The organism is Parabacteroides sp. AF14-59, assembly GCF_003479515.1.
Classification (GTDB): Bacteria; Bacteroidota; Bacteroidia; order Bacteroidales; family Tannerellaceae; genus Parabacteroides; species Parabacteroides faecis.
The window spans coordinates 48,082-105,752 of sequence record NZ_QUHH01000009.1 but is presented as its reverse complement, the minus strand read 5'-3'; the positions used below and the strand labels follow the sequence as shown (position 1 = coordinate 105,752).

Below are 57,671 nucleotides of genomic sequence, written 5' to 3'. Positions count from 1 at the left end.
AACGGTTGAGCGATTGGGGGGAATGAGGGATCAGTTTGCCGTTGACCCGATAGCCATCGTTGCCGACACGGATCGTATCGCCGGGCATACCGATACAACGACTCAGGAATAAAGGGTTTGAAACGGTATCTTTCAGCAACGGGCTGGTGAATAAAACCACCCTGTTACGTCCGGGATTATCTTTCAACGGCAACTTGTTGACCAGGATATAATCGCCTTTATGTAATGCAGCCTCCATAGAATCGGTCGATACACGGAATGACTCCATACAATAGTAACGGACTGCCATAACGCCTCCAGCCAGCAACGCAATCGTAGCCAGCCATTTTACAGCAGATATGAAGGTCTGTTTTGCCATAGAATCAATATGTCAACTATCAATCCGGGTGCACCATGCGGAACAGGCGGTTCCAGCGGATACCACCATCGAACAGGCTACGGTCTTTATCCAGTGACAACCAGATCAGGATCGGTTTTCCTACGATATGATCTTCCGGAACGAATCCCCACGAACGGCTGTCGGCACTGTTATGGCGGTTATCACCCATCATCCAGTAATAATCATATTTGAATGTATAGTCTGTCTCCGGTTTGCCATTGATATAATAGGTACCGTCTTTTACTTCCAGTGTATTGTTTTCGTAATTCTTGATGCAACGGCCATACAGGGCGATGTTACGTTCGTTCAGTGGAATTGTCGCTCCTTTTTTCGGTATCCATAGCGGACCGAAGTTGTCACGTGACCAACCGGTTTTATACCAGGCCGGATAAGTCGATCCCGACCAGGCATCCGGCTCGATAACGATCTTTTTCACAGAAGGTAGTTTCTCTGCAATGGCCAGCGCCTTCTTGGTGAGCGGTAAATGATAAACCGGGTTGAACTGTCCGGGTGCGATCGGCTCGAAACCGAGGAATGACATCAGATCCTGGAAATACCCGTTGTTGGAGGCCAGTATCCGGTCGCTTTTGCTTACCTCCATCAGGCGGAATTGTTCCTCCGTAAGAGGCGAACCGTCTGTTTCAACAAAGTAGTTAAACTGCATGTTCTCCGGATTCTTGGCGGGTTTTCCATCGATATATACCTGATTGTTACGTAGCTCGATCGTGTCGCCCGGTAGACCGATACAACGTTTTACATAATTCTCACGTTTATCTACGGGGCGATAAATGACATCTCCGAATGTCTTTTTATCCAGCCGGATGGCTTCACGTCCGTACTGGGCAACCAGTTCGTCGTAGCTCGGATTCTGTACATTCAGGGCAACTGTGTCACCAGCCGGGAAGTTAAACACTACGATATCGTTACGTTTTACATGTCCAAAACCCTTTACACGTTTATACCCCCATTCCGGCCAGTCCAGATACGACTTGCAGTTGAAGAACGGCAGTGTGTTTTGTACCAACGGAAATGATAACGGCGTGTTCGGTACGCGCGGACCGTAGCTCAACTTGCTCACGAACAGATAATCGCCCACAAGCAACGATTTCTCCAGCGAAGAACTCGGGATCTGGTAGTTCTGGAAGATGAACAGATTGATGAAATAAACGGCGATCAGTGCGAACAGGATATCGTCCACCCATTCCAATGCATTCCGTACACTCGGGTTCTTCGACCGTTTCCAGGCGCCCCAGGGAATGTATTTTGTCAGGAAGATATCCACCAGCACGATCAATCCCAGCAACAACCAGAGGTTCTGCATCCAGATCGAAAAGAGTATATACAATACGGCTGAGATGCCGAACTTGATCCATTGTTTCTTGGAAAACTTTTTCATTTGTAGACTAATTCTGTGGAATTAAAATTTAAGCATATCATCCATACCGAGGAAGCCTTTTTTCCCGGCAGTAAACTCGGCAGCAACGACAGCGCCGAGAGCGAAACCGGCACGGCTCTTGGCATCATGCTTGATGCTGATATAGTCGACGTCCGATTCATAGGTCACTTCATGGATACCCGGCACTTCCCCTTCGCGGATAGCATGGATCGGCAGGTCGGTCGGTTGTTCGGCTGTTTCCAGCGTCCAGCGTTCTTTCCGGTCTACGTTTTCGAGGATACCTTCTGCCAGCGTGATAGCTGTTCCGCTCGGAGCATCCAGCTTGTGGATATGATGCGTTTCCGTCATGCTGATATTGTAAGAAGGGAAATTATTCATGATTTTCGCCAGATATTTGTTGAGGGCGAAAAAGATGTTTACCCCGATACTGAAATTGGAAGCATAGAAGAATGTCTTGCCTTCCTTTTCACATTTCTCTTTTATTTCACTGATACGGTCTAACCAGCCTGTCGTCCCGGAAACCACGGGAACGCCGGCAGCGAAACTTTTCATATAATTATCGAAAGCCGTGGCGGGAGTCGTGAACTCGATGGCAACGTCTGCGCTCTTGAAATTAACAGACTGAAATTCTTCCGGGTTGTTTATATCTACGATAGAGACGATCTGGTGTCCTCTGCTGAGTGCGATTTGCTCGATGGTTTTCCCCATCTTTCCGTAACCGATAAGTGCAATCTTCATATCTTTTCAGAATAAAATGAATTAATATGGCTAATAACTTAGCCTTCAGGGGTGCAAATATAAAGAAAATGAATTAGATTTGTGGCATAAATCTTAACTCTGAAAAGAATATGGAACGTTTATTACATTATGTTTGGAAATACAAACTGTATCCGGCAATGCCGCTTCTTACCACCGATGGTCGTCCCGTCTCTGTTATCGATCCCGGAACACTCAATTCCGATGCCGGACCGGACTTCTTCAATGCAAAGATAAAAATAGCTGATACCCTATGGGTCGGCAGTGTGGAGATTCATACCCGGGCATCCGATTGGCTGGTCCATCGTCATGATAAAGACAAAGCTTATGATGCCGTTATCCTGCATGTTGTGGAGTGTGTCGATTGTGAGGTGAGGCGGACGGACGGTGAGCCGATCCCCCAACTAAAACTGATTGTTCCGGAAGCTATCGTTAAAAATATAGACTGGCTGTTGTACCGCGAAGTGGCCATGCCGTGCCTGGGATATATTCCGGAAATAGAACCGTTGTATATATCTTCCTGGCTGGATGCTTTGCTGGGGGAGCGGCTGGAGCGTAAGACAGCTGATATTTTCCGTTTGCTGGACCTGTACGGCGGTGATTGGAATGAAGTCTTTTATATTACTTTAACCCGTAACTTCGGTTTCGGAGTGAATAACGATATCTTCGAACGTCTGGCTAAAAGTCTGCCGCTACGCTGTATTCAAAAACAACGCGGTAGTCATTCGCAGGTAGAGGCGATGTTGTTCGGACAGGCGGGGATGCTGGATGAAACGCTCGATTGTCCTTATTACCGTTTGTTACAACGCGAATACCGGTTTCTTCGGCATAAATTCGGGTTGACGCCGCTCGATCCTTCCCAGTTCAGAAGCCTGCGTATCCGTCCGGTTAATTTCCCTTGCCTGAAACTGGCGCAGTTGGCTGCTGTCTGGACGCAGTACGATACCCTGTTTTCTGTTATACTGGCTGCGGGTAGTATCGGCTGTATCAAACAATGCTTTCGTGTCTCTCCCTCTGTTTATTGGGAAACGCATTATAACTTCCGCTCTGTTTCTGTCCGGAAGGAAAAGCAGGTGGGGGAAAATTCTTTGTGTATCCTGTTGATAAATACGGTAGTACCGGTACTTTTTGCCTATGGTGTCAGGAGTAAACAGCCGGAATATTGCGACCGCGCCATCCATATCCTTGAAAGTCTTCCGCCGGAGAAGAATGCGATCGTTTCCGGTTTTACTCAGGCGGGGATAAAAACAGGTCATGCCGGAGACAGCCAGGCGCTTGTCCAGTTGAAACGGGAGTATTGCGAGAAGAAAAAATGTTTGTATTGCCGGATCGGGTTCAGGTATCTGAAACGTTGAAAGGTTTAAGTTTTTATTTATTGAAAGTTGTAATATCGTTAAACTTTATATACTTTTGTCCTATGTATGGTGAACGAGAAATAGTAGCATACAAAAGTTACTTTTGGGACTTCATGGATACCCTTACCGAAGATGAGTCTAAGAAGATATACTATATACTTGATATGCTAAAGGTAAGAAATCGCATATCTGAAAAATTTGTGAAACACATTAAAGACGGCTTGTATGAATTAAGAGCTGAATATAATAGTAATATTTATCGGGTATTTTTTTGTTTTGATAAAGGTAAGGTCGTTATCCTGTTTAATGGGTTTCAGAAGAAAACACAGAAAACGCCGATTAAGGAAATAAATAAAGCGTTAAAAATCAAAGAAGAATATTATGGAAGCAAATCTGAGAAGCGTTGATACAATAATGGATCAGAAGTTCGGTAAAGTCGGTACTTCGGAGCGTGACGATTTTAGACGTGAAGCCTATTCTTATTGTATGGGGCAAATTATTCATGATGCACGTAAAAAAGAAAAGGTGACACAGGAAGAATTGGCAAAACGTATCGGAGCCAGCAAGTCCTATATTTCACGTATTGAAAAGGGGGTGATAGAGCCAGGGGTAAGTACATTTTATAGGATTATTGAAGCATTGGGACTGCGTATTGAAATTGTGAAGCCTGTGATATAACATGCTAAAAATAAAATTGTCAAAATGCTATTTTAAGTAGTTCCTGAAGAGCTTCTATGGGGCCCAGGACGGTAGTGGCTATTTTTACGCAAACGTAGCCCGTTTTCGTATTGTCATATTGAACGTAATAGCCCGATTAACCGTTTCGAATCATACAAAAAAATAGATAAAACGAAACTTTTTCTTTGATAAAAGATCTCATCGAGAATTATGTCACTACTGTTATGGTTCGTATCCGGCAGCTTCCAGAACAAGAAACTGCTACAAAACATAAAATTCAAGGATAAAAAAGGGACTAAACAAAACTATATTAACATATATTCACGCGATTTTTTGTTTAAAATAAACCCTCATTCCGTTTAAAACAAAAAAAAATTCGTTTTAAACGAAGTGGGAATTTCTTTAAAACGAACTGAAAGCTGGAAGTAAGAAATATGAATTGTTAATTATTGTGATAAAAAGATTCCCGGAAGTTACCTTTCAGGAAATTATCGAGTTGTCAGATCAATATATTGTTTTACATATTAACACCTAAATGTCGTAATTAGAATCATTATGTCATCAAAGAATCATCGCGGAATGATGAAAAACTGTTTTGATTTATTGCTTAATTCATTCCGGGAAAAAGTAATCCATATTCATGTTCATATTTACCGGATGCAGACGAGCGGTAGAGTTACGCTGATAAATGCGTATGGATACTGTTAGGTACGTCGGCTGCAACTTGCTTATTTCTGATTTGTTAGGGTGTACTTACGTTAATTTAGCGTATATATCACTGTTTGTCATCGGATTTTTCCCTATTTTTGCCATTTGAATAAAAAGAGATTGAATGGGTAACAGATATATAAACAATTTATTACTGGCAGTATGTGGCCTTTTTCTGTTGGTAACCATGTATTCATGTGCCAATATGGCTTCTCCGAACGGAGGGCCTTACGATGAAGCGCCTCCTAAATTTGTCAGCAGCCTTCCGGCTCCGAACCAGACAAACTATAAGGGGAAGAAGGTGGAAATCCTGTTTGATGAACTGGTGCAGCTGGACAAGCCGTCGGAGAATGTGATCATTACGCCGCCGCAGATGCAGTTGCCGGTAATCCGTGCCGCGGGGAAAAAAGTTGTGGTCGAGCTGAAAGATACCTTGAAAGAGAATACGACCTATACGATCGACTTCACCAACTCGATCTCCGATAATAATGAGAAGAATGTGTTCGAGAATTTCTCTTTTGCATTCTCTACCGGCGATGTGATCGATACACTGGAGGTGTCAGGTGTCTTGCTGAACGCGGAAAACCTGGAACCGATGCCCGGCATTACGGTCGGCCTGCATAAGAACCTGGAAGATTCAGCTTTTGTAAAACTGCCTTTCGACCGTACTTCACGAACAAACGATAAAGGGGAGTTCACTATCCGTAATATCTCTCCGGGCAGTTACCGCATATTCGGTCTGAACGATGTCAACCGCGACTATAAGTTTGACCAGCCGGGCGAAGAGATCGCATTCAACGACTCTATCATTATCCCCTCGCTGGAACTTACCAGCCGCCAGGATACGCTATGGAAAGACAGCCTGACCATCGATACGATCCGGACAGTAGCCTATACCCGCTATTTCCCGGACGATATTCAACTGCGTCTGTTCAAGGAAAACTTCATGCGGCAATATCTCCTGAAACCGGAACGCCAGCAGGAAAATCTGTTGACCATCCGTTTTAACGCGCCGTTGGATACGATACCGTTGCCGAAGCCGATCAACTTTACCCCAGCCGATTCAGCCTGGTTCTTTACACAGGAAACGGAAGGAGGTACGGGAGTCAATTTCTGGCTGACCGATTCGATGGTATGGAAACAGGATACTTTGCTGGTAGAACTTTCCTATCCGAAAAGCGACTCGTTGAATATTCTCCGGCCGCAAACCGATACGCTTCAGTTCCTGATGCGCCATCGTCCGGAAAAGAAGAAAAAGAAGAAAGATGATGAGCCTGAACCGATCGTCTTCCTCGGTATGCAGATCGATGCACCGACTTCGATGGACTTGTTCGATACCGTTTCCGTGACGTTCAATGAACCGGTTCTCGACCTGCCGAAAGAGGTCTTTTATTTGGATCAGAAGGTCGATACGGTCTGGACACCGGTCGATTTCGACTTTTTCAGGGATTCTGTCAACACCCTGAACTACTTTATCCGTCGTCCGTGGAAATATGGCGAAGAGTATCGGTTGTCTGTTGATTCGGCAACGGTATTCAGCCTCTATGACAAATGGAACGAACCATATTCGAGTGAGTTCAAGATCAAGAAAGAAGATGAATACGGCCATCTGTATCTGAATATAGAAGGAATAGATACGACAGCTTATGTCGAATTGCTGAACGGCAGCGATGTCGCGATAAGGAAAACGAAGGTAAAGAACGGGGGTGCCCTGTTCATGGACTTGAAGCCGGATAAATATTATGTCCGCCTGGTGGTCGACCTGAATGACAACGGTAAATGGGATACCGGCAATTATGCCGAAAAGCGGCAGCCAGAAGAAGTCTTCTACTCACCTGTGAAGTATAATGTGATGCAGAACTGGCAGGTGGAAGAGACCTGGAATGTCAAAGCGACCCCGTGGGCAAAACAGAAACCTATCGAGATTACAAAGAATAAGCCTAAAGAGGCAACCAAGAAGAAAAGAAATTATAAAGATGAAGGACAACAGAAGTCTTCTTCGCGCAGTAGCAGTGGTAGTATGGGAATGCCGTTCTAAGGCGATCGGTTTCTTCCTGCTTGGCTGGTTGTTGCTTCTTCCGGAAGTGACCGGTGCGCAAACTATTCCGGTGAAAGAGCGTTTCAGTGCCGGTGAGGAGGTGCAATACGAGCTTTACTTCAAATGGGGCATTCTGATGCCGCGTGCGGGGCAGGCCACTTTGTCTGTCAAGAATGCCCGTTATAAAGGAGAGACGGCCTATCATTATCGCCTGTTGTTCCGGACTTCCGGCATGTTCGAGAAGGTCTACTCCATGCGCGATACGATCGATTGTTATTTCTCGCCTGAGATGTTGTTGCTGCGAAGCGAGAAACGGGTCAATGAGAATGATTACTATCTGATCGATGATCTGAAATTCTCTTATCAGGATGGAAAGACATCCGCACATTCCCATCGGTATACACCTTCACGGACAAAGATCGATACGATGATCGTTTCGGAGCAGTATATGTTCGATATGCTGGGGGCTACCATGTATCTCCGGTCGCTGGATTGGGATAAGATGCAATATGGGGATGAGTTCCCTTTCCATGTGGCGATCGGGCGTGAGCGTATCAATATCAGTTTCCGTTATACCGGACAGCAGATTGTGGAACGTAACGAGACACTGAAATATCGTACCCGTCATTTCTTCATTGATATTTATGACGATGCATTCACCCAAAGTAAGGCGGCAGCCGAGATATGGATCGGAGATGACGAAAACCATATTCCGGTCAAGATACGTGCCAAGTTGAAGATCGGGGCTGCGGAGGTCTATTACAAGTCATCCCAAGGATTGCGTTATCCGCTCTCTTCACGTGTGGAAATTCCCCGCCGTTGAGGGCAGCGAGATCGTAAAACGTGTTTCGGCATAGGGTTGCGAATATACCTGAAGTTCGCCCCCGTGCATACGTATGATCTGGCGTGAGAGGCTAAGGCCGATGCCGCTTCCTTGGCTTTTGGTGGTGAAAAAGGGTACGAATATATCTTCCTGCAGATCATAAGGAATGCCGGGTCCGTTATCCGTGATCTCGATCAGGGTGGTGTTGCCGGATTGTTTTACGGCGAGTGTTATCTCTCCGTTATCCTGTTCATCCAATGCTTCTATCGCATTTTTCAATAAATTGATCAGTACCTGCGAAAGCAACTCTTCGTCTGCATCCACCGTTATTTCTTCCTGGTATAGATAGACATTCAGGCCGATCTGTAACCGTTGCAGGTCTGACTGGAACAATAGTTCGATGTTATGGACCTGGTGGGAGAGGGAGAAAGGTTTGGGATTAGGAGCCTGCAAGCGGGCAAGTTGCCGGTATGAATTGGTAAAGTTCATGAGACTCTGCCCCTGGCTCTTGATCGTATCCAGTCCGCGTACCGTTTTGCGTATCGTGGCATCGGTGATCTCGTCGCAGCTTTTAGTCGTCTCGTTATTCCGGTAATAGGAGAGAAGTGTCCCTGAAAGGGATACGATCGGGGCGATCGAATTCATGATCTCGTGGGTCAGGACATGCATCAGTTTATCGTAGGATTCGTATTCTTTCCGTAACAGTTCACGTTCAAACTCTTTCTGTTTGCTTTCCGTCATCAGGCCGTGGATGCGGTTGAATGCCGTATGGAGGCGTTGTTGTTCTTCCGGTCCGGTGTTTTCGGGAAAGTAAAGCATCGATTCATTATCTTCGATGGCATCCAGGAATAATTGGATACGGCGGTTCGATGCGTTCAGGAAATAAACGAGGACGCCGATCAGCCATAAGGCGATCAGCAGGGTGACACATCCCAGGATGATGGCCTTGCCACTGACAATACCGGCTAATCCCAGGCCGGCGACGATGACGATGATCACCACCTGGAAGACTATCTTCAGATAGATGCGTGTGCTGAACATCCGTTTCACAGGTTGAATCGTTTTAGTTTGTTATATAAGGTTTGCCGGCTTACGCCCAGTTGTTCGGCAGCAGCAGTCAGGTTCCCGTCGTTTTGGGTGATGGCTGCTTCGATGGTCTTCCGTTCCACTTCCCCCAGGTTGGGAGCTTCGGTGAACGAGACGGTTTTCCCGGGACGGATAAAGAGGTCGGTGGCACGGATCACACTTTTCTCGGCGAGGATCACGGCCTTTTCGATGGTATGTTGCAGTTCGCGTATATTACCCGGCCAGTCGTACCGTTCCAGCTTGTTCATGGCCTGCGGGTGGATCGTCATACCTGTTTGTTTGTACTGGGTGGTATATTTTTTCAGGAAATAATCGATGAAAAGGGGAATGTCTTCCCGTCGGTTCCGTAACGGCGGGATCTCTATCTGGATGGTGTTGATACGGTAGAACAGATCTTCACGGAAAAGCGATTGCCCGACCATTTCCGGCAGGTTCCGGTTGGTGGCGGCGATCAGGCGTATATCAACCGGGATTTTCCTGTTACTTCCCAGGCGGGTCACTTCACGATTCTGGAGGGCAGCGAGCAGTTTGGCCTGTAACCCGACCGGGAGGTTGCCGATCTCATCCAGGAACAAGGTACTTCCACTGGCAGCCTCAAATTTACCCGGACGGCTTTCACGGGCATCGGTAAAGGCTCCTTTTTCGTGTCCGAACAGTTCGCTTTCAAACAGAGATTCGCTGACGGCTCCCATATCGACATTGATCATCTCCCGGCGGCTGCGGAGGGACAGCCGGTGAATTTCGCGGGCGAGCATCTCTTTACCCGTCCCGTTTTCCCCGGTGATCAGTACGTTCGCATCCGTTTTGGCAACTTTGGTTACAATCTTGATCAGCTTCATCATAACAGGTGAGTGCCCGATGATCATTGCCGGTTCAGAGGGAGGGGTGATCCCGCCTTTTCCGGCATTCTGTTTCATTCGTTCTTCCTCGGCAGCCTGTAAAGCGGTATGTATCTTTTCCAGCAGGACATCATTGTCCCAGGGTTTGAGCACAAAGTCTACCGCTCCGCTTTTCAGTGCCTTGACAGCCAGTTCCACGTCTCCATAGGCAGTAAGCATGATAACAGGCAGTCCGGGGGCTATCTCCTGGATACGTCGTAGCCAGAATAAGCCTTCGTTCCCGGTATTGACTCCGGCGGAGAAATTCATATCGAGAATGACAAGGTCGACCGGCATTGTATCCAGAACGGACAGGATACGGTTCGGATTCGAAGTTGTTTCAATTCGTTCGAATTCGTCTTCCAGTAATAATTCGAGTGAGGTCAGTACACTTTTATTATCGTCTACTATAAGAACTGTTCCGGTTTGCATACGTCAATTTTTTTGTAAAGGTATCGGCTTCCGTGATACTTTGCAAATGAGCGTCCAAATATTTGACACTTTAAGGAGAGTTATTTTATAGAGTGCTGTTCTATCGGTTTTCTGCGGAAACAATGCTATTTATTAGTTCAATAATTATCAATAATGAGCTATCCCTTAATCAAAGTGACTTAGCCATTACAGGTTTATTTGCCGTCAGTTTTAACTGACGGTTTACAAGTTGCTTCTCTTTATTGGCTTCAGCCACATTTCTCTTTACATAGAGAGACTCTTTAAATGGGACTAAAGTCCAAAGAGATATAGCATTTACTTATCCGTCGGTTAAAACCGACGGCAAATGGACCTGTAACTATACCAGCCCTATTGATGACTGATGGTTTATTGCTGAATAGTTCAAATCTTTCTAAAAGTGAACTATCCCATTATCAAAGAAACTTGGCTATTACAAACCTTATATATACTACCTAGTCTGTGACGTCAAAATATTTGACAATTGCGTGTCAATATATTTTACAGTTTACATGTGTCTCTTTTTTGTAATTATTGATAATCAATAAGTGATTAAATGTGGCATGCCATTTGCTCTTCTATTTACATGATGAAAATGCAAATAACAACCAAATATGGATTACGGGCTATAGGACTGTTGCTTTTAGGCTCGGTAGTCACAGCACATGCCCGGGATTCCTGGACTGTCGACTCCTGTATGCGTTATGCTATAGAGAAGAACCTGACGCTGAAAAACAGCCGGCTGGATACCCGTATTGCCCGTGAGGATTTTACTGCTGCAATCGGCGACTTCCTCCCTTCTGTCAGTACCAATGGGGCGTTCGGAAAACGGATGGGACGTTCGGTAGACCCGAAGACGAATATGTACACCACCTCTTCTTTTCTGGAAAGCACGGTGGGAGTGGATATCTCCTTGCCTGTTTTTGATGGTTTCAAGCGTATCAACCGGGCACAGTTTACCCGGTTGAACAGGCAATTGAGCGGCGTAACGGAGAAAGCGGAAGAGAATCGGGTGGCTTTTGAGGTGATGGATGCCTATTATGTGTATATCTTTGACAGGAAGATGAGCCTATTAGCTGCCGAGCAACGGAAACTGAGTGAACGGTATCATGAACAGATGCTTGAATATGTGGACCTCGGTCTTCGTTCCCCGTCGGATCTGCAGGAGGTGAAAGCCCGGTTGCAGAGCGATATTTATCAGGAGACAGTGAAAAACAAGACAGAACGCTTGTCGTTTCTGGCATTGAAGGAATTGTTACAGATGCGTGATTCGGATACGTTATCCATTGCTGATGTAGATGCAGAGGGAGATGAACCGCCACTCCTCAGTAATTATTCGGCTCCGGACGTCTATGCTGAGTCGGAGATCGCACTTCCTGAATTCCGGATGATGGACCTGCGGGAACAGACATCACGGAAATCGCTGGCGATCGCATCCGGTGCTTTCTCCCCTTCGATCCGGGCAGATTTCAGCCTTTATTCGGGCTATTACGATACGGAACGTAATGCAGACGGGCACATCGTCTCTTTTGGACAACAGATGAAAAATAACTGGAATAAGTATATCGGTTTGCGGGTATCGTTCCCGATCTTTAGCGGTTTATCGCGTTTCACGGCAGTCCGGAAAGAACGTTTCCGCCTGCAACAGGTCAGAAATAATAACGACCGGCAACGTATATCCTTATATAAAGAGATAGAAGATGCCTGCCTTACTCTCCAGGCTTCGGCAGAAGAGTATCATCAGGCCGCTTTGCAACTGAAGGCTTTGACTACCACCCTCAAAGAAAATGAGGAAAAGTGGGAGGAAGGTATGATTTCCGTCTTCGAGCTGATGGAGAAACGTAACCTGTATATTTCAGCCAGGGCGGAACTGGTTCGTACCAGGTTGCAGTATGATCTGAAGCATCGGATGGTTGAGTTTTACCGTACCGGGTCGTTTTTATAAATAGTAATTGAATAAAAATATAGATACAGATATGAATAACAACACCATGGACACTCCGATCGAACGGAAGTCCCGTTTGAAGAAAAAACATATTTACGTTGTAGCAGGCGGTGTCTTCCTGCTTGTCTGCGTGCTTTACTTTATCTTTCGTGATACTTCTTCCTCCATGAAGGTCGAGAAAGAGCGCCTGACGATCTCCACCATCATCCAGGGTGAATTCAACGACTATATCCGTGTGATCGGTCAGGTCTTGCCGGACCGTATCATTTACCTGGATGCCATCGAAGGCGGTCGTGTGGAAGAACGCCTGATCGAAGAGGGGACGCAAGTCAAAGCCGGAGATGTCATCCTCCGCCTGAGTAACCCGCTATTAAATATCGGCATCCTCCAGAGCGAAGCCGACCTTGCCTATCAGGAAAACGAACTTCGTAATACCCGTATCAGTATGGAGCAGGAGCATCTGAGCCTGAAACAAGAACGTATCAATCTGAATAAGGACCTGGTACAGAAAGAACGCCGTTACAAACAATACGAACGTTTGTACAACAAACAACTTCTTGCCCGCGAAGATTATCTTCTTGCGAAAGAAGATTACGAAAGTTCACGCGACCAACTCGTCGTACTGGACCAGCGTATCAGTCAGGACGACCTTTTCCGCAGCAGCCAGCTGGAGAGCCTGGATGAAAACATCCGGAATATGAAACGAAGCCTGGCACTGGTTCGCGAACGTCTGGAGAATCTGAAAGTGAAAGCTCCCGTAAGCGGCCAGTTAGGTAACCTGGAAGCCCAGATCGGCCAGTCGATCGCCCAGGGAGAACGCATCGGTCAGGTAATCACCCCCGAACTGAAGGTAGAAGCCAGGATCGACGAGCATTATGTAGAACGTGTCATGCCCGGCTTACCCGCCAGCTTCGAACGTGAAGGAAAGACCTATGAGATGGAAATGACGAAAGTCTATCCCGAAGTACGCGACGGTCAGTTCCGTACAGACCTCCATTTTACCGGTGATCGTCCCGAAAATATACGTGCCGGACAGACCTATCACCTGAACCTGCAACTGGGTGATCCGGTACAAGCTATCCTGATCCCCCGCGGTAGTTTTTATCAGGCAAGCGGCGGACAGTATGTATATGTAGTAGATGAAGACGAGACCACCGCCCGTCGCCGTCCGGTGAAGATCGGTCGTCAGAATCCACAATATTATGAAGTGACCGAAGGCTTGAAACCCGGAGAGAAAGTGATCATTTCAGGCTATGAACTGTTTGGCGAGAACGAACGTCTTATAATCAGATAATAAAAAAAGAAAAGTATGGATTACCTGTCCCAAGTCATTAAAAGCCAGCGGGCCCGTAAGTCACTTTCGGTGATCAATATCCTCGGTCTGTCCGTATGTATCTCGGCAGCGCTGCTGATACTGCTCTATGTCCGGTTTGAACTGAGTTACGATTCTTTCCATGACGGTGACCGTATTTACCGTGTCGAAAGCCGCCTGTATGAAGGAAAAGCACTGACCGACAACTGGGCCACTACCTCTCTCGGACACGGGCCGGTCATGAGCCGTGAGATTCCGGGTATCGAGAAGTTCGTTCGCCTTACCGCACAGGACAGGGAACAGGTCGTTACCTATCAGGATAAACAATTTGCCGAAGAACGTTATTGCTTTACCGAGCCCGCTTTCTTCGAATTGTTCAACTTCCCGATAAAAAGAGGAGAGAAGACAGGCCAGCTGGTCCGTCCCAACACCGTCGTATTAACGGAAAGTGCTGCTCACCGTTATTTCGGCGAAGCGGAGCCGTTGGGGAAGATCCTGACATTCCGGACGGCAACGGCCGAGCAGCATTTTGAAGTCACGGGCATTATCGACCGGATGCCGGCAAACTCACATTTACATTACGACTTCCTCCTTTCCTATTCCACGATACCGAAAGAGCGGCAGGATATCTGGTATGTCCACGGCGTGTATACCTACGTCCGCCTGGAGCCGGGAAAGAATCCGCAGGAGATAGCCGATGCCTTTGCCGCCATCTCCGATAAATACAAGACAGCCGCTTTGAAGCATAAAGACTGGCGGGTGGAGTTGATTCCGTTGAGAGAGATTCATCTTACCCCACAGAAATCGTATGAGAAAGAGACGAAAGGCAGCCGTACTGCCGTCTATATCCTGTCGGTGATGGCGGTCGCCCTGTTGCTTATCGGCTGGGTGAATGCCCTGAATCTGATGGTCGCCCGTTTCCTGGAGCGGGGAAAAGAGTTCGGTGTACGTAAAGCCTTCGGGGCATCCCGCAAGCAGATGCTTTTCCAGGGATTGCTCGAAGCCGGGATCGTCAATTCCCTGGCTGCCTTGATTGCATTAGGTTGGCTGGAAGTGCTCCTGCCCGTCGTCAATTCCCTGGCTACCTACGATTTTGGAGAGAATGCTCTTTTGCAGCCGGAGTTCTGGGTTACCGTGTCGGGTATTATCGTTTTAGGGACTCTCTTTACCGGTTTATACCCTTCTTATCTCCTGACACGCATCCGTCCGTCGGATATTATGCGCGGGAAACTCTTGCACAGCCGGAAAGGAAATAGGATGCGGAAAGTCCTGATCGTCGTGCAGTTCGTCGCCTCCTTTATTCTGATAACCGGGACTTTCGTAGTCATAGCTCAGGTCCGTTATATGCAGAATGAAACGGCTTCAGCAGCGATGAGGCAGATCGTCGTTCTGAAATATCCCTCTTTCACGGATGAATTGTCGGCAAAGATGGAGAGCTTTAAAAAGCACTTGAAACAAAAGACATATATCCGGCAGGTCACTGTCTCCGGGGCAGTTCCGGGCGTGGAGGTTGCCAATTATTTTACCAACCGTCCTTATGGAAGCGACCAGTCGGAAGTGAAGCTGATCCAGATGTTTGCTGTCGATTACGATTATCTCTCTACTTATTCCCCCGATATGGTTTGTGGCAGGGGTTTCTCGGAAGAATACGGGGATGAACTGAATAAAGTGGTATTGAACGAGGAAGCTGTCCGTCTGTTGGGTTTTCCTTCCAATGAAGCTGCTCTCGGCCGACAGTTGACGATGGAGGTGGTGGAAGAACCTCTCCAGGTGATCGGCGTAGCCCGTAATTACCATCAGCAGTCGCTTGCCGTACCGTACAAACCGATCATCTTCTTCATCAAAGAACGCGTACCGTTTATCGGGACACCTTATATCTCCATCCGTATGGACGGCACTGCCGATGCGGCCCGTCTGGCGGAGATCGAACAGGCCTACCGGGATTTCTTCCCAACTTCGCTGTTCTCTTATTTCTATCTTGACGATTTCAACAGGAACCAGTATCAGGAAGACCGGAATTTCGGATGGATGTTTGCCGGTTCGGCCTTGCTGGCCGTTTTTGTCGCCTGCCTGGGGCTGTGGACCGTCACACTTTTCTCCACCCTGTCGAGGGTGAAAGAAATAGGGGTACGTAAGGTATTGGGAGCGGGGAGAGTAAATCTTTTTGTAGTTTTGACACGTGAGTTATTACTCCTGACGGTGGTCGCGTCCGTGATCGGTATTCCTGCCTCTGCTTTCCTGATGAACAACTGGCTCGAAGGCTATGCGTTCCATATCGTACTGCCCTGGTGGAGTTATGCAGTAGCGTTTGTCCTGTTAATGTGTATCGCCTTCGGGACCGTCGCACGGCAGGTATGGCGCATCATCCGCCTGAAACCGATGTATATTCTTAGGAGTGAATAATTTATAAACAAAGAAATATGATTAAAACAGAAAAACTGTCTATGCTCTTCACAACGGAAGATGTACAGACCAAAGCATTGAATGAGGTAAGCCTGGAGATAAAGAAAGGCGAGTTTGTCGCTATCATGGGGCCTTCGGGATGTGGAAAATCCACCCTGCTGAATATCCTGGGGACACTGGATTCATCGACTTCCGGTAAATATTACTTTGAAGGAAAAGAGATAGATAAGATGAGCGAGAGCCAGCTGACTTCTTTCCGGAAAGGGAACATCGGCTTTGTCTTCCAGAACTTCAACCTGATAGACGAGCTGACGGTTTTCGAGAATGTGGAACTGCCGCTGGTCTATCTGAACGGAAAGAAAGCGGACCGGAAAAAGAAGGTAATGGAGGTATTAGACCGTATGAATATTGCCCATCGCGCCGGACATTTCCCGCAACAGTTGTCCGGAGGTCAGCAGCAGCGTGTCGCTATTGCCCGTGCCGTGGTGACGGACTGTAACCTGATTCTGGCGGATGAGCCGACAGGTAATTTGGATTCTACCAATGGTGTTGAAGTAATGGAGTTACTTAGCGAACTGAACCGGCAGGGGACGACGATCGTGATCGTTACCCACTCACAGCGGGATGCGAAATATGCCCATCGCGTGATCCACTTATTAGATGGAAAAATCGTATCGGAAGATAGAAACAATATTTCCATCAAATAATCAGATAACAACGAATATGATCATATCAAATTATTGGAACAGTGCCTTGCGCAGCCTGACAAAGAAAAAAGGCTTCAGTGCAATCAATATACTCGGCCTGGCGATCGGAATGGCGGCCGCCCTGCTGATCCTGACTTATGTGGCTTTCGAATACAGCTACGACCATATGCACAGCCGCGCCGACCGCATTTTCCGTGTGGAAGCGTGCTTTTTCGAGAACGGCGAGATGACCGACAACTGGGCTTCCAGCTCGGCAGGTTATGCTACTGCCATGAAACGCAACCTGGCCGGAGTAGAAGACTATACCCGTGTGGGTAGCCAGTATTACCCCGAACAGATCGTTAAATACAATGAACTTCTCTACCGTGAAACGAATATCGGCTACGCCGAGAAGAATTACTTTAACTTCTTCGATTTCGAGTTATTGAAAGGGGATAAGAACACCTGCCTGGATGGACCGAAAAAAGTAGTTATCACAGAACGTATCGCCCGTAAATATTTCAAGGGTGCCGACCCGATCGGAAAGATATTGATCTTCCGCAGTAATATCGGCGAGGAAGCATGCGAAGTGACGGGTATCATGAAGGATATGCCTGTCAACTCGCATGTGCGTTACAGCATGCTGATCTCATATGAAACACTTCCGAAATGGATGGATGAATACTGGTACCGGCATGAGGTGTATTCGTATGTCCTCCTGAAATCTGCCGATATGAAGAAGCAGGTCGAAGATGCTTTCCCTGCGATGGCAGAGAAATATAAAACGGAGGAGGCCTTGAAGAATAAAACCTGGGCAATCCAGCTGACCAACTTGAAGGATATCCACCTGAATCCCCAGAAAGCCTATGAGCCGGAGACGAAAGGGAACCGTTCGTCCATGCTGGTCCTGATCTGTACGGCGTTGGCGATCCTGTGCATTGCCTGGATCAATTATATCAATATGACGGTAGCCCGTTCGATGGAGCGTGCCAAAGAGATCGGGATACGCCGGGCTTCGGGGGCAAGTCGCCGGCAGATTGTTACTCAGTTCCTGTTTGAATCGTTGGTGACGAACGGGATTGCCTTTATTCTGGCGCTCGGGTTGATGGAGGCGCTGATGCCTGCATTCAATAACCTGACATCGCGTGATCTGGGTTTCTCCGTGTGGGTAACGACCTCTTTGGGTTGGATGCTGCTGCTGATATTTGCACTGGGTGTTTTCCTGTCCGGTTTCTATCCGGCAACAATCCTATCGGGTATTAAGCCGATCAAAATGTTGAAAGGTAAATTTACGCATACGAAAAATGCGACGCTGACCCGTAAGGTGTTGGTTGTATTGCAATATACGGCGTCTCTGGCATTGTTGTGCGGCACGCTGATCGTTTATGCACAGTTACAGTATATGCGTCAGGCTTCGTTGGGTGTGCGTGTTGACCAGACATTGGTGCTGAAATTTCCGGCTCATTGTGAGGATATGGCTACCAAGCTGACTGCCATGAAACGGGAGTTGAAGGCATTGCCGTCTGTGAAGAACGTGACGGTTTCCGGTGCCGTTCCCGGGACGGAGGTGACCGACTTCCTGTCGATTGTTCGCCTGAGCGATGTGACGAAACAGACCCGTTTGCTGGAAATGCTCAACTGCGATGTGTATTATCTGGATGCGTATGACCTGGAGTTTGTTGCCGGACGTGGTTTTGCCGAGGATTTCGGAGGGGATGTCTATAATATCGTCCTGAACGAAACGGCTGTCCGCACATTGGGTTTTGCTTCGCCGGAGGCTGCCCTGGGCGAACGTCTCTCCGTGGAGACTGTCGACCAGCCGATGCAGATCATCGGGGTTGTAAAAGACTATCACCAGCAGTCGCTGAATAAGGGGTATACGCCTCTTCTGTTCGCCTTGCACAATAAGTTGAGCTGGATGAAACAGCGTTATATATCTGTCGTTATGGAGAATGCGAATCCCCGTGAGTTGGTGAAACAGTCGGAAGAGATATGGAACCGTTATTTCCCTGATTCCAGCTTCGACTATTTCTTCCTGGATCAGTTCTTCGACCAGCAATACCGGCAGGATGAGGTGTTCGGGCTGATTGTTGCCCTCTTTGCCATACTGGCGATTTTCATTTCCTGTATGGGGCTTTGGGTATTGGTGATGTTCTCCTGCTCGACGAGGGTGCGTGAGATGGGAATACGTAAGGTGTTGGGTGCATCGAAAATACAGTTGTTCTATGAGTTGGGCCGCGAGTTCTTTATCCTGATCGGTGTAGCGGTCGTTATCGCACTTCCTTTGTCGTGGTGGGTTATGGATGGCTGGCTGGATCATTATTCATTCCGTACCGACTGGAAAGCCTGGTTCTTCCTTGTTCCGGTGACTTTATTGTGTGTGATATCCTTGTTGACCATAGGCTGGCAGACTGCTAAAACAATCCTCAGCAAACCTGCCCGGTCGTTGCGGTATGAATAAAAAATAATGTGCCAATATGCCAATGGAAATAGTATTCCACACATTGGCATATTGGCGCATTGTCCACATTGACACATTATTCAAGTATCATCACAATCATCTCATCTTCCCCTAGTGTCCCGGCCAGTTGCCGGACGCGTTCCTGTTGTTCTGCAGGCAATTTGGAAAAGTTATCCATCTTCTGCAAGGCTTCCAGTTTTCTTTTGGTGTAAGAAGTGAACAATTTGTTATCCTGCCAGGTGAGTTCTCCTAAGATGGCAGGTATGCCGTCCGGCAGTTCCGTCGGCAAAAGGAATTCTTCCGGGTAACTATGATTATCCTGGATAAGCGATAACTGTTTTGTATCCTTGTTGTATAAAGCATAGGAATAGAATACGCTCTTCTCTTTACGGGTATTCGGGCAATCGTAATTTCTGGAATAAGTGATAAGAATAAAATGATCCGTGTCCACCCACGACTGGATAGCATACTTCTGCGATTTATCTCCGTACAGTCCGTTGTCTATAGTCAGTTTGTTTTCTCCGAATTGCAGGATATATTCCGGCTGCAAACGGTTAGGAGAGGAAAGACTGAATATCGTATCGTTGAATGCCTGTCTGAAATAGAATTTATCCTTGTTCTTATAAGTCCAGTTGCTTTCAGGAAATGCATACGGTCCGCTTAACTTGACGGTCGGGAGATTATAGTTCCCGAATATGCACAGGGTATCGTATGAGTTCTTATTGAACGTCGTGAGCATGTCCGGTGACCTGAAATTCCTCGATACGTTTACCAGGGTCGAATCGTCCAGGCTGGCCAGCAAAGTCGAATGTTTGTCGTCCATGAAGCGGATCTCTTCGACCAGGCGGCCGTCTTCAAGAGATTTCCATCCCATGATGTTGTAGTTGTTGACAGTATCTCTGCCTGTATAGCTGTATTGGTTTCCCGGTTCCAGGCTGATATTGCCAATCGGGCTTTTCCTGTTATTGGCATGAAATTCTAGTTTCTGGGTGGCAGGATCATATTTCAATCCCTCGATATGCGCGATCAGCAGTGTATCTGTAATCTGCCCGTTCGAATCAAAGCAAAAAGAACCGAAGAGATCGTTTGTCAGGATCCGGTTCTCCAGCAGTTGTATCTTTGTATTCACACCGCTGGCACTGCTCATTCCCCGGTCGTAAGAGACAATGATGCTGGCATCGTAAAGGAAAGTTCCCTGTTCGGGAGATAAGGGACTTTTCAACGTGACACAGGTTACTTTACTGAAATGATTCTTCAGTGCGAAAGGTTGCGTGGGTAACTTGGCTGTAAAGTCCAGGATCACAGGTGGACTGGCTGGCGATATCCCACGCTCTTCCGTATATTGTACACCGGGATTCAGATGATTGGTCTCGATGATCACCGGTGCTTTAGGGGCAGCTTCAACTGTTTCGTCCGCCTGACGGGTGGCTTGTTTCCCTCCGCAGGCACACAGAATGGTTCCGATACATAGAATAGCTGTCGTTGTTCTGATTTTCTTGTGTTTCATAATTCGTATATTTATAGTTTCAGGAAAATCAAAAGTAGGGAAAACAAAAACGTATAACAAAAAAAGGAGTTGACATATTTATCTCTTCCTGTTTCGTTATACGTTTGCTATTCAGGTATATAAAGCTATGATAAGCTATTTGTCCGTTGACATTTTGCTTTTATTCTATCGGGGCGAACGGCAGTTCTGTATCTTTCCTGTATCCGGAACCGCTGAATGTGGCGATTAGTTCACCTGCTTCGTTTGTAATATTAACTTCACAATTTGCCAGTCTTTTGTGACTGAATACTTCGCGAGCCTCGGCATAAAGGAAGCCTTTGCTTTCGGCTTTGAAGAAATTGATATTGGAAGTTATGGACAGAGTGAGCCGCGCATGACTGTTGGTTGCCGCTGCGAAAGCCAGGTCGGCCAGTGTAAAGATGGCTCCTCCCTGACAAACACCACCACCATTCAGATGCATTGGCTTTATTTCCATACGCGCTTTGGCATAGCCGTTGCCCGTTTCCAGTAATTCTACTCCGGCAAATAATGCAAATTTGTCGCCCTGAAGAAATTCGTTGATAGTCATTATGATAATATGCTAATTTGAAAATATGCCAATGTGCCAATGAAGATACTCCAATTGGCATATTGGCACATTGACCGGTTGATCATTTGCTAAGTTTCCACTCTGCCCCATCCTTGGTATCCTTGATGTCGAATCCCATGGCGGTCAGTTCGTTACGGATCTTGTCGGAAGTAGCCCAGTCCTTGTTTGCTTTCGCCTGCTGGCGGATAGTCAGCAACAAGTCTACAGCCTTGCCGAATGTCTCGTAGTTGTTGCCTCCGGCCGAAGCTTCGTCTCTCATACCTAGGATATCGAATATGAATGTATGGAATACGTCCTGCAGTTCTTTCAGGTCTTCAGCAGAGATGGTTGCGTTACCGTCCTTTACAGAGTTGATGGCACGGGCGGCATCGAACAGATGAGAGATAACGATCGGTGAATTCAGGTCGTCATTCAGTGCGTCGTAACATTTCCTGCGAAGGTCTTTCACATCGACAGTCGAAGCGTCCGAAGCAGTCAGTTTCTGCAGATGGTTATAAGCATCCATCAGACGGCTTAATCCCTTTTCAGCTGCTTGCAGTGCTTCGTTGCTGAAATCTACCGTACTGCGGTAATGGGCCTGAAGGATAAAGAAACGGATCGTCATCGCCGAGTAGGCCTGGCTCAACATTTTATGGTCGCCGGTAAAGAATTCGTCCAGTGTAATGAAATTACCCAATGATTTACCCATCTTCTGCCCGTTGACGGTGATCATGTTATTATGCATCCAGTAGTGAACCATATCCTCGCCCTGTGAGGCAACCGCCTGTGCAATCTCACATTCGTGGTGCGGAAAGATCAGGTCCATGCCACCCCCGTGGATATCGAAATGCTGTCCCAGGTATTTCTTACCCATAGCCGTACATTCGCAGTGCCATCCGGGGAAACCGTCGCTCCATGGAGAAGGCCAGCGCATAATATGCTCCGGCTGTGCACATTTCCAGAGTGCGAAGTCGATCGGGTTATGTTTCTCGTCCTGTCCGTCCAGTGCACGGGTCGTATTCAGCATATCCTCGATATTGCGACCGGAAAGGACCCCGTAGTTATGATCTTTGTTGTATTTCTCCACATCGAAATAAACGGAACCTTCGCTTTCGTAGGCATATCCGTTGTCGAGGATCTTTTTTACCAGTTCGATCTGTTCGATGATATGTCCCGAAGCATGCGGTTCGATACTGGGAGGAAGCACGTTGAGAGCGTCCATCGCCTTATGGTAGCGGTTCAGATAGAACTGCACCACTTCCATCGGCTCCAATTGTTCCAGGCGGGCTTTCTTGGCGATCTTGTCTTCGCCTTCGTCCGCATCATGTTCCAGGTGGCCGACATCGGTTATATTGCGTACGTAACGCACCTTGTATCCTATATGTGTAAGATAGCGGAACAAAAGGTCGAATGTGATAGCCGGGCGGGCATGTCCCAGGTGCGCATCTCCGTAAACCGTCGGACCACAGACATACATGCCTACGTGGGGTTCATGCAACGGAATAAATTGTTCCTTCTTTCTTGTGAGCGTGTTGTAAATACTTAATGGATGTTCCATATCTGTTTTATACTTTAAAGGTTGCTTTGCTTTCTCCCGTATTTTCATAACCGGAAGGAAGACAGACCGCAAAGATAGTGTCTTTGTCTATTTTGAGCAATCTTCGCAGCAACCTTTTAATACGTAGTTGATACTTTCCAGCGTAAAATTACGCGGCAGTTCCACCATCGGGACCGGAATATTGCGCAGACAAAACGTCCGGTGGCATTTTAAACAATAAAAATGCGCATGAAGTTCTTCCACGGAACAATTACATTCGTTTCCGCAAACCGAATACTTCAATGAGCCTGAACCGTCGTCGATACAATGAACCAGGTGATGCTCCAGAAAAAGGTTGATCGTCCTGGATACTGTCGATTTATCCACTGTCTCCAGATAGTTTTCCAGGTCGAGCGAACTGAAGGCACGCTCGAATTGCATCATGGCTTTCAGGATAAGCAAACGGATAGCGGTCGGCTTTATCTTTCTTCTGTTCAGTATGTCTAAATAAACTTCCATATCAGTCGGGGTTGTTTGTCCTTAAAATTCTTACTGCGTTGAGGATCGCCAATAAGGCGACTCCCACATCTGCAAATACAGCTTCCCACATGGTTGCGACACCACCGGCTCCCAGGATCAGGACGACCAGCTTGACTCCGAATGCCAATGCAATGTTCTGCCATACGATATTGCGTGTAAACTTTCCGATGCGGATCGCCGTAGCCACTTTACTGGGCTGGTCGGTCTGGATCACCACGTCTGCCGTTTCAATCGCAGCATCGCTGCCCAATCCGCCCATCGCGATACCGATATCGCTCAGGGCAAGTACCGGAGCATCGTTGATTCCGTCACCGACAAAGGCTATCCGGTTCTCCGGATTCCGTTTCAGCTCTTCCAGATGGGCAACTTTGCCTTCCGGCAGGAGATCGCCGTATGCATGCGGGATTCCTAAACGGGTAGCTAATTTAGAAACAATTATTTGTTTATCTCCGGATAATATCTCTAAGTTATTAATATTTAATTCTTTTAATTGTTTGATAGCTGTTGCTGCATCTTCTTTAGGCGTATCGGCCAGGAGGATATAACCGGCATATTGCCTGTCGATGGCACAGACAACAACTGTTTCGGGAATCTCATTCAACCGGGAGAAAATAAAATTTCTCTCGGATGAAACTTTATTTTCATCCGAATGGAACGAAATTTCTTCCGAATCCAACAGGCGGGTGTTACCGACCAATACTTCCTTTCCATCGATCACTGCTTTTAATCCGTAACCTGCCAGTTCGGTTGTTTCGATGGTCGTATCTATTTCCGTTTGTTGCTGACGGGCATAGGAAAGGATCGCCTTGGCGATCGGATGGTTGCTGCGGCTTTCAACGGAAGCGATAATGCGGAGCAGTTCTTTTTCCGACAGATGATCGGCCGCTGATAAGGATTGTACTTCGAATATCCCTTTGGTCAGTGTGCCGGTCTTATCGAATACGACTGTATTGATTTTGGTAATGGCATCCAGATAATTACCTCCTTTAAATAAGATACCTTGCCGGGAAGCGGCTCCGATCCCTCCGAAATAACCCAGTGGGATACTGATAACCAGTGCACAAGGGCAGGAGATAACCAGAAATACCAGTGCCCGGTACAGCCAGTCGTTGAAAATAAACAGGAAGTCCGGTTGTATCAATGAATATAAATAAGGCAGTAAAACGATCAGGAAAGCCAGTCCGGTTACGATCGGCGTATAGATACGTGCGAATTTGCGGATGAACAGTTCTGCCGGAGCTTTCCGTTCCGATGCGTTCTGTACCAGTTCGAGGATACGTGCCAGGGCACTCTGGTTATAAGGTTTCGTTACCTCCAGGCGGATCACTTTGTCGGTTACGATCATTCCGGCCAGCACCTCTTCGCCTTGGCTGATCGTACGCGGTACGCTCTCCCCGGTAAGGGCTGCCGTGTTGAAGTCGGCAGTCTCGCTTAGTAACTTCCCGTCGAGAGGAACCCGTTCGCCGGCTTTTACTTCAATGATCTCTCCCGGCGTCACATCGGCGGGGGCAGTCCGGAAGTATTCGTTATTGCGCACGACGGTTGCCGTTTCAGGACGGACATCCAGCAGGGCGCTTATGTTCTTACGGGCTTTCGCCAGGGCATTTCCCTGGAATAGTTCTCCGATAGAGTAGAACAACATGACGGCTACTCCTTCCGGATATTCCCCGATATAAAAAGCACCGAGTGTTGCAATACACATCAGTGTAAACTCGCTGAAGATATCTTTTTCGCGGATACTCTCTACCGCTTCTTTCATGACCGGCAGTCCGACCGGCAGATAAGCCAGCACATACCATATAAGTCGTATCGTTTGATTGAAAAACTCTGCTTCCATCACCTGTAGGGCGATCCCTCCCAATAACATAAGAAAAGAGATTGTCGGGAGAAGATAAGGTGAAACTTTACTTTTTTGTTCGTTATGACAATGGTTGCAATTACAATGTCCCATATCTTTTTACTCTTTATTTGTTTTTCTGATACAAAGGTAAAGGAAACAAGGTGCAACAAAGTTGCAAAGAATCCGTATATTTGTCCGGTTAATGTTTAGAAAACACGTAATATGAAAAACACTCAAACTTTTATTGCTATCTTATTCTGTCTGGTGATGTTTTGTTCCTGTTCCCAGACGAAGAATCCCTATGATTTGTCGAATTTCGGTCTTGTTCCTGACCAAAAAGACAATGCTTCTCCTTTAATGGCAAAGGCGTTGGAACAGATTGCTGCTTCCCATACCGGGAGCGATACTATTACGATCGTTCTACCTAAAGGACGCTATGATTTTTATCCTGAAGGGGCCGCCCAAAAGGAGTATTTCATCTCCAACCATGATCAGGACAATCCGAAACTGGTGGGACTTCCTTTTGAGAACATGAAGAATATCGTTTTCGACGGGCAAGGTTCGGAGTTGATCTTCCACGGGCGTATGCTACCGGTTTCACTGATCAATTCGGAGAACTGTACGTTGAAAAACTTCAGTATTGATTTTGAAAATCCGCATATCAGTCAGGTAAAAGTATTGGAAAACGATACGGTTGCCGGTGCGATAACGTATGAAGTAGCTCCGTGGGTGGAGTATGAAATACGTGACAGTGTCTTTTTTGCCAAAGGCGAAGGCTGGGAGCATTCACCTGCCTGGGGAATCGCTTTCGAAGGAGATACGAAACGTCTTGTTTATACGACCAGCGATATCAGTATCGGTTCGAAAGGCGTATCCGAGATCTCTCCCCGCGTGATCAAATCTGCCAAATGGAATAATAAGAAACTGATTCCCGGAACTGTTGTGGCTATGCGTGGCTGGGGGCGTCCTACACCGGGTATTTTTGTCTCCTATGATACGAATACGATTCTTGAAAATATCCAGGTTCATTATGCGGAAGGAATGGGATTGTTGGCTCAGATGAGCGAGAATATCACGCTGGATAAATTTTCGGTATGCCTTCGCGGTGATAACGATCCCCGTTATTTTACAACACAGGCAGATGCTACCCATTTCTCCGGCTGTAAAGGAAAGATCATTTCCGTTGGTGGTTTGTATGAAGGTATGATGGATGATGCAATCAACGTGCACGGCACCTATCTGAAAATACAAAAACGCGTAGACGACAAGACGTTGCTCGGTGAGTATATGCATGGACAGAGTTATGGTTTTGAATGGGGATTCCCGGGAGATGCCGTACAGTTCATCGATTCGAAGACAATGGAGATTATAGGCGACCAGAATAAGGTTGTTTCTATCAAAGCGATGGATAAACCGGGTGCGCATGGGGCCAAACAGTTTGAGATCGTTTTTGAAAAGGCCATTGATCCGGCGATTAGTGAAGTTGGCACTTTCGGCATCGAAAACCTGGAGTGGACGCCGGAAGTTTATTTTGCCGACAATACGATCCGTAATAACCGTGCCCGTGGTTCTTTGTTCAGTACTCCGAAGAAAACCGTTGTGGAAAAGAATATTTTCGACCATACTTCCGGTACCGCCATCCTGTTATGCGGCGATTGTAACGGTTGGTTTGAGACCGGTGCCTGTCATGATGTCCTGATCCGTGATAACAAGTTCATTAACTCATTGACGAATATGTTCCAGTTCACGAACGCCATTATTTCTATTTATCCTGAAATCCCAGACCTGAAAGATCAGAAGAAATATTTCCACAGCGGTATCGTGATCGAAAATAACGAGTTTGAAACATTCGACGCTCCGATCCTGTATGCAAAGTCGGTAGACGGACTGGTTTTCCGCAACAATGTAATCAAGCAAAACAACCAATATCCGGCTTTCCACTGGAATAAGCATCGTTTCTTCTTCCAGCGTGTGATCAATTACGACATCAAGGATAATCAGTTTGATGGTGGTTTTGATGAGAAAAAGGATTTGAAAGTGGAAAATTAATTTGTCTTATTTCGTTTCTAATAAGAATGTTACCGGTCTAAAAGATCACATCTTTTAGACCGGTAGTTTTTTAGTTAATTTCAGTATTTGCTTCGCACGCAATCGTAAACCGGAACGTGCTACCTTTTCCGAATTCAGATTCAACAGATATTTCACCTCCCAGTTTATTCACGATCATCTGGCAAATGGAGAGTCCGAGTCCGGTGCCGGGTACAAATTTGTCGAATTTGGCGAAACGTTCAAAAACATGTTTTAGATTTTCTTTGTCGATCCCTTTTCCCGTGTCGGAAACATAGAAAGACAATCCCTTCGGAATTATTTCATAACCGATTGTGATCGATCCTTCCGAGGTGAACTTGACCGCATTGTTCAGCAAGTTGGTTATTACCTGTATCAGTCTGTTCTTTTCGGAACGGATCATGTATTTTTTATAAGGCAGATTACAGATAAACTTTACTTTCGGTGATAAATGGGAATTATAAACCTGCTTCAGGTCTGTTATTATTTCCGTAATATCAAAGTCGCTGTAGTTGAAAGTCATCTTCCCCGCATCAATTTTGGAGATGTCGAGTATATCATTGATGATTTGTAATAGCAGGTCGTTGTTCTCTTCAATGATCCGGACGAATTCTTCTTTGTCTTCATGCTCATCGGTCTGGGCTAAAAGCTGCGAAAAACCGACGATAGCATTCAGGGGCGTTCGTATTTCGTGGCTCATATTGGCGAGGAAAGCCATTTTCATCCGGTTACCTTCCTCTACTTTTTCGATATGTGTGATATCGATCAGAAGACCTGTTACGCTTTTAATACTTCCGTCGGGATAATATTCCAGCGGAACGGAGAAGGTATTTGTCCAGCGGTAATCCGTATCTCCATCCAGCATGATCCGTAAATGCAGGTTGCTGTATCCTTTACATTCGCGGATACGTTTATCCTGTTCCTGTTGTAAAATAAGACGGTCATCCGGATGAACCGTGAAATTGAACGATCCCCGGATGAAGTTTCCGGGAGCGACCGGATCAGGATATAGCCGGGTATATTCCTGTGTCTTGATATCCAGGTCCCATTGTATAATATTGGCGGCCTGGATTGCCAGTTCGCTACGTTGTATATAGTTGCGCAACCTTTGTTCCCGCTCTATCTCTTCCGTTATATCTTCACGTGTCCCGATCAGTTTATGAACATTTCCATCCTTATCATATTTGGATACTTTAGCGATCAGCCTGACCCATCGGTACGGACCGTTCAGCTCTTTTACCCGGAACTGAATATTCATTAATTCTGATCGTTTGTTCAGAATATCATCATATGCCTTTAAATACATCTTCTGATGTTCGGGAGCCACTGTCTCATAAATATCCTTTAGCGTCGTATTATGATCGAAAAATAAAGATTCTCTGATAGAAGTGCAGATATCTGTTTTACGATCGTATTCCCAAATGATCATATTGGTAATCTGCAGGAGCAGATCACGTTGCTGGCGATTTTCGATAAGTTCCTGTACTTTGTTTTTCTGGTCGGTAATATCTTTCTGGGTTCCGATCAGGCGGTCAATTTTCCCATCTTCTCCGTGAATACCCATCGAGTAGATCTCGTACCACCTGATTTGTCCTTCGGGAGTCAGCAGGCGGAATTGTTCGGTACTTTGTTTATGCTTTTCATTAACGATATCGGTGACCAGCCTGACATGGCGTTCCCTGTCTTCCGGAATGAGTTGCTTGGTTACATCCCATAATTTCATTCCTGGTTGCGGCACTGTATTCTCATCGGCCAGGTCAAAAGAATCGCTATCGGGGAGATAAGACCATACAGACAGGTTTCCGGCTTTTAAAGCCATCGACAGTTTGTTCTTCTCATTGATGATCTCAAGTTGAGTCTCCATCCGTCGGGTCATATTCCGGAAGATACCGAAAGTATGGTCTTCAAAAGGAATTATATACCCTTCCGCATAACCTGTATGACCGTCATTCTCCACTTCGTAATGAATGGTGTTCGGTTTACGTGTTTGCATCGTATCCAGAAAGGCGTTCAGCAGTTTATTGCCGGAGTCTCCCTTTAAATTCTTATAGTGGAATAAATCCTGGATGGTTTGCCCTTTCTGTTGCTGTGGCGTGAGGGACAGAGATATTTCGGGCTGATAATTGAGCAGATCTTCAATTATCCCCTCTTTGTTAACTATTAAAATTGTATCAGGAAGAAGTTTCAAAAACTGTTTCATTCCTGCCAATGTGTTTTCATCGTACGCCATAACCCATAATTTTCAGAAGGTCCTTAATCCGCAAAGATAAATATATTCTTGAATCTTAAATGTAAAAAACGAATAATTGAATGATGTTTCAGCAGTCATCTATTTCAATCGTTTGAAAAACAATGTGCAGAGCAGAAGAAAGGATGAAAGGGTAGGATCTGGAAAAAAAGACTGGTCTTTTATAAATGAAAGTCCCTTATTTTGAAATCAAAACTCAGGTCTTAACATTTCAAAAGACCAGTCTTTATTTTATAGGCCAAGGATGGAATCCGTTTGGTATGGCGGTACTGTTTTTTGTGATTGCCTTAAAAAAGTAATGTTTGGCCAGAGAACTTGTCTCTGTTACTTCTGTACTTTTTTCAAACTGTAGTTCAGTTCTGTTTCCGCTTTCTTGAAATCATCGCCGATCAGTGTGATTGTCGAATCGTTTTCACAAAGGAAATTCATCACTTCATCCCCGTTGTCGGAAACCAGTTGCCATACGGTTACATTCTTTTCTCCCGGTATATCCTGTAGGGTGATGCATTTTCCGTTTGTGACGAATGTTGCATCTTTACCGTCTTCTGCTTCCAGGTATGTCTGTGAGAGAGAGAAAGTTCCTTCTCCGCTTTTCTCGCGGCTGCGGATGGTCAGGTCGTAACGGATGCCCGGACAGTCGGCGCAAGGCAAAACGCCTTCATAAGTTTGTGTCTGAATGTCACCTAATGAATTGTCGGCATCTTTCTTGTTCTGACGATAGATTTCTTTACCTCGCTGGCTGATCATCCATACGCCGTCGACCCGGCGTACATTTTTTGTATCGTCATCTTCTATATTCCAGGCATAATCGCCGGCCGGAAGTGAGCGCCGGTCGAGTATATCGTTGGGAGTATCGTTTGAAAAGAATAATTCTGCTTTTAGTGAATCGGGACTGAATACCAGATAAGCGGATGATTTGCCGTCGATAGCCTCGAGGCGTATGCCGGACTCGAATAGACGGATGCAGTTCTGTTGTACTTCCGACCATGTATAACCTGCAGAGGCGATACAGCCATGTTCGTCTTTGTCATTTCCAACCATTTCGGTAGAGTCTTGTTCTGTACCGGATACTTGTTTGGCTTTTTGTTGTCCGCAGGAAGAAAGAAGTCCTGCACAAATGATCAGGGCTGATAGGATAAGCCCGTTGTAAGCTTTTTTCATCGGAATGAATGATTTTAATTTGTTTATAAACGGATATCGTTCTATATAGAAACAAAGATAAGTTATTTTTTGTTTCTTTGTGACCTGAATAAAAGATAAAGCCTGTAGGAATGAGAACCTCCTTTTATATTTCCATGTTTTTAATGATAGTCTGTTTATTGCCTGTCAAGGCACAGGATGGAGTCGTACAGTCTGACAGCCTGAAACAGAAAATGCCTGTTATCGAATATAAATTCAATGCGAAGCATCTGATACTTCCGGCTTCCCTGATTACAGTCGGGGCGGTAGGAACGGCTATCGACGGGATGAATGACTTTCATCTATTCTCCCGGAAAAGCGATGTGAAAAAGATACGGGCGGACGACTATCTGGAATGGGGGATGCTCGGATGGGTATTTGTCTGCGACCTGATGGGGAAGGAGAAACATAACTGGGTGGATCAACTGATGCTTGTGACTTTGGCGGAAGGGATGAATGCTGTTATGACACGTACTTTAAAATATACGGTAAAGGAGACACGTCCGGATGGCGGTCCGTATTCTTTTCCTTCGGGGCATACGGCTAATGCATTTCTGGGGGCACACATGGCCTATAAAGAGTTTAAGGATAGTAGCCCCGTGCTGGCTTATTCAGGATATGCGATAGCTTTGTTTGTAGCCGGTTCCCGTTTGTACAATAACCGGCATTGGGTAGCAGATGTAATAGCGGGTGCCGGTTTCGGTATCCTTTCCGTCGAATTGGCCTACTGGGCTTATTTTCCCCTCCGCAATGCCATTGCCCGTAAAGTAAACAGCAAAGCAGCCAGGAATATGGTGGTTGCCCCGACATTTAATGAACAGGGCGGTGGTTTGTACTTCTCTTATTCATTTTAATATCGTAGGCTACTTGTCGACAGCTAACCGGTAAGAAGATGATTGCTTGTTTTTCAATTTCTTAAGTTAAGACTAGCGACAGTGTCTTCACCCTACCTGACAGGGCTATTTTTTTTAGAAATGGAATGATAAGATATATATTGATCGAGTTTTGTTAAGGCACTTACTGCCCAGTAATTTGTTAGACTATAAAACCATACTAAAGGTATGAAACAAAATAAAAAGCGTTTGGCTGAATATGAAAGTACATTTTCTATGGTATCCCATTTATAGTCTATTTGATAAAGGATTGTCATATAACATAATGAAGCGGCAGCAATCATTACCAACAATACTACATTATCTCTTTTTTTATAAATGAACCAACAATTGGCAATGACCATTAATGCAAATAAATAGAACGACCATCCGTAGTAAACAGTATTTGTATATAACATTATCATATATTGTTTGATCGTATTAAACTTATTAGGATCCCAGAATAGTTTTGTTATGGCAATACTTTCGGCATACAATCCATTTATTTTCATAAAACTATTCCAGAACAAAGCTGGAATGATCATTATTAGTCCACATATAAAGAGATCATAATAATGTTTTCTGTGAAGTGCATCTAAAAATAATACAAATAATGCGGCCACTATAAAAACAACACCTTCCGTGCGGCACCAAATATTAGCACCAAGTAATACACCGGATAAATACAGATATTTCATATCTCTATCCTTAAACCACAAGACCAGATAGATAATTCCCAAGGAAGCATAAATGGCATGTATAACGTTTGTCATTGATAAGGATGAAAATGCAATCATTTCTGGAGTGATAAGTACAAAGAAAGTAGCTATAACAACTCCGGTTTTCGTTGTGGCACGTTGTGCTGCTCCATAGAAAGCAAAGAGGAAAGATAAATACATCAGCCCGGGAACCAGCTTGGATGTATTTGCTCCAAGGGTATAAATATAAGCATAACTTAACTGTACCAATGGAGCATATGTAATATAACTGCCTGGAGCATGCACTGAAGGATTATAGCTACCTTCGAAAAGGCTTAATCCTTTATAAGTCTGTTCCTGTGCAGCCACGTATCCGATCGTTTCGAATCCAGCCAGGCTATCTCTGTCAAACGGCGGAAAATATATGCATTTTGAGAAATTCATATATTCGATATAGACAATAAGCAGAATAAATAAGAACCATATCAGATTCGTTCCATTTACATATTGTGTAAATGGAGCAATTTTTAGAATAGCTTTGGTATTTCTAAATCTGATGACAAAAGCAATCATCCCCGCTAAAATTATACATTGGATAATTAACAGGTTTACAATTGTAAAAGAGACTCCCAACTGGTCACCAACCAGCATAGCTATTGTTTCCAGTACAAGTCCTAAAGGAAAAGACAGGCCAATTTTTTCTGTTAATGAAAAAGAGACAGACAAACAATTGATAAAAAAGAATCCAGATAGAAAAGTAAGGATAATTCCTATATATAATACCATATCTTTTATTTTTTTGAAGGGTTAATGGGTAAAATACCATATTCGAAGGATTGGTTGACCTTGTAGTTAACTTTATCAAAACCAAACCCGTTGACAATTGCAACATGTGAGATTTCATCTTTGTACGGACTTGTTGACAGTTCTTCCTGTAGAATTATTTTCCGGGGAAAAAGGAATCGAGTCACCCATACTTTATTGCATACATCACCGTTGAATGGCGTTTTCTTATTCTCAGGAAAGAAGCTTTCTCTTCCAGGATAAAGTATAACTGCGTTATCTGGGGTGTTTTTCCGTATAAATTCGAGATAGGAGTAACTGAATCCCAACTTTATTTCAAAGCGCTGATCAGTTGTGAGGTTGGGATGTGCTTTGATTGTTTTCATATTAGCTTTCAGTAATCCCTTATAGACCCAGCCATATCCTTGCCGGGTTTCCACCACTTTCACAAGAAAGAGAAGGACAATACCTGCTGCCAGAAGATTTTTGAGCAGAAGGGTTAAATATTTCAATCTGTTTCCGAAAGGAAATGCTTGTATCTTATTTTTCATGTCTTAATTAGTAAATCTATATTTAAGAAGTGTCCATATCGCAAATAAACCATCAGTCCATCTGATTTTTTTCCCTTCGCAAATTGAGCGGGGGTAATAATGGATCGGGATTTCTTTTATTATAATTCCCTGTTTAGCGACTTTGGCTGTAACTTCAGGACAAAACTCAAACCCTGTACATTTTAACGGGATTGATTTTAGCAACTTACTGTCGAATGCTTTATAACAAGTGGGTTCATCTGTCAGACACTGGCCATAGAGAATATTTGTCACAGCGGTAACAAACAATCCTCCTAAATAAAAACTAATGTACGAGTGTTTGTTTTCTTTCATCAAAAAACGGGAGCCGTAAACGACTAAATCGTGGCGAGTGATTAATACGGAAAGTAGTCGATTGTAATCTTCCGGTTCATATTCAAGGTCTGCATCCTGGATAATGATGAAATCTCCGGTTGCATTTTCTATTCCGGTTCGGATAGCCATCCCTTTCCCCTGATTAATATTATGACTTATTAATTTAATTGTTTCGTGAGGATGATTTTGCATATATTCGGTTACTATCCGAGATGTGGCATCTTTTGATCCGTCATCAATAATGATTAGCTCTTTTTGTATATCATTGATCAGGTAAACCCGGATTACTTTGTCAAGTAAAGTGATGATTGTTTTTTCTTCATTGTATGAAGGTATGATGATTGATAGTTTTTGGGGCATATGTATTCTGATTTATAAATTTTTGTATTCGAAGCATCTCAATAGTACACCTCGTCTTCTTAATACTCAATAATTCTTCAATTGTGCCTTTCCCCTTTACATACGGAAGATAGTATTTCTCAGAAGTCTGTGCCTGTTCCTCAAAATAACGCTTACGGTCAATATGTCGTTCTTGCATCTTTCTTTTCTGTTTGATTATCTATAATGATGATAATCACCAAAGGGAAAGACTGCACAGTCAGGTCCGTTTCTTTTATATATGCCTGTCTTTTACCAGCTGAAACGCAAACCGACAGGGATAGTGAATGTCACCGGATGTTCCTTTCGGATCGTACGCAGTTCGCTTCCGTCCGGTATATAATAATTGAGAGTCGGTTCTACATACAGACTGACGCGGGGTGTGATATGATACTGCATACTGGCACTCGTATTCACCGACCATTGCCAAGGCACATCCAATGGCTGACGGCTGATACTGATCGGCACACTATCCGTTACATGGAACGTATGGAGTCTCCCTTTCAAGGGGATGTCTAACTGGACACCGGCCGTCGAGTAGAACGAGAACTTTCTGAAAGTCCCCCAACGATAAGAAAAGCGAAGAGGAAGTCCGAGATAATGATTCTTTTGTGTTTCCTGAATACGTGCTCCTTCTCCTGTGACAAAATCTGATTTCAAATAAGTATATTGCAATCCCGTCTCAAGGCTCCATCGCTCATTCAGTTTTTTATTGACAGAAAGCCCAATCGTTACAGGGGCATCATGATGTTGATGTTCAACAATCCTTCCTCGGTTATTTCCGGCTATTTGCGTCAATGAAAGCGAATCGCCTGAAAGACCTTCCTGGTAACGGGTTTGCAAATAGGTATAATATGTTTCCCTGGTACTTACCTGCTGAGGTAAATCCGGATTTCCTTCACTGTCGGTATGAGGCGTAGCAATCAGTTTATATAGGTTCTGAGCCAACTGAGGGCCTAAGGAGCCTGCCAGCATGAATTTCCATTTGTTCGATTTCCGGCTTCGTCTCGGAGAAACAAAATCAGCCGTCGGGTAGAGGGTGAAAAGCTGCTTATAAGCCAACTTGCCTATAAACAACGGCTTTGCAACAGGTTGTAAGTCAAACGTAATCTTTTCCGAAGATAACAAAGACGGAGTGTTGTCTGCCGGTATCAATGGGGAAGCTGTCGGTTTCTCTGAAGGCTTACAGGGTTATTAGACGCTAAACCCATTTGAAATCAAGACAATCCTCTAAATTGGTATATTGCCACATTGGCTCATTATTATCTAATCATCTTCATTTTCCCCAATTATTCATTATTAATAGAAAAAGGTGAAACCTTTTTCTATAACTTCTCTATTTCTTCCGCCGGCAACCCTGTACACATAGTAATATCCGCCATACTGATACCCAGACGTTTCATGTGGGTTGCTGTTTGGCGTAATTTAGCTTCCCCTTCGGCAAGGCCTTTAGCCTCACCCTCAGCAAGACCTTCAGCTTTTCCTTCAGCTTTTCCTTCAGCAAGGCCTTCCATGCGGCCTTCCCATTTGGCAGTGTCGAGGACGTCGTTTTGGATCATGATTGCGTCCAGATGTTTATCGTAGGCATGACGTTCCTGTGTAGACATGGAGTAGTATTTCAGTTTCTCTCGCGCTTCACGAAGGCCGGGCGCGGTCGTGTCGGGACGGATCGTACCATCCTTCAGGTACGTGATCCATTCGTCGAGCGGCGTGGTGGCCACTTTGTCGAACTCGTTCACGCGAACCAGAATATATTCAGGAAAGATCTCTGCCGGCAGGCGGGTAACGACGGCATCGCGATCGCGTGTGTTGATACGCAAGCGGTCGCCGGTATGCACACCAATGAAATGATTTTGGCCGTGATAGATATAGTCCGATCCCACCCCCAAGTCAAAATAGAGGATGCTGATGGAGTAGACTTTCTTTACTTTCTGATAGCATTCACCCAACGATATATGCTCGGTGATGGCTTTGGCCACACCGTAGAGGATACGTTCGAGATAATGCACCTCACGGGTGTTCTGGATTTCGACGATGATAATTTCGCCTTTGCTGTTCCTGGCCTTGATGTCGACACGGTTGAATTTGTCGTCGGCACTTTCCTGATTGCCTTCGCTTTCGAGAATTTCGAGGATCTTCACCTCTTCCCGCAGCATGACGGTCAGGAAACCGTTGAGCACACCGAAGTTAGCCTTCTGGCGTAATAAACGCTTGATTGCCCAGTCGAAGCGGATATACCGGTCCTGTAACTCTTGTCTTTCATTCTCTGCCATGGCTTTCTGATCTAATTCTTTCATAGTTAAGTGTTTTATGTTAGTAACTCTACAAATATACATAATTAATAGATGAATCTACATAGTTAGTTCAATATTTATCAGAAGTGAACTATCTTGTTCCCGTGCTTGACACAGGGCCGCAAAAGCACTAGTCGTAAACCACCTGTCCTTTTGCGATTCCGTGTCAAGCACGGAAACGGGGTAGCTCTATTTTTTTTATATTAAATCACGTGTAATTATGTGATTATCAATGATCTAATGCGGGCGGTTAATTAGGGAACCCAAATCTCGTTTTAAACGAGTTTTTGGGGAATCAAGGTTCATGTCCAAGCGTCCCGAAGCCGGAAAAGGCAGAGTTGTCGGGAGGATTCTCTTTTTTAGTTATTGGCGGTCCGGAGGCAGGTTGGATAAACGGTTGTCGATAGCGAGCAGTTCTTCGATATGCGTCCGGTCATTACTAAGACGTGGTATCTTATGCTGGCCTCCTAACTTGCCTTTTTCTTTGAGCCATTCGTAGAAGGAGCCTTCGTGGGCTACAACGATTTCCAAAGGCTGAAGTGATATTTCTTTATAACGTTTGGCTTCATAGTCGGAATTCAATTCCTGTAATGTTTTATCCAGCAACGTGGCAAATTCTTCCACGGAAGGCGGCATCTTTTCAAATTCGACAAACCATTGATGACGGCCTTTCGCCTTGTCGAGCATGAAAAGCGGGGCGGCTGTATATTCTTTAACGACAGCTCCTGTCTGACGGCTTACTTTGCTGATTGCCTTATCTGCATTATCGACCATCAGTTCTTCTCCGAAGGCGTTGATATAATGCTTGGTTCTTCCCGAAATAACGAATTTATGCGGGAAAAGTGAAGTGAAACGCACCGTATCACCGATCTGGTAACGCCATAATCCGCCGGAGGTTGTTATGACCATCGCATAGTTCTTTCCTGTTTCTACAGCTTCCAGCGGCAGGACGGTCGGATTGGGAGCGCCTACTTCCGACATGGGGATAAACTCGTAGAAAACGCCGTAATCCTGCATCAGCAGCAAACTCTGGTCCGAAGGATCATCCTGTATCCCGAAAAATCCTTCCGATGCATTGTATGTTTCCATATAATGCATCTTATCCGAAGGAATTAACGCTTTATATTGTTCCCGGTAAGGTTCGAAACTGATCCCCCCGTGGAAAAATACTTCCATATTCGGCCAGACGTCGGTCAGGTATTCCCGTCCGGTCTTTTTCAGTACCGATTTGATCAGAACCAACATCCAGGATGGAACGCCGGAAAGACTGTTGACATCCTCATTCCACGTACTGTCGACGATCGCTTTTATTTTGCTTTCCCATTCATCCATCAGGATAATCCGTTTGGCAGGAACACGCATCAGGTTGACCAGCGGACTCAGGTTTTGCAATAATACGGCTGAAAGGTCCCCGCAATGGGATTTTTGATTGATTGGGGAAGGACTGTGGCTGCCGCCGAGGATTAATCCTTTTTTAGAGAAAAAGTGGCTTTCCGGATTATTACGGAGATAAAGAGCTACCGTATCGAAGCCTCCCTGGTAGTGACAACTATGAAGAACTTCCGGGGTGACGGGAAGAAATTTGCTTTTATCGTTCGTGGTACCGCTGCTTTTAGCGTACCACTTGACGACCGAAGGCCAGAGTATATTCCTCTCTCCGTTGATCATCCGGGTCACATAAGGTTTGATATCGTCATATAGCTGTAGCGGAACCCGCTGGCAGAAATCTTCGTATCGTTTGATATTTTTGTAATCATATTTCAACCCCCATTCCGTGTTGCGTGCAGTCGATAACAGCGACCGCAACTGCTTGCGCTGTAAGCGGTCTGTCTCCTGCCCGTATTTTTCTATCTCCTTTTGCCGGGGGCGGAAGAGTAGTGATATTGTATTTGTTAAAATATCCATGCTCTTTTTATTTGTATTGGTTGCAAATGTAGGCATTCTCTTTTTATTTATATCTTTGTTGCATACATAATTAACAAAACAATGAAAATAGGTATCCTTTCTTCGGGGGGTGATTGTCCCGGTATAAACGCAACGATTCGTGGTGTCGGTAAAACAGCCATAATGCATTATGGCATGGAAGTGATCGGAATTCATAGTGGTTTTGTTGGACTGCTGAACAAAGATATTCAATCGTTCGATGAACGTAGCCTGTCCGGTATCCTGAATCTAGGCGGAACGATTCTGGGAACTTCCCGCGAAAAACCGTTCCGTAAGTTACTCGCTTCCGGGGAAAGCGAAAAGCCGCAGGTTATTATACAGAATTATGAAGAATTAGGATTAGATTGCCTGGTCTGTATCGGTGGAAACGGTACGCAGAAGACTGCCGGTATGCTTTCGGCTCTCGGCCTGAATATTATCGGTGTGCCCAAGACGATCGATAATGACGTCTGGGGAACGGATATAACTTTTGGTTTCGATACGGCTGTCAATATTGCAACGGATGCAATCGACCGTCTGCATTCGACTGCCAGTTCCCATAAACGGGTGATGGTGGTGGAAGTAATGGGGCATCATGCCGGATGGATCGCCTTGTATGCCGGAATGGCGGGTGGTGCAGATGTGATCTTACTGCCGGAGCTGGGATATGATATGGATAAGGTGAACCAGACAATCCTCGACCGTGCCCATCGCGGCAAACCCTATTCGATCGTTGTCGTTGCCGAGGGAGTGGCAACACCCGAAAAGAAACGTCCTTCCGACTACATTACCCGTACAATAGAGGCAGCTACAGGCATAGAATCCCGCGATACCGTACTGGGGTATATCCAGCGTGGCGGTAATCCTTCGCCTTTCGACCGTAATTTGGCCACCCGGCTAGGCGGACATGCTACGGAACTGATCGCCAACCGCCAGTTCGGACGTATGGTTTGTATGAAAGGGGATAAGGTGGAATCGATAGCCTTGTCGGAAGTAGCAGGCAAGTTGAAACTGGTCACTCCGGAAAATGACCTGATTATTCAGGGAGAAAGAATGGGGATTTCGTTCGGTAAGTAATTACCGGACTTCTTCATTGATCGTAGCGTCGATACATTCGGGTATATGGCTACTCTTCGTTTGTTCTGCGGGTATCGGCTCATGCTCCGTCGTCGCATCCTCCTCCGGAAGATCCTCAAACTCATGATCGGCAGTACTTTCGCCGGTCTGCTTTTTCTTCAGTTCAGAGATGAATTGTTGGAAAGCTTTGTCGGTACGCAGTTTCTTGACCGCCATTTTGGCGGCATTCTGCTGCGATTCTTTTTTGGAGTAACCGATGCCGACGCCGATTTGCATATCGGCCAGGGTGACACCTGTCTGGAAGACTGGATTCCCGTCGTTGTCGGTGAATGATTCTATTAAGTCGAATGTGATCTCCAGCTTGTTCTTCTGACTCCATTCGATCAGGCTGGACTTGAAGTTAACCTCTTTGCGGGCAATATTATCCAGGTCGATGTATTTTCTGATCATCACATTCTCAACGAAATTGTAGCAGGTACTGTAGCCTTGATCCAGATAGATTGCCCCGATCAATGCTTCCAGTGCATTTCCGTACATGTGATTGTTGTGCGAACTCAGCTTGGCGGAGTAAACGACCATCTTGTCGAGACCCAGTTCGACAGCCACGCGGTTGAGTGTTTCGCGTTGAACGATTTTGGAACGGGTATTAGTCAGGAAACCTTCCCGTTTGTTTTGAAAATGTTTATACACAATGTCTGCCACAACGGCATCCAATATGGCATCACCCAAAAACTCCAGTCGCTCGTTATTCAGCCATTTCCCGTCGCTGGCTTCCACCGAGGAAGATTTATGCAGGAAAGCCTGTTCATAAACGTGGATGTTATCGGGGTAAAATCCCAGTATCTTATATAAAGAAGAATAAGGCTCCTTATTCTTGTGTTTAAGAAGCCTTATCTTTTTGTATAGTTGTGTAAACACGTTACTTCACAAATTTTTTAACAATAGCACAAGCATTATGGCCGCCAAATCCGAATGTATTGGATAATGCCGCCCGTATTTCTCGTTTTTGAGCTTTATTGAATGTGAAATTCAGTTTATAATCTATCTCTGGATCATCGTCGCCATCTGCATGATTGATAGTCGGAGGAATGATTCCATCTTTAATTGCCATGATGCAGAACATAGCCTCGATAGCTCCGGCCGCACCTAATAAATGACCAGTCATAGACTTTGTCGAACTGATATTCAGCTTGTAAGCGTGATCCCCAAAAACTTCTTTGATCGCTTTTACTTCTGAAACATCTCCTACCGGAGTAGATGTTCCGTGAACATTGATATAATCGATATCTTCCGGAGCCATTTCTGCATCTTCCAGTGCATTACGCATCACTAACTTCGCTCCTAATCCCTCAGGATGAGAGGCTGTCAGATGGTATGCATCGGCAGATAATCCTGTTCCTGCGATCTCGGCATATATTTTAGCTCCACGAGCCAAAGCGTGTTCCATCTCTTCCAAAATCAAACAGGCTCCACCTTCTCCCATAACGAAACCGTCGCGACTTGCGCTGAACGGACGAGAGGCTGTTTCGGGTGAATCGTTACGAGTCGAAAGCGCATTCATCGAGTTGAACCCGCCGACACCTGAATCTGCAATAGCAGCTTCAGCACCACCTGTTACAATCACATTGGCTTTACCCAAACGGATATAGTTGCATGCATCAGCGATCGCATTGGTAGAAGAGGCACAAGCCGACACTGTAGCAAAGTTAGGACCATGAAACCCATAAAGCATGGAGATATGTCCGGCTGCGATGTCCGCAATCATCTTTGGGATGAAGAACGGGTTGAATTTCGGTCCGATCGTATCTTTTGTTTTCGCATATCCTAAAACTTCTTCTTCAAATGTCTTGATACCGCCGATACCGGAAGCAAAAATAACGCCGATACGGTCCTTGTCTTCTTTGTCCAGGTCCATAGCAGCATCTTCGATTGCTTGTTTTGCGGCACCTATTGCATATAAACTATAACGGTCACATTTGCGGGCTTCTTTGCGATCCATTACTGATAACGGATCGAAGCCTTTAACTTCGCATGCAAATTGTGTCTTGAATTTGGATGCATCAAACTGCGTAATAGGACCGGCTCCACTCTTCCCATTGATAATACCCTCCCATGTTTCTGCGAGGGTATTACCAAGAGGAGTAATGGCACCAAGACCTGTTACTACAACTCTTTTTAATTCCATACCTTTAATTAAAAGGATTGATTACTTCGCGTTAGCTTCGATATAAGCAACTGCGTCGCCTACTGTTGTAATCTTTTCTGCCTGATCATCAGGAATTGAAATACCGAATTCCTTTTCGAATTCCATAATCAACTCTACAGTGTCAAGAGAGTCTGCTCCTAAATCATTAGTAAAGCTTGCTTCGTTTGTAACTTCTGTTTCTTCAACACTTAACTTATCAACGATGATAGCTTTTACTCTAGATGCAACTTCAGACATAACTTTTTCAATTTAGATTAATAAATACGAATATACTTTTTAAATTTGCAGTGCAAAGAAAAGAATTTTTTATGTTACAAAACAAATTTAATGCACTAAAAATACGGAAAACTGCACATTTTTTCTTTTCGTGTGCACTAAAACATAGGAAAATATGAAAAACGTAGCAATTTTTGCATCCGGTTCGGGTACGAATGCCGAAAATATAGCCCGGTATTTCTCTAAAAGTGAAACTGTTAAAGTAGCAGTTGTTTTGTCCAATAATAAGAATGTGGGCGTGCATGCCCGTGTCAATAAACAGGGAATTCCTTCTTTTGTGTTTTCCCGTGATGAATTTGTGGAGGGAACGCCTGTCCTGGCGAAACTGGCGGAATATCAGGTCGATCTGATCGTCCTGGCCGGTTTTATGAATAAGATATCGGATGCGTTACTGGGTGCTTATCCGGGTAAGATCATTAATATTCATCCGGCTTTGTTGCCGAAACATGGCGGAAAGGGTATGTATGGCATGCATGTGCATGAGGCCGTAGTGGCTGCCGGAGAGAAGGAATCGGGTATAACGATACATTATATCAATGAAAATTACGATGAGGGTGATGTCATTTTTCAGGCTAAATGTGAAGTGTTGCCTACCGATACGCCGGACGAGGTCGCTACCAAGGTGCATGCGCTGGAATATGCCCATTATCCGCATGTGATCGAAGATTTGTTGAAATAACTGAAAAGTGATATAAAAAATTAAGCCCTGCCGGATTATCGTGTCGGCAGGGCTTTCTAATTATTAGTGGTTTATCAGAATGACATATTCAGTTGCATCACATAGGTCCGTGGTGCCGAAACAAGCATCGGGCGTGTGCAATATTCTTTATTGAACAGATTATTGATCATGAACTGGAACGACACGTCCTTCGTTATTTTCACACCTGCACGCAGGTCGACTACACAGTAATCCGTATTCTTTTCTTTCCAGTACGTATTGAGCGTTTCCCCACCGATATTTCCGTACAGGAGTTGTCGGATATATTCCATGGCATCCGGCTGTTCTTTTTCCCGTTCGTCCACCATCAGGTAGTCGACGGCCAGCATTTTGCTTTTCCAGGTAACGTTCATTCCAAGGTTCAGGCGTTTCCATTGCAGGTCGACAACACCTTTCACCGTATGTTTCTGACGGTATTTCAGATATTTGGAATCATTGGATTTCTCTTTTGCACGGAGAGGATCGTTGTACTGTGCTTCGATTTCGTTCTTCTCCTTGTAATCGGCATCTTCCGGTTCGATGAAAACATATCCCAGGTTATAGGATAGTTTGGTGTCGGCATTGAAGTTATAGAAACCGTTCGTACTTATCTCTGCCCCGTAGATACGTGCTTTGGATACGTTGTAGAACTGTGCTCCGATACCCGGCATCTGTCCCTGTGCGATGATACCCAGAATTTCCTTCGTACTATTTGCATATGCATACGAATTGGGATCGAAGAAGCCGAAGCGGAATTCGATCATATCCGTATATTGTGTGTAGAAACCGGCTACATCGAAGAATCCCATCAGGTTACCGAATTTATATCCCTGCTTGATACCCAGTTCGGCGTTCACCCCTTTTTCTGCCCTTACTTCATTGTTTGGGAATACGCCGACACCACCGATATCCTTACGGGCATATTTTTCTGTCAGGGAAGGATAACGGTAACCTTGTCCGAAGCTGGCACGGATAAAGCTATAGTCGGCCAACTGATAGTTCAGTCCCGCACGGAAGATCGGCTTTACCGGTACCTTAGTTCCGAATATCTTTGTATCTGCTTCGCGCAGGAAATCATCGACACGGTAATATTCCGCACGCATACCGGCTGATACGCTCAGACGATCGAAAAAGCGCTGGTCGTACTGAAAGAACATGGCGGCATTATCGCTATCATGGTTGCCGGTTGTCACCGAGGTACTACGCATGTGTTCGTAAGTGGCGCCGGCTGTGATCTGTGTGCCGTTATCCCATTTCTTATTGAACTGGTAATCCAGATAATACGTATAGTTCTTGTCGATACTGACCGGATCGGATTTCGGGTTGATCGCATTCGACAACCAGGGGACCAGATCGGACGTACTGCTTGGAATACCGCGTTTCATAACCCATGAAAGCAAGTCGCAGTAATCGGCTGTAGTAGCTGTAGGGAATATCTGTCCCAGGATATTGGTCGTTCCGTTTACCAGCCCGTTCAGGTCACCTTGCAAAGCCGGTTGGATGATCGGATAGAACATGCTGTAATCACCGTTCTGTACATTTTGCACGATCCCTGTGATGGCACCGACATCCGTCCCCATATTCCCGAGAATATCTGTAATGGATGCATCGTTGTTTGATCCGTCAGCAATATTGTCCCCGCGATAATAGAAACGGGCCTTTACCTTATGTGATGTATTGTTGTTTGGATTGGTAAAATTAAAGAACGGGTCGATATAAAATGTATTAGCTTCGCGTCCCATATTGGCGATAGGCGACGGCTCATAAACATCTTTCGGAGAACGCCACAGGAAGAAATCGGCATATTTATCGCTCATATAGTTGACGTTGAATCCATAGTTGAGCAAATTGCCGTCGTTTATCGGCTGGTGGTAAGTCAGGTTGCCTCCGGCACGGAAACGTTTGTTGTATCCTTGTTTTTTATATCCTTCATCCGTGAACATGTTCAATCCGGCAGAAAGGTCGAAATTGCCGACGCGGCGGGCATGTGAGAAATCGACTCCTTCATATATCGGATTACGGATACCTGAAAATACGTTCTTACGCAGGAATGGTTCCACTTCGTATTTGCCTTCTTTCCAGAATGATTTGTCACTCCACCGGTATTCTTCGTTCTCCGGATCGCCGTAGATACCTAAATAAGTGCGTAAAGTCGTGACAGGCGTAAGACCCGGGCGTTTTGTACGGATATTGATCACTCCGTTCAGGGCGGACGACCCGTAAAGTACCGATGAAGCTCCCTTCATCACTTCCACCTGTTCGATATTTTCCAGCGGAACAATGTTCCAGTTGATGATACCGGTCCCGGAAGTAAGTGCACTCATTCCGTCGATCAGTACCATACTGCGTGAACCGACACCGTATGTCCAGCCGTTTCCTCCGCGGATAGAAGGTTGTTTGTCATTGATATCCACACCGGGCATCGTGTTCAGTGTCGCACTCAGGTCGGTAGGAGCCTGTTTGGTAATATCCTCGGCTTTCAGCAGATCCATGGAGACCGTTACGTTACTCAGCTTCTGCTCGAAACGTCCGGCACTGACCACAACATCGCCCAGCAAGTTGGCTTTAATACGCATGAATATATTCTGCGTCTTTGTTTCATTGCGGTTGATCACGACCGGAACCTGCTCATTTTCGTAACCGATATAACTGAACAGCAGGTCGACACCGCCTTCCGGCAAGTTGATCTGGTATGAACCGTCTGCTTCCGAGATCGTTCCGTTTGTTTCTCCGCTGATTCTTTTGAAAGTAATGTTGACACCCGCCAGCGGCTCGTTGGTCTCTTTGTCATACACGAATCCTTTCATGATCTGCCCGAAAGAGGGGATGCTCAGAAGGGCCAGTAAAAATAATATAGTATATTTTTTCATGTCTGTACTCTTTGTTTATTATTGTATATCCTTTTGTTTGCTCAACATCATGCCCATTTCCAGTGTTTTCGTCTGTTGCAGGCTGTTCGCCAGTATATCGAGCAAAGGTCCTATCATCGATCCCAGTGAACCGCCGAGCATATCTTCCGGCAGCAGATCTTTTACCAGTGGTAATAAAGGGAGGAAGGCTTCTATCTCTTCTTTATCGATGAACAGGAATATGTCGCCTTTGTAAGCAATCAGGTTGCCCATATTATTGGATGGAGTTTCTGAGTTTTTACGGATATTCATCCGGATACCTGTCGTACTCCATTTGTTAAGTTGCTGGTAGACGGCAGCGATAACGGCAGCATCCAGGCCTCCGTCGGCTTTGGTCTTGTTTTGCTCGATCTGGTAGAGGATCATATCGATATTGGGGACGATATAAAGCTCCGAATCGTCTTTTACATAATAAGATGCCAGATTGATCGGAGAGGAGATCCATTCGCTGTCCTGTCTGTTTGGGGGAAGTTGGATGAGGTCGCCGATCGCTTTGCCTTCCGGCATGGTGGCATAACGGGCCGTGATATTACCGTCCGGATTGAAAGTGACTTCATTGATAAACCAACAGATCAGATTCCCGACAATAGGTTCCAGCATGGGAGCAAACTGTGCTAAGAGGGCATTATCGGTCACCAGATGAAATGCACAGCGCATCAAGGTATATTCTCCCAGCACCGGATCTGTTTCAGTGGAAGTTCTGCCCAGCACCGGATACCAGTTGCCGTTTGAAGTCAGTTGGTTGGTGGCAACTTTCACATCGGTCAGAGCCAAAGTCATTTTACTTTTTTCGACAGAACCGGTATAGGAAAAAGAGGTCCCGTTTGTTCCTGTCCCGTTTCCGGAAAAAGAATAACCGTTGCTTCCGGCCGAAATAGCTACGTTTTCAAGCAGAGTCGTGGTTTCTCCGGGGAGAATACCATGTAAAGTGATGTTAGCCGTGTTGTCATTGGTCATTTTAAAGGAGACGTCCTTACCGATGAACTCACGTCCACTGTAAGTCAGGGTCAATGTGTTGCCGCCTTCAGGTGCGCTCAACTTGTTGGAATAGATTCCATTCATTCCGGAACCATCGGAATCATCATTGTCATCGCAGGCAAACAACAAGGTGGCCACACAGATGGCATAAAGAAAATTGCGCAATAAATACTTGTTCATTTACTTTTCTTTTTATTGTTTATTTGATGTTACAAAGTACTGATATAACTTTGTACCAAACAATAGCTATATTTCAGAATCAATATTCCATTATTAAGAATTGACTTTTATAGGGTATAATAACTGTCTGTATATGAATATGTGCCAAAGAGAGATTATTAATAATAGAATATCGAATGTGAAAAATAGACATTGACGGATATGTTTATATATGCGTTCTTTGTTCTCATTATGTTAATGAGTCTATTATTAGGATTTTTAGCCTTTCTGGTCCGGATGCTTTTTAAGCGGAAGGCTGCAGGTAAAAAGGTGAGTGAGGCCTGTGAAGTAAAAGAACAGTGCCCGGAAAAAACTGCATGTAAAAATATAGAGTAAATGAGAATACTGCTTGTAACAAGAGGATCACAAGGTGACGTGTTGCCCTATCTGGCGGTGGCACGCGAGTTGGTCGGACGAGGCCATGAGGTAACAATGAATGTTCCCCAGGTTTTTGAGGAAATGGTCAGAAAATATCCTGTAAAAGTCGTTTTGCAGGATTTCGACAATATCGGCGGAATGATGGCCGATGCTGCCGAGAATAAACAGAGCTTTAAGAGGATCGTGGAATGGACGCGCGATGCGATCGACAAACAGTTTGTGCAGGTGATCCCGCTTCTTGAACAGAACGATGTCCTGGTAGCAGCCAATACGGAGTTTGCCGCGACCGGCATTGCAGAATATTGTAAAAAGCCTTTTGTCCGTACGGCTTTTGCTCCTTTCCTGCCCGGCACGAAGATGCCGCCTCCTGCTTTTCCGTACCCGAAGCCTAATCCGGTCATTACGCCGAAACTGCTTTGGCTGATGATGAACAAGGTATCCAACTATATGGTGAAAGATACGATCAATAAGAACCGGGCGAAGTATGGTCTGGCTCCGATCGCTAATTTCGGCCTGGATGCAGCGAAGAATAGTGATAATTTTCTGTTGTACAGCCGTTATCTGGGACATACCGATCCGGTGTGGGACGAACGTTTTCGCTGGAATATCGGTGGATATTGTTTCAATGATACGTTTGAATATGATGAAGAGGCATATCAGGAACTGATGGCGTTTATCCAAAGAGACCGGACACCGGTCATCTTCTTTACGCTGGGCAGTTGTACTTCGAACGACCGGGAGCGTTTCTGCGGCATGCTGGCACGTATCAGTGACCGGAAAAAATATCGGCTGGTTGTCGGTTCAGGTTGGGCGAAGACAGGGGAAACTTTACAAGGAAGCGAACAATTATTCCTGATGAAGAAACCGATTCCCCATCATCTGATTTTTCCGCATTGCGATGCCGTTATCCACCACGGGGGAAGCGGTACGACACATAGCGTAGCGCGTGCGGGTGTTCCCCAGTTGATTACTCCTTTATTGCTCGACCAGCCTTATTGGGCGTATCGGGTCCAGGTGCTGGGATTAGGTCCGGAACGGGTGAAGATCGCTAAAGTTTCCGAGAATGAACTGGAACGTAAAATAGCGGACCTGGTCGGTAATCCGGATTATAAAAAGAATGCCGCCACGGTAAGCGGGCAGATCAAAAGCGAGAACGGCATCGGAAACTTGTGTGACTATATTGAGCGGTTATTACCGTAATTTATTCCTGTTGAAATGTGGTCCTGCTTTGATAATGAAAAAGAAGGTAGACAATACCGTCAGGCAGGCCCCGAACAGATAGGCATAATTAAAACCGCCGAACTCTTGTGCAATGCTTCCGCCTATCATCAATCCGATACCGATACCTACGTCCCAGCTGGTCAGATAGGTGGAGGTCGCTGTCCCGCGCTGACTGTTGGGGGCCAGATTCACGAACAGGGTATTGAATGCCGGGAACATCGTACCGAAGGCTACTCCTTGTGATAATGCTATACCTATATATAAATAGGAAGTAAATACCGGATTCCATTTCATCAATGTCCCCAGGGAAGCCAGGGCGAAGAAACTGGCACAAGCCAGATACATTCCCAATGTAATGACCAGCGTGATACGTCCTTTATCTACCTGCCGTCCGGAGAACAGCCGCGATATGGCCAGGCCTATCGCCATAAAGGTAAAGTAAAGCCCTGAATTGACGGAAATCCCTATTTCATCCGCATACATGGCGACATAAGTAGTCGTCATCCCGTAGGGAATAGATAACATTAACAAAGAGATGCCTGCCCAGCCCCCTTTTACCAGAAAGAAGCGGTCGAGCGAGATCGGTTCTTTCTTCACCGGTTGCTTGTAAGGAGTCTTCACCAGATAAGCCATGATAAACCCCAGGAAACAGGAAGCCAGTGAACAGCCGAAGATCACTTCATAGCTGAAACTGGCATGCATGAACAACCCGATCATCGGTCCGAAACTCATGGCCAGGTTATTCGCCATCCCATAATAACCGATCCCTTCGCCGCGTCGGGAAGAAGGAAGGATATCGATTACGATCGTATTACCCGAAACTGTTACCATCCCGAAAGCGAACCCATGCAGGATGCGCAGCACGATGAATATACTCAGCAGGCTTGCAACCATATATCCGGCAAAAATGACCATGAATACGGCATAAGCTACCAGATACAACGGGCGGCGCGCAAACGTATCCAACAGATATCCTGAGAACGGACGGATACAAAGACAGGCTATCGTGTAGCAGGACAGGATGAACCCGATCATCGACTTATCCGTCATAAACCGTTCCTGCAAGTAGAATGGCAGGATCGGCAGTATCAGGTAGAAGGCAAAAAACAGCAGGAAATTTGCCATCAATATATAACAAAAGCCGGGTGATAATAATTTGTCTTTCGCCATTGCTGTGAGTCGTTGGATTTATTATTGTTTTTTTTATAAATAAGATGCTGATCTCCAGTATCTTTTATAATTATATTTTGTATATTAGATGCGGTACTGTTCAGCGGCCGATAATTGTCAGCCGTTCGGTTGATGATTATGAGCCAATCGGCCGATAACTATGAGCCGATCGGTTGACGGTTATCAACCGTTGATTACTCGCCGTACTAATTTAATTTAGTCGGCATGCTTTTTCAAAACAGGTCGCATCCTTTTCCCATTTTCTTTACGGAGGCTTATTTGAAACCTAACTTATCGAATAGCGTCCGTTCTTCCGCAGTTGCATTTTTTATCGTATAGGCGGTAAACTCCCGTGGGTGATTGTAATTAGACCGGAACCATTCGAATTTATCAGGTGTTTCCCGTAATGCCTTGTCTACGGCAAGCGGATCGAAACTTCTGAAGATCGCATGTTCGATACGATGCTCCGTAACATTGTCCAGGTCGATCACCGGATCGGCAGGAACGGGAGGGACGACCTCCTTCATTTTTTCTATCTTCAGTCCGAAGAAGCGTTCGATATTTTCCAGGCAGGTACGGGTCCCGTTGGCTTTACCGTCGGCAGAGAATCCGGCAATATGGGGAGTGGCTATGGTTGCCAGGCTTATTAATTCACGGTCGATTGCCGGTTCGTTTTCCCAGCAATCGATCACTGCTTCGCTTATTTTTCCTGATTTCAGGGCATTCACTAGCGCCGGAGTATCGTGTACCGCTCCTCTCGAAGCGTTTACGAACCAAGGCTTTTTCCGTGTTTGGTTGAAAAAGGCTTCGTTTGCCAGATGGCGGGTAGCAAAACGCCCTTCTTTTGTCAGTGGCGTATGGAAAGAGATAATATCCGCTTCTTCTGCAATCGTATCCAACGAAACGAATCCTGCCTCTCCTTCCTCTTCTGCCCGTGGCGGGTCATTACGTAAAACGTGCATGCCATATGATGCGCAGAGTTTTTCCAGTTCTTTGCCTACATGGCCTACGCCGACTATTCCGATCGTTTTCCCCTCTAATGGTTCGTTTCTGCGGAGACCGATGGTGATCAGCGAAGATAAAACATATTGGGCGACCGAAACGGCATTGCATCCCGGAGCGTTTTTCCAGGTAATACCTGCTTCATCACAATACTTTATGTCGATATGGTCGAAACCGATGGTTGCTGTCGTGATCAGCCTGACGCGGCTTCCTTCCAACAGTTCACGGGTGCATTTGTCGATGCTTCGTACAATCAGGGCGTCGGCATCATGAATGGTTGAAGGAGTGAACTCGTTTGAGTTGAGGTATTTTACATCTGCGATCGGTTCGGCAACCCCTTTCAGGTACGGGACCGTGTTATCAGCTACTATTTTCATTTTCTTGCCTTTTACTACTGGCAAAGATAGAGATTATTTGCGGAAGTGGAGATAAAAACGTAATTTGCACGCTTTAAATATCATGAAAGACTAATGTGTATAAAAAACTGGAAAATGAAGCATCTGTTGTTGTGTGTATTATGCTTGCTGGCCATTGTTTGCATTCCTGTATACGGCCAGGGGAAGTATACGAATCCGCTGCCTGTAAAGTTCGGTGACCCTTATGTCTTGTTGGCTTCCGACGGGCGTTATTATATGTATGGCACGGGCGCAGGGGCCGTGGATGGTTTCTGTGCTTATTCTTCGGATAATCTGATAGACTGGAAACCGGAAGGACAGGTTTACCGGGGTAATATGGCCGGTTCGTGGGCTACAGCCAACTTCTGGGCGCCGGAAGTGTATGAACGGAAAGGTAAGTTTTATATGTTTTTCAGTGCCGATTGGAAGGAGAACCCGACTAATGAGTTGGAGAATTTCAGGATCGGCATTGCTGTTTCGGACAAACCGACCGGTCCGTTCAGGGAGATGAGCGACCACCCTCTTTTTGACCCTGGCTATCCTGTTATCGACGGTAATCTGCTGCAAGATTCCGACGGACGTCTTTACTTATATTATTCCCGTTGCTGTTACAAGCACCCGGTAGAGAGTGAAGTGGCTTCATGGGCACGTGAGAAAGATATGTTCAACGAAATAGAGGAAAGCTGGATTTACGGTGTCGAGCTGAAACCTGATTTAAGCGGCATCATCGGCGAACCTGTGTTGATCCTGCGTCCGCCTGTTACCAATGAAGACCCGCAGGCCGAATGGGAGAGCCGTTCTGTAACGACTGGCGAAGTGAACCGCCGATGGACGGAGGGTTCATATATATTTAAGAAAGGCGATATCTATTATATGATGTATTCTGCGAATTATTTCGGAGGAAAGAATTATGCTGTCGGCTATGCGACCTCTAAAAATCCCCTCGGTCCTTTTGTTAAATCGGCAAACAACCCGGTACTGGAGAAGAATGTTGAAAAAGGCGGGATTGTAACGGGTACGGGCCATAACAGTGTGACTTATTCGAAAGACGGAAAGCAGATGTATTGTGTGTATCACGGACGTACGCAGAATACAGGTGAAGAGCGCGTCGTTTTTATCGATAAGATGGGAGTGGACGAAAAGGGCAACTTGTATGTGGAAGGTCCGAATACCACTCTTCAGGAAATTCATTGATAGATTATCAGAAAAGATTTTCTACCTTTGTCAACAGTATTTACAGAAAGCAAAACGATTATTTATGAATTTCAGCGAACAGTGTTACCGGATATTTGAACAGGCTACGAAAGCGTATCATGTTTCTGATGATGTGGATGCAACCATGCATAATCCTTATGAGGTAAAAAGTATCGAGTTTTATCTTTATTTGAAAAACTGGATTGATGCGGTGCAATGGCATCTGGAAGATATCATCCGTAATCCGGCGATCGACCCGGTCGAGGCAATAGCGATCAAGCGCCGTATAGATAAATCTAATCAGGATCGTACCGATCTGGTGGAACTGATCGATAGTTTCTTTCTGGATAAATACAAGGATGTAAAGGTCTTGCCGGATGCAACGATCAATACGGAGAGTCCGGCATGGGCGGTAGACCGTTTGTCTATCCTGACACTCAAGATCTACCATATGAATGAAGAGGTGAACCGCCCTGATGCGACTCCCGAACACAAAGCCAAATGTGAAGAAAAACTGAAGGTGCTGCTGGAACAGAAGACAGACCTTTCAACGGCATTGGATCAGTTGCTGACCGATATCAAAGAAGGCCGCAAGTACATGAAGGTGTACAAACAGATGAAAATGTATAATGATCCGGCTTTGAATCCTGTATTATACGGTAAAAAATAAAATGGCAATGAAAGTATATCATGGTAGCAATATGGTAATAGAATATCCGAAGGTACAAACTACCGGTTTCTTTAAAGATTTCGGTTTCGGATTTTACTGTACGGTGTTGGAAAAGCAAGCCCAACGGTGGGCAGCTAATAAAACTCCGGCTCATATTGTTAATGTATACGAATATAAGGAAATTGCCGGGTTACAAATTCTCCGTTTTAAAGAGTTGACGGATGAATGGCTCGATTTCATAGCCTCTTGTCGTAAAGGAGTCCCACATACCTATGACTTGGTGGAGGGACCGATGGCAGATGATTCGGTTTGGAATTATGTAGAAGATTTTCTTTCCGGATCGATCAGTCGTGAAGCATTCTGGGCATTGGCTAAATTTAAATATCCGACTCATCAGATTGTATTTTGTTCTGATAAGGCGATAGAGTCGTTAACCTATGAAAAGAGTTACGAGTTATGAAGAATGTATTCTTTCCGGATGAAGAAATAACGCAGGATGATGTGTTTTATGTTTGTAGCCTGATCGAACGTATAGCACGGCATTTGAAGCAGCCGAATCGGTATGTCGTAAATTGTATGGGAAAACGGGGTATTGCTGAAAAACTATCCTTGGCAAATGTTATGCATAGTGAAAATCAGCAGGCTGTCGTTGAACGGTTGATTCAGGAATATCGAATGCAGGCTGGCAGTTTTGATGTGACGAATGTTAATCCTGATTTAGTCAGCCATATCCCGGGTGAACAGGACATGGGAAAAGTGTACATGCGTCTGATCCTGTCCACTCTTTATTCGTGGGAAGATTATGCTGATGCGATCTTACGCATCTATAACGATAAGATATGTCGTACGATAGACAATTATAACGGGAGTGCTTATTATGAGCCTTCCTATTATTTAACCCGCTGTTATTATAGCGGAACATTCAATTAATAGATGGCAAAAATACTTGTTATACGACTTTCAGCTATAGGCGATGTCGCTATGACGGTTCCGGTGATTTACTCTGCCGCCAAAGCGAATCCGCAGGATACGTTTACTGTTCTTACGCAGGCATTCCTGATACCGGTCTTCATGAACCGCCCGGCGAATGTGGACGTGATCGGTATCAATACGAAGGCTGCGGAAAAGACATTGCGCGGACTGCTCCGGTTTGCTTCTGCCTTGGTTAAGTTTGAGTATGATATGGTACTGGATCTGCATAATGTGATCCGTACGATCATAATCCGCAGCCTGTTCCGGATGAAAGGGAAAAAGGTTTATGTTGTAGACAAGGCCAGGAAGGAGCGTAAACGCCTTACTGACCGCAACCATAAGGATTTAAAGCCTTTGCGTCCGGTGATCGAGCGTTATGCCGATGTATTCCGGGCTGCCGGACTGAATTATACGGAATCATTTACTTCCCTTTATGAATCGCATCCCGCTGACCTTTCGGCTATGGAAGCGGTGGCAGGTACGAAAAACGGCAAATGGATCGGGATTGCCCCCTTCGCCAAACACCGTGGAAAGATTTATCCGGTGGACGATATGGAACAAGTGGTCGCCCGTCTCTCTGAAAATGAAGATTATACGATCTTTTTGCTGGGAGGACGCGGTTACGAAGAGGCTGTCCTTGAACAATGGGCGTTCCAGTATCCGCGTGTGAAAAGTCTTGTCGGACGTTATTCGCTGGATAACGAACTGGCCCTGATCAGTCAGCTGGATGTATTGCTTTGCATGGATTCCGCGAATATGCATTTCGCCTCCCTTGTCGGAACGAAGGTAATATCCGTTTGGGGAGCGACTCACCCGTATGCGGGTTTCTATGGTTATCATCAGGACCCTAAAAATGCAGTCCAGTTGGATCTTCCCTGCCGTCCCTGTTCCGTATTCGGACAGAAGCCCTGTTTTCGGGGGGATTGGGCATGCATGACACAGATAACACCGGAAATGGTAATTGCGAAGGTAGATGGTCTGCTCAAATAAGTTTTTGTCGTAATATTAGAAATATATGAAACTAGTAGAAAAATGTAAATCGTTCGTAAATGCACCTTTATGGAAAGAAGAAAAGTCACTTTGGTGGGTGTGGATATTGACCGGTGTTGTTTATGCTCTGATTAAATTTTTCATAGGTAAATATAACAATTATAAGATATTTAAATATGTTTTTCCGCACAGCATAGAAGGGTTGACTATTTATGGAGAATATCCGGCAGAATATTATGACTCCAATCAGTATGGAATTTTGTTCAGCGCCCTGATTGCTCCATTCTCGGTATTGCCGGACTGGCTGGGATTAGTGTTATGGATTACTGCTAACACGGCGTTTCTCTTTTATGCGATTAAACAACTACCTCTTTCCACTTCGCAGAAAATTTTCATATATTGGTTCTCATATATAGAATTGATGACTGCACAGGGAGTACAACAATTCAATATTTCTGTAGCAGCCTTTATTATTCTCGCATTTGCTTTTATAGAAAAGAAAAAAGATTTTTGGGCTGCTTGTGTGATTATGTTCGGCACTTTAACTAAAATCTATCCGATTGTCGGATTGGCTTTTTTCTTTTTCTCCAAACAAAAAGGAAAACTTATTATCTCAGGGATTTTCTGGGGAGCATTATTCTTGGTTTTTCCGGCTTTATATACTCCGGGATTCGATTATGTGATTTCACAGTATTATGAGTGGGTTGCACAATTACAGCTGAAGAATGGCTTGAATTTGTTTGCTGAAGCGCAGAATATTTCTTTGCTGGGAGTTGTCCGTAAATTATCAGGATCGGAGGTTTATAGCGACCTGTGGCTGATCGTTCCGGGACTGGTGCTTTTCTTTATCCCTTATCTGCGGATATCTCAATATAAATATCTTTCCTTTCGCATGATGTTACTGGCTAATGTCTTGCTGTTTGTTGTATTGTTTAGTACGGGTACTGAAGCGAGTGGGTATATCATTGCTATGATCGGAGTTGCCCTATGGTATATCTGTAGTCCTTCGGAACATAAAAAATATAATTACTGGTTGCTGGTGATCACGTTGGTCATCGTGGGGTTGTCGACAACCGAATTAGTACCTCGTGTGGTTCGGGCAGGCTTTATCAGACCGTATGCGTTGAAGGCATGGCCTGTGATTGTCGTTTGGTTGACTGTTTGTTATGAAATGATATTTTTGAATTTTTCCAGAAAACCGCTAAATTAGGCAAAAATATTATTGGAAAGATTTGCTAGCCCTGTTTTGGAGATTTTCCATAAAATATTAAAATCGATTTGAATTCAGATTATTTTCTGATAAACGTTCATTATGTCCTGAGCTATAGCTTGGTCCAGAAAACGTTTAGCGTACTCTTTTCCGGCTGTTCGCATGTGCTCTGCCTGCGAAGGAGTAGTGAGAATCCAGTTTATTTTTTCGTTTAGATCATTTATGTCTTCTGGGTTTATATAGAGAGAATCAGGCCCTCCTGCTTCTTCAAGGCATGAACCTGTAGCGGCAATAACGGGTGTGCCGGAGTTTAAGGCCTCTAAAATCGGAATTCCGAATCCTTCAAAAAATGAAGGGTATATGAAAAGCGAGGCCAGTTGATAAAATGCCGGAAGGTCATTGAATGATACATTGTTCAATATAGTGACTTGTTCCTGCATATTATTTTCTCGGATGTATTGTTCCACTGTTTCTGTATAGGGAGTTCTTCTGCCTATTGCGATTAGACGGATATCTTTCCCTGATTGTTTGAGTGCTTTTACGATAAGCAACAAATTTTTCCGTTGTTCGATGCTTCCTACATTCAGAATGAAATGTTCGGGCAGGTTATATTTGTTTTTTACTTCAGATAGTTTGTTGGACTCTGCCTGTTGTAGGAATGAAACATCGCATCCTTGGTAAACAACATCGATCTTTTCTTCCGGAACTTTATATATCCGGATGATATCTTGTTTAGTCATTTCACTGACAGCAACAATCTTGTCGGCAAGTAGACAGGCTTTCCTGAATTTGAAATTATAAATGTTTCTGTCTATAGTTTTATAAAACTGTGGATAGCGGATAAAAATCAGGTCGTGTATCGTTACAACTGAAGGGATGCCAGCTTTCGACAATCCGAATGGGAGTTCGTTACTTAAGCCGTGAAACAAGGCCGGCTTTTCTTTCTTCAGGTCGCCGATAATACCACAGGATCGCCACCAGGCTTTACCTAAAGAACCTAATATCTCATTTTCCAGATAGTGGAATATCACATTTTCTTGCTCCGGAATAAGTGCCCGCAGATGTTCTTTCCCTTTATCCGGAGAATATAGATGGTAACTGTTTTCGGGATAACTGTTAATCAATGAATTAACAATGAAACGGCTGTAATTCCCTAACCCGGTTGCATTGTGGGTGATTCGTTTTGCATCAAATGCGAGTTTCATGCTTTGCTACTTTTGAAAAGGTTAGATATTCGGATATGGGTAATGACAAAATCGGTTTGAGTAGGAATCTGTGTTTTTCAAAGCCTTTGTGTATTTGATTGATAACGCTAAGAATAGTTTTTTCCAATGTCTTATCACTGTTGTATGTTACAGTGATAATAGTGAAGTCCACAATCTCTTCCATGTGTATGTTATTATGTTACCAGTAA

The 57,671-nt window shown here is 45.2% G+C and carries 47 protein-coding genes (1 of these 47 running past the window's edge); 21 read left to right on the top strand and 26 right to left on the bottom strand.

What is annotated here, in order from left to right; translation table 11 throughout:
* The 3 genes in view from lepB to dapB are tightly spaced (at most 21 nt apart) and all read right to left on the bottom strand, a layout consistent with a single transcriptional unit that may run on beyond the window.
* Positions 1–358, bottom strand: the beginning of a protein-coding gene (gene lepB, locus DWW23_RS11935) for a signal peptidase I (protein ID WP_122353505.1). Its footprint begins 500 nt before the window's first position; 358 of the gene's 858 nt are visible here — the first part of the coding sequence; its start codon is at positions 356–358; its stop codon lies off the left edge, out of view.
* Positions 359–377: 19 nt separating this feature from the next.
* Positions 378–1,775: a S26 family signal peptidase gene (locus DWW23_RS11930; protein ID WP_122353504.1), complete on the bottom strand. Its 1,398-nt coding sequence runs from the start codon at positions 1,773–1,775 to the stop codon at positions 378–380.
* A 21-nt stretch (positions 1,776–1,796) separates the two neighbouring features.
* Positions 1,797–2,513 carry a 4-hydroxy-tetrahydrodipicolinate reductase gene (gene dapB / locus DWW23_RS11925; RefSeq protein ID WP_122353503.1) on the bottom strand — a complete coding sequence of 239 codons (717 nt, stop codon included), beginning with the start codon at positions 2,511–2,513 and terminating at the stop codon, positions 1,797–1,799.
* A gap of 110 nt (positions 2,514–2,623) precedes the next feature.
* Between dapB and DWW23_RS11920 the strand changes: the two genes are divergently transcribed.
* From DWW23_RS11920 to DWW23_RS11900, 5 genes are all read left to right on the top strand, one after another.
* Positions 2,624–3,886, top strand: coding sequence for a DUF2851 family protein (locus DWW23_RS11920; RefSeq protein ID WP_122353502.1), 1,263 nt, complete (start codon positions 2,624–2,626; stop codon positions 3,884–3,886).
* Between the two features lie 62 nt (positions 3,887–3,948).
* Positions 3,949–4,293, top strand: a complete 345-nt coding sequence (locus tag DWW23_RS11915) for a type II toxin-antitoxin system RelE/ParE family toxin (protein ID WP_122353588.1) — start codon at positions 3,949–3,951, stop codon at positions 4,291–4,293.
* A complete protein-coding gene (locus tag DWW23_RS11910) occupies positions 4,268–4,564 on the top strand; it encodes a helix-turn-helix transcriptional regulator (protein WP_122353501.1) in 297 nt (98 codons plus the stop codon). The genes DWW23_RS11915 and DWW23_RS11910 overlap by 26 nt, the downstream gene beginning before the upstream one ends.
* Positions 4,565–5,396: 832 nt before the next feature.
* Positions 5,397–7,310 carry an Ig-like domain-containing protein gene (locus DWW23_RS11905; protein ID WP_122353500.1) on the top strand — a complete coding sequence of 638 codons (1,914 nt, stop codon included), beginning with the start codon at positions 5,397–5,399 and terminating at the stop codon, positions 7,308–7,310.
* The gene (locus tag DWW23_RS11900; RefSeq protein ID WP_122353499.1) at positions 7,249–8,133 is read left to right on the top strand and encodes a DUF3108 domain-containing protein; all 885 of its coding nucleotides are present in this window, start codon (positions 7,249–7,251) and stop codon (positions 8,131–8,133) included. The genes DWW23_RS11905 and DWW23_RS11900 overlap by 62 nt, the downstream gene beginning before the upstream one ends.
* Here DWW23_RS11900 and DWW23_RS11895 read toward each other — a convergent pair.
* Positions 8,107–9,174 carry a PAS domain-containing sensor histidine kinase gene (locus tag DWW23_RS11895; protein ID WP_122353498.1) on the bottom strand — a complete coding sequence of 356 codons (1,068 nt, stop codon included), beginning with the start codon at positions 9,172–9,174 and terminating at the stop codon, positions 8,107–8,109. The genes DWW23_RS11900 and DWW23_RS11895 overlap by 27 nt on opposite strands.
* 5 nt (positions 9,175–9,179) lie before the next feature.
* Complete coding sequence (locus DWW23_RS11890) at positions 9,180–10,529, bottom strand: sigma-54 dependent transcriptional regulator (protein WP_122353497.1); 1,350 nt, start codon at positions 10,527–10,529, stop codon at positions 9,180–9,182.
* A gap of 574 nt (positions 10,530–11,103) precedes the next feature.
* Between DWW23_RS11890 and DWW23_RS11885 the strand changes: the two genes are divergently transcribed.
* From DWW23_RS11885 to DWW23_RS11865, 5 genes are read left to right on the top strand one after another with little or no spacing between them, the layout of a single operon-like run.
* A complete protein-coding gene (locus tag DWW23_RS11885; protein WP_122353496.1) occupies positions 11,104–12,492 on the top strand; it encodes a TolC family protein in 1,389 nt (462 codons plus the stop codon).
* A 46-nt stretch (positions 12,493–12,538) separates the two neighbouring features.
* Entirely contained in the window at positions 12,539–13,786 is a 1,248-nt protein-coding gene (locus DWW23_RS11880) for an efflux RND transporter periplasmic adaptor subunit (RefSeq protein WP_158583180.1), read from the top strand.
* Between the two features lie 15 nt (positions 13,787–13,801).
* Entirely contained in the window at positions 13,802–16,207 is a 2,406-nt protein-coding gene (locus DWW23_RS11875) for an ABC transporter permease (protein ID WP_122353495.1), read from the top strand.
* 17 nt (positions 16,208–16,224) lie between these two features.
* Positions 16,225–16,914 carry an ABC transporter ATP-binding protein gene (locus tag DWW23_RS11870; protein WP_122353494.1) on the top strand — a complete coding sequence of 230 codons (690 nt, stop codon included), beginning with the start codon at positions 16,225–16,227 and terminating at the stop codon, positions 16,912–16,914.
* A 16-nt stretch (positions 16,915–16,930) separates the two neighbouring features.
* On the top strand, positions 16,931–19,354 hold the full coding sequence (locus DWW23_RS11865) for an ABC transporter permease (RefSeq protein WP_122353493.1): 2,424 nt from the start codon (positions 16,931–16,933) through the stop codon (positions 19,352–19,354).
* A gap of 76 nt (positions 19,355–19,430) precedes the next feature.
* Here the strand turns inward: DWW23_RS11865 and DWW23_RS11860 are convergent, their stop codons facing one another.
* The 5 genes from DWW23_RS11860 to DWW23_RS11840 all read right to left on the bottom strand — a co-directional run bounded on the left by DWW23_RS11860 (position 19,431) and on the right by DWW23_RS11840 (position 25,457).
* Entirely contained in the window at positions 19,431–20,861 is a 1,431-nt protein-coding gene (locus DWW23_RS11860; protein ID WP_122353492.1) for a DUF4933 domain-containing protein, read from the bottom strand.
* Between the two features lie 160 nt (positions 20,862–21,021).
* Complete coding sequence (locus DWW23_RS11855) at positions 21,022–21,429, bottom strand: PaaI family thioesterase (RefSeq protein WP_009860656.1); 408 nt, start codon at positions 21,427–21,429, stop codon at positions 21,022–21,024.
* Positions 21,430–21,511: 82 nt separating this feature from the next.
* Positions 21,512–22,987: a cysteine--tRNA ligase gene (cysS, locus tag DWW23_RS11850; protein ID WP_122353586.1), complete on the bottom strand. Its 1,476-nt coding sequence runs from the start codon at positions 22,985–22,987 to the stop codon at positions 21,512–21,514.
* An 87-nt stretch (positions 22,988–23,074) separates the two neighbouring features.
* The gene (locus DWW23_RS11845; RefSeq protein ID WP_122353491.1) at positions 23,075–23,485 is read right to left on the bottom strand and encodes a Fur family transcriptional regulator; all 411 of its coding nucleotides are present in this window, start codon (positions 23,483–23,485) and stop codon (positions 23,075–23,077) included.
* Position 23,486: 1 nt separating this feature from the next.
* The gene (locus DWW23_RS11840; protein WP_122353490.1) at positions 23,487–25,457 is read right to left on the bottom strand and encodes a heavy metal translocating P-type ATPase; all 1,971 of its coding nucleotides are present in this window, start codon (positions 25,455–25,457) and stop codon (positions 23,487–23,489) included.
* A 111-nt stretch (positions 25,458–25,568) separates the two neighbouring features.
* Here DWW23_RS11840 and DWW23_RS11835 point away from each other — a divergent pair, with 111 nt between their 5' ends.
* On the top strand, positions 25,569–27,395 hold the full coding sequence (locus DWW23_RS11835) for an alpha-1,3-galactosidase B (protein ID WP_122353489.1): 1,827 nt from the start codon (positions 25,569–25,571) through the stop codon (positions 27,393–27,395).
* 70 nt (positions 27,396–27,465) lie between these two features.
* Here DWW23_RS11835 and DWW23_RS11830 read toward each other — a convergent pair whose 3' ends face one another.
* Both DWW23_RS11830 and DWW23_RS11825 read right to left on the bottom strand, forming a co-directional pair.
* Positions 27,466–29,643, bottom strand: a complete 2,178-nt coding sequence (locus DWW23_RS11830) for a PAS domain-containing sensor histidine kinase (RefSeq protein WP_122353488.1) — start codon at positions 29,641–29,643, stop codon at positions 27,466–27,468.
* Between the two features lie 342 nt (positions 29,644–29,985).
* The gene (locus DWW23_RS11825) at positions 29,986–30,822 is read right to left on the bottom strand and encodes a copper resistance protein NlpE N-terminal domain-containing protein (protein ID WP_122353487.1); all 837 of its coding nucleotides are present in this window, start codon (positions 30,820–30,822) and stop codon (positions 29,986–29,988) included.
* Positions 30,823–30,965: 143 nt separating this feature from the next.
* On the opposite strand from DWW23_RS11825, the gene DWW23_RS11820 reads away from it, so the two are divergent.
* Positions 30,966–31,694, top strand: a complete 729-nt coding sequence (locus DWW23_RS11820) for a phosphatase PAP2 family protein (RefSeq protein WP_233564325.1) — start codon at positions 30,966–30,968, stop codon at positions 31,692–31,694.
* Positions 31,695–31,786: 92 nt separating this feature from the next.
* Here DWW23_RS11820 and DWW23_RS11815 read toward each other — a convergent pair whose 3' ends face one another.
* From DWW23_RS11815 to DWW23_RS11790, 6 genes are all read right to left on the bottom strand, one after another.
* Entirely contained in the window at positions 31,787–33,196 is a 1,410-nt protein-coding gene (locus DWW23_RS11815; RefSeq protein ID WP_122353485.1) for a glycosyltransferase family 39 protein, read from the bottom strand.
* A 5-nt stretch (positions 33,197–33,201) separates the two neighbouring features.
* Positions 33,202–33,744 (bottom strand): hypothetical protein, encoded by a 543-nt coding sequence (locus tag DWW23_RS26550; RefSeq protein WP_187576535.1) that lies wholly within the window; start codon positions 33,742–33,744, stop codon positions 33,202–33,204.
* Positions 33,745–33,747: 3 nt separating this feature from the next.
* Positions 33,748–34,458: a glycosyltransferase family 2 protein gene (locus DWW23_RS26545; RefSeq protein WP_187576534.1), complete on the bottom strand. Its 711-nt coding sequence runs from the start codon at positions 34,456–34,458 to the stop codon at positions 33,748–33,750.
* A gap of 270 nt (positions 34,459–34,728) precedes the next feature.
* Positions 34,729–35,631 carry an outer membrane beta-barrel protein gene (locus tag DWW23_RS11800; protein ID WP_233564320.1) on the bottom strand — a complete coding sequence of 301 codons (903 nt, stop codon included), beginning with the start codon at positions 35,629–35,631 and terminating at the stop codon, positions 34,729–34,731.
* A gap of 170 nt (positions 35,632–35,801) precedes the next feature.
* Positions 35,802–36,773: an Rpn family recombination-promoting nuclease/putative transposase gene (locus DWW23_RS11795; RefSeq protein WP_122353484.1), complete on the bottom strand. Its 972-nt coding sequence runs from the start codon at positions 36,771–36,773 to the stop codon at positions 35,802–35,804.
* 360 nt (positions 36,774–37,133) lie between these two features.
* Positions 37,134–38,675 carry a GH3 auxin-responsive promoter family protein gene (locus DWW23_RS11790; RefSeq protein WP_122353584.1) on the bottom strand — a complete coding sequence of 514 codons (1,542 nt, stop codon included), beginning with the start codon at positions 38,673–38,675 and terminating at the stop codon, positions 37,134–37,136.
* 81 nt (positions 38,676–38,756) lie between these two features.
* Between DWW23_RS11790 and DWW23_RS11785 the strand changes: the two genes are divergently transcribed.
* Positions 38,757–39,770, top strand: a complete 1,014-nt coding sequence (locus DWW23_RS11785; protein ID WP_122353483.1) for an ATP-dependent 6-phosphofructokinase — start codon at positions 38,757–38,759, stop codon at positions 39,768–39,770.
* Here DWW23_RS11785 and rnc read toward each other — a convergent pair whose 3' ends face one another.
* Genes rnc through DWW23_RS11770 form a run of 3 tightly spaced genes read right to left on the bottom strand, consistent with a single transcriptional unit; the run spans position 39,771 to position 42,213 of the window.
* The gene (gene rnc / locus DWW23_RS11780) at positions 39,771–40,688 is read right to left on the bottom strand and encodes a ribonuclease III (RefSeq protein WP_122353482.1); all 918 of its coding nucleotides are present in this window, start codon (positions 40,686–40,688) and stop codon (positions 39,771–39,773) included.
* 1 nt (position 40,689) lies between these two features.
* Positions 40,690–41,955, bottom strand: coding sequence for a beta-ketoacyl-ACP synthase II (gene fabF / locus DWW23_RS11775; RefSeq protein WP_122353481.1), 1,266 nt, complete (start codon positions 41,953–41,955; stop codon positions 40,690–40,692).
* Between the two features lie 21 nt (positions 41,956–41,976).
* The gene (locus tag DWW23_RS11770) at positions 41,977–42,213 is read right to left on the bottom strand and encodes an acyl carrier protein (protein WP_009860668.1); all 237 of its coding nucleotides are present in this window, start codon (positions 42,211–42,213) and stop codon (positions 41,977–41,979) included.
* A 154-nt stretch (positions 42,214–42,367) separates the two neighbouring features.
* Here DWW23_RS11770 and purN point away from each other — a divergent pair, with 154 nt between their 5' ends.
* Positions 42,368–42,931, top strand: a complete 564-nt coding sequence (purN, locus tag DWW23_RS11765; protein WP_122353480.1) for a phosphoribosylglycinamide formyltransferase — start codon at positions 42,368–42,370, stop codon at positions 42,929–42,931.
* A 74-nt stretch (positions 42,932–43,005) separates the two neighbouring features.
* Here the strand turns inward: purN and DWW23_RS11760 are convergent, their stop codons facing one another.
* Both DWW23_RS11760 and DWW23_RS11755 read right to left on the bottom strand, forming a co-directional pair.
* Positions 43,006–45,819 carry a TonB-dependent receptor gene (locus DWW23_RS11760; RefSeq protein WP_122353479.1) on the bottom strand — a complete coding sequence of 938 codons (2,814 nt, stop codon included), beginning with the start codon at positions 45,817–45,819 and terminating at the stop codon, positions 43,006–43,008.
* Positions 45,820–45,837: 18 nt separating this feature from the next.
* Positions 45,838–47,016, bottom strand: a complete 1,179-nt coding sequence (locus tag DWW23_RS11755; protein WP_122353478.1) for a DUF4925 domain-containing protein — start codon at positions 47,014–47,016, stop codon at positions 45,838–45,840.
* Between the two features lie 375 nt (positions 47,017–47,391).
* Between DWW23_RS11755 and DWW23_RS11750 the strand changes: the two genes are divergently transcribed.
* Positions 47,392–48,633 (top strand): glycosyltransferase, encoded by a 1,242-nt coding sequence (locus DWW23_RS11750; protein ID WP_122353477.1) that lies wholly within the window; start codon positions 47,392–47,394, stop codon positions 48,631–48,633.
* Here the strand turns inward: DWW23_RS11750 and DWW23_RS11745 are convergent.
* Together DWW23_RS11745 and pdxB are read right to left on the bottom strand one after the other, a co-directional pair.
* Positions 48,625–49,824: an MFS transporter gene (locus DWW23_RS11745; protein WP_122353476.1), complete on the bottom strand. Its 1,200-nt coding sequence runs from the start codon at positions 49,822–49,824 to the stop codon at positions 48,625–48,627. The two genes, DWW23_RS11750 and DWW23_RS11745, sit on opposite strands and share 9 nt — an antisense overlap.
* A gap of 275 nt (positions 49,825–50,099) precedes the next feature.
* The gene (gene pdxB / locus DWW23_RS11740; RefSeq protein WP_122353475.1) at positions 50,100–51,203 is read right to left on the bottom strand and encodes a 4-phosphoerythronate dehydrogenase PdxB; all 1,104 of its coding nucleotides are present in this window, start codon (positions 51,201–51,203) and stop codon (positions 50,100–50,102) included.
* Positions 51,204–51,317: 114 nt separating this feature from the next.
* Here pdxB and DWW23_RS11735 point away from each other — a divergent pair, with 114 nt between their 5' ends.
* The 6 genes from DWW23_RS11735 to DWW23_RS11710 all read left to right on the top strand — a co-directional run bounded on the left by DWW23_RS11735 (position 51,318) and on the right by DWW23_RS11710 (position 56,257).
* Positions 51,318–52,415, top strand: coding sequence for a glycoside hydrolase family 43 protein (locus DWW23_RS11735; protein WP_122353474.1), 1,098 nt, complete (start codon positions 51,318–51,320; stop codon positions 52,413–52,415).
* 64 nt (positions 52,416–52,479) lie between these two features.
* Complete coding sequence (locus tag DWW23_RS11730; RefSeq protein ID WP_122353473.1) at positions 52,480–53,085, top strand: DUF4254 domain-containing protein; 606 nt, start codon at positions 52,480–52,482, stop codon at positions 53,083–53,085.
* 7 nt (positions 53,086–53,092) lie between these two features.
* The gene (locus DWW23_RS11725; protein WP_233564319.1) at positions 53,093–53,545 is read left to right on the top strand and encodes a DUF3990 domain-containing protein; all 453 of its coding nucleotides are present in this window, start codon (positions 53,093–53,095) and stop codon (positions 53,543–53,545) included.
* The gene (locus tag DWW23_RS11720) at positions 53,542–54,015 is read left to right on the top strand and encodes a hypothetical protein (RefSeq protein WP_122353471.1); all 474 of its coding nucleotides are present in this window, start codon (positions 53,542–53,544) and stop codon (positions 54,013–54,015) included. The genes DWW23_RS11725 and DWW23_RS11720 overlap by 4 nt, the downstream gene beginning before the upstream one ends.
* Before the next feature lie 3 nt (positions 54,016–54,018).
* Positions 54,019–55,047: a glycosyltransferase family 9 protein gene (locus DWW23_RS11715; protein WP_122353470.1), complete on the top strand. Its 1,029-nt coding sequence runs from the start codon at positions 54,019–54,021 to the stop codon at positions 55,045–55,047.
* Between the two features lie 25 nt (positions 55,048–55,072).
* Positions 55,073–56,257, top strand: a complete 1,185-nt coding sequence (locus tag DWW23_RS11710) for a glycosyltransferase family 87 protein (RefSeq protein ID WP_122353469.1) — start codon at positions 55,073–55,075, stop codon at positions 56,255–56,257.
* A 74-nt stretch (positions 56,258–56,331) separates the two neighbouring features.
* Here the strand turns inward: DWW23_RS11710 and DWW23_RS11705 are convergent, their stop codons facing one another.
* Positions 56,332–57,462 carry a glycosyltransferase family 1 protein gene (locus tag DWW23_RS11705; protein WP_122353468.1) on the bottom strand — a complete coding sequence of 377 codons (1,131 nt, stop codon included), beginning with the start codon at positions 57,460–57,462 and terminating at the stop codon, positions 56,332–56,334.
* Between the last annotated feature and the right edge of the window lie 209 nt (positions 57,463–57,671).

Excerpts from the sequence above, each read along its gene's own strand:
- DWW23_RS11930 (WP_122353504.1), bottom strand. The coding sequence starts at position 1,775 with ATGAAAAAGTTTTCCAAGAAACAATGGATCAAGTTCGGCATCTCAGCC.
- dapB (WP_122353503.1), bottom strand. The coding sequence starts at position 2,513 with ATGAAGATTGCACTTATCGGTTACGGAAAGATGGGGAAAACCATCGAG.
- DWW23_RS11920 (WP_122353502.1), top strand. The coding sequence starts at position 2,624 with ATGGAACGTTTATTACATTATGTTTGGAAATACAAACTGTATCCGGCA.
- DWW23_RS11915 (WP_122353588.1), top strand. The coding sequence starts at position 3,949 with ATGTATGGTGAACGAGAAATAGTAGCATACAAAAGTTACTTTTGGGAC.
- DWW23_RS11910 (WP_122353501.1), top strand. The coding sequence starts at position 4,268 with ATGGAAGCAAATCTGAGAAGCGTTGATACAATAATGGATCAGAAGTTC.
- DWW23_RS11905 (WP_122353500.1), top strand. The coding sequence starts at position 5,397 with ATGGGTAACAGATATATAAACAATTTATTACTGGCAGTATGTGGCCTT.
- DWW23_RS11900 (WP_122353499.1), top strand. The coding sequence starts at position 7,249 with ATGAAGGACAACAGAAGTCTTCTTCGCGCAGTAGCAGTGGTAGTATGG.
- DWW23_RS11895 (WP_122353498.1), bottom strand. The coding sequence starts at position 9,174 with ATGTTCAGCACACGCATCTATCTGAAGATAGTCTTCCAGGTGGTGATC.
- DWW23_RS11890 (WP_122353497.1), bottom strand. The coding sequence starts at position 10,529 with ATGCAAACCGGAACAGTTCTTATAGTAGACGATAATAAAAGTGTACTG.
- DWW23_RS11885 (WP_122353496.1), top strand. The coding sequence starts at position 11,104 with ATGTGGCATGCCATTTGCTCTTCTATTTACATGATGAAAATGCAAATA.
- DWW23_RS11880 (WP_158583180.1), top strand. The coding sequence starts at position 12,539 with ATGGACACTCCGATCGAACGGAAGTCCCGTTTGAAGAAAAAACATATT.
- DWW23_RS11875 (WP_122353495.1), top strand. The coding sequence starts at position 13,802 with ATGGATTACCTGTCCCAAGTCATTAAAAGCCAGCGGGCCCGTAAGTCA.
- DWW23_RS11870 (WP_122353494.1), top strand. The coding sequence starts at position 16,225 with ATGATTAAAACAGAAAAACTGTCTATGCTCTTCACAACGGAAGATGTA.
- DWW23_RS11865 (WP_122353493.1), top strand. The coding sequence starts at position 16,931 with ATGATCATATCAAATTATTGGAACAGTGCCTTGCGCAGCCTGACAAAG.
- DWW23_RS11860 (WP_122353492.1), bottom strand. The coding sequence starts at position 20,861 with ATGAAACACAAGAAAATCAGAACAACGACAGCTATTCTATGTATCGGA.
- DWW23_RS11855 (WP_009860656.1), bottom strand. The coding sequence starts at position 21,429 with ATGACTATCAACGAATTTCTTCAGGGCGACAAATTTGCATTATTTGCC.
- cysS (WP_122353586.1), bottom strand. The coding sequence starts at position 22,987 with ATGGAACATCCATTAAGTATTTACAACACGCTCACAAGAAAGAAGGAA.
- DWW23_RS11845 (WP_122353491.1), bottom strand. The coding sequence starts at position 23,485 with ATGGAAGTTTATTTAGACATACTGAACAGAAGAAAGATAAAGCCGACC.
- DWW23_RS11840 (WP_122353490.1), bottom strand. The coding sequence starts at position 25,457 with ATGGGACATTGTAATTGCAACCATTGTCATAACGAACAAAAAAGTAAA.
- DWW23_RS11835 (WP_122353489.1), top strand. The coding sequence starts at position 25,569 with ATGAAAAACACTCAAACTTTTATTGCTATCTTATTCTGTCTGGTGATG.
- DWW23_RS11830 (WP_122353488.1), bottom strand. The coding sequence starts at position 29,643 with ATGGCGTACGATGAAAACACATTGGCAGGAATGAAACAGTTTTTGAAA.
- DWW23_RS11825 (WP_122353487.1), bottom strand. The coding sequence starts at position 30,822 with ATGAAAAAAGCTTACAACGGGCTTATCCTATCAGCCCTGATCATTTGT.
- DWW23_RS11820 (WP_233564325.1), top strand. The coding sequence starts at position 30,966 with ATGATAGTCTGTTTATTGCCTGTCAAGGCACAGGATGGAGTCGTACAG.
- DWW23_RS11815 (WP_122353485.1), bottom strand. The coding sequence starts at position 33,196 with ATGGTATTATATATAGGAATTATCCTTACTTTTCTATCTGGATTCTTT.
- DWW23_RS26550 (WP_187576535.1), bottom strand. The coding sequence starts at position 33,744 with ATGAAAAATAAGATACAAGCATTTCCTTTCGGAAACAGATTGAAATAT.
- DWW23_RS26545 (WP_187576534.1), bottom strand. The coding sequence starts at position 34,458 with ATGCCCCAAAAACTATCAATCATCATACCTTCATACAATGAAGAAAAA.
- DWW23_RS11795 (WP_122353484.1), bottom strand. The coding sequence starts at position 36,773 with ATGAAAGAATTAGATCAGAAAGCCATGGCAGAGAATGAAAGACAAGAG.
- DWW23_RS11790 (WP_122353584.1), bottom strand. The coding sequence starts at position 38,675 with ATGGATATTTTAACAAATACAATATCACTACTCTTCCGCCCCCGGCAA.
- DWW23_RS11785 (WP_122353483.1), top strand. The coding sequence starts at position 38,757 with ATGAAAATAGGTATCCTTTCTTCGGGGGGTGATTGTCCCGGTATAAAC.
- fabF (WP_122353481.1), bottom strand. The coding sequence starts at position 41,955 with ATGGAATTAAAAAGAGTTGTAGTAACAGGTCTTGGTGCCATTACTCCT.
- DWW23_RS11770 (WP_009860668.1), bottom strand. The coding sequence starts at position 42,213 with ATGTCTGAAGTTGCATCTAGAGTAAAAGCTATCATCGTTGATAAGTTA.
- purN (WP_122353480.1), top strand. The coding sequence starts at position 42,368 with ATGAAAAACGTAGCAATTTTTGCATCCGGTTCGGGTACGAATGCCGAA.
- DWW23_RS11760 (WP_122353479.1), bottom strand. The coding sequence starts at position 45,819 with ATGAAAAAATATACTATATTATTTTTACTGGCCCTTCTGAGCATCCCC.
- DWW23_RS11755 (WP_122353478.1), bottom strand. The coding sequence starts at position 47,016 with ATGAACAAGTATTTATTGCGCAATTTTCTTTATGCCATCTGTGTGGCC.
- DWW23_RS11750 (WP_122353477.1), top strand. The coding sequence starts at position 47,392 with ATGAGAATACTGCTTGTAACAAGAGGATCACAAGGTGACGTGTTGCCC.
- DWW23_RS11745 (WP_122353476.1), bottom strand. The coding sequence starts at position 49,824 with ATGGCGAAAGACAAATTATTATCACCCGGCTTTTGTTATATATTGATG.
- pdxB (WP_122353475.1), bottom strand. The coding sequence starts at position 51,203 with ATGAAAATAGTAGCTGATAACACGGTCCCGTACCTGAAAGGGGTTGCC.
- DWW23_RS11735 (WP_122353474.1), top strand. The coding sequence starts at position 51,318 with ATGAAGCATCTGTTGTTGTGTGTATTATGCTTGCTGGCCATTGTTTGC.
- DWW23_RS11730 (WP_122353473.1), top strand. The coding sequence starts at position 52,480 with ATGAATTTCAGCGAACAGTGTTACCGGATATTTGAACAGGCTACGAAA.
- DWW23_RS11725 (WP_233564319.1), top strand. The coding sequence starts at position 53,093 with ATGAAAGTATATCATGGTAGCAATATGGTAATAGAATATCCGAAGGTA.
- DWW23_RS11720 (WP_122353471.1), top strand. The coding sequence starts at position 53,542 with ATGAAGAATGTATTCTTTCCGGATGAAGAAATAACGCAGGATGATGTG.
- DWW23_RS11715 (WP_122353470.1), top strand. The coding sequence starts at position 54,019 with ATGGCAAAAATACTTGTTATACGACTTTCAGCTATAGGCGATGTCGCT.
- DWW23_RS11710 (WP_122353469.1), top strand. The coding sequence starts at position 55,073 with ATGAAACTAGTAGAAAAATGTAAATCGTTCGTAAATGCACCTTTATGG.
- DWW23_RS11705 (WP_122353468.1), bottom strand. The coding sequence starts at position 57,462 with ATGAAACTCGCATTTGATGCAAAACGAATCACCCACAATGCAACCGGG.